The following is a 45,611-nucleotide window of genomic DNA, read 5'->3' as shown; positions in this document are numbered from 1 at the left end:
AACGCGTTCGCCATCACGTTCGCCGGACGATTCGAAAGAACCACCAACTAATGAAAACCGCCGGAACCCACACACCGTTTATCGGACAGACCCTGGTTGGCCCCTGACGTACGACGTCGGCACCAGACCTGGGTGCCGGCGTCGAGTGTTCTTCGTGCCGGCGAGAGAGCGTTTGGCGGGCGGGGGTGTTCGGTGAGAGAGCGTTTGGCTATGTGGGCGGTTAGGTGAGAGAGCGTTCGGCGGGCGGGGGTGTTCGGTGAGAGAGCGTTCGGGTATGTGGGCGGTTAGGTGAGAGAGCGTTCGGGTATGTGGGCGGTTAGGTGAGAGAGCGTTCGGGTATATGGGCGGTTAGGTGAGAGAGCGTCTGTTTTGCAACTGAGTTGGGTTCAGTGAAATAAATTCCGTTTGGATGCACTGACAGCGCTGCTCCCAACCTGCGCGCTTGGAAGCGTTCGCTCTCAAATAAGATACCGAGAAATAGCCCCTTGACCGTGGCGCCGCTCACACATAATCTGGTGCAACAGCGTTGCGTTGGATGCAACCCAAATGATTTTGGTGGACACATGAGCAATGAATCCTCTGTGGCAGCCGGGCAAACGACCGCTCCCGGCTCCGAGACCACAACCAACCACACGGTCAGCAAAGACACTCGACGACGAGTGGTCACTGCGAGCTTCATCGGCAACTTCGTCGAATGGTTCGACTACGCCGTCTACGGCTACCTCGCCGGCATCATCTCCACGGTCTTCTTCCCGGAATCCGACCGTCAGACCGCACTGCTGGCCACGTTTGGCGTTTTCGCCATCTCCTTCTTCGTGCGGCCCCTCGGCGGATTCATCTGGGGCCATATCGGAGACAGGCTTGGCCGCAAGCAGGCATTGAGCCTCTCAATCCTGCTGATGTCCGTGGCTACTTTCTGCATCGCCTTGATCCCCGGCTACGCCACCATCGGCGTGATGGCCCCCATCCTGCTCCTGCTGGTAAGGGTGGTCCAAGGCTTCTCCGCAGCGGGCGAGTATGCCGGGGCATCCGCCTTCCTGGTGGAGTACGCGCCGGCACATCGGCGCGGACTGTATGCCGCCGTCGTGCCTGCCAGTACCGCAGCGGGACTGCTGCTGGGTTCCTTGCTGGCCGCCCTGCTGAGTTCAGCCATGACGCCGGAGCAGCTCAATGAGTGGGGCTGGCGCTTGCCGTTCCTGCTTGCGGCTCCGATGGGCCTGATTGGCAGGTACATCCGGACCAAGCTTGAGGACACTCCGGCATTCCGCGAGCTCGCCGAGCAGGACCACGCCGTGAAGGCGCCCGCGTTCGCAATGTTCCGGCTCTACAAGAGGCAACTGATCATCGCCACAGGCGCCGTGCTGCTGAACGCCGTGGGTTTCTACGTGATCCTCAGCTACATGCCCACGTACCTGTCAGAGGAGCTGGGCTTCGGCGCTACGGAGTCCTTCCTGGCCACGACCATCGCGCTGGCAAGCTACATCGGGTTCATCTTCCTGACGGGGATCGCGTCGGACAAGTTCGGCCGGAAGCGGATGCTCCTCACGGCGTCCATACTCTTCGTGGTGCTGACCGTGCCGGCATTCATGCTGCTGGATACCCGGAACTTCCTGGTGATCGTGCTGGTGCAGATCCTGTTGGGCGGCATGCTGACCCTCAACGACGGCACCCTGCCCAGCTTCCTCGCCGAACTGTTCCCCACGAAAGTCCGTTACACCGGCTTCGCGGTCAGCTTCAACCTTTCGAATGCCCTGTTCGGCGGCACCGCCCCGTTCATGGCGACCCTCCTGATCGGCATGACCCACAACCAGTTGGCTCCCGGCTGGTACCTCGTAGCCGCCTCCATTGTTTCCCTGATCGCAGTCCTCTTTGCCGCGGAAACTTCCAAGAAGCCCCTGCAGCAGGACTGAACCAACACCACCCATTGAAAGGAACACCCATGACCATCACCCAAGACCAGGCTGTCAACGACGTCGCCAAACTGGAGCGCCTCAAGGTCCTCAACAACGGCGACAAGGTTTCGCTGACGTTCTCCGACTCCGAGTTCGAGCGTCGCCTCGCCGGCCTCCGCAACATCATGGCGGAAAAGGACCTCGACGCCGTGGTCCTCACCAGCTACCACTCCATCAAGTACTACTCCGACTTCCTCTTCACCTATTTCGGCCGTTCCTACGGCATGGTGGTCACCAAGGATGACACGGTCACCATCACAGCAAATATCGACGCCGGGATGCCTTGGCGCCGCAGCTACGGCGAGAACCTGGTGTACACGGACTGGCGTCGGGACAACTACATCCACGCCATCCAGGAAGTCCTTCGCACCCGCGGCATCAAGCCGCGACGCATCGGCGTCGAAGATGACTCGCTGCCGCTCGACAACCGCAACAAGATCCAGGCTGCCTTCGCCGACGCCGCGCTGGTTGATGTGGCCCAGGCGGCAATGCGCCAGCGCATGATCAAGTCGGCCGAGGAAATCGCCGTTATCAAGCACGGCGCCCGCATCGGCGACCTCGGCGGCGAGGCCATCCGAAACGCGATCACGGCCGGAATCACCGAGTACGAGGTTGCGCTGATCGGTACCGAAGCCATGGTCCACGAGATTGCGCGGACCTTCCCGGACTCCGAAATCCGGGACACATGGGTGTGGTTCCAGTCCGGCATCAACACCGACGGCGCACACAACTGGGCCACCACCCGGAAGATCCAGGAGCACGACATCCTGTCCCTGAACTGCTTCCCCATGACCAGCGGCTACTACACTGCCCTCGAGCGCACCCTGTTCTACGGCGAACCCGATGCCCGATCGCTGGAACTGTGGAACATCAACGTGGAGGTCCACAAGCGCGGCCTGGAACTCATCAAGCCCGGAGCTGCCTGCAAGGATATCGCCGCCGAGCTGAACGAAATCTACGTCAGCCACGGCCTCCTCGCGAACCGGACCTTCGGCTACGGCCACTCGTTCGGCGTGCTCAGCCACTACTACGGCCGGGAAGCCGGGCTGGAGTTGCGGGAGGACATCGATACCGTGCTGGAACCGGGCATGGTGGTGTCCATGGAGCCAATGATCACGGTACTGGACGGGCAGCCGGGTGCCGGTGGCTACCGCGAGCACGACATCCTGGTTGTGGGCGAAGACGGCGCGGAGAACATCACCAAGTTCCCGTTCGGCCCCGAGTACAACATCGTCGGAGCCTAGCGTGACGGGTCGGCGGACACGGTGCACAGTGTCCGCCGACCCACGCCGCGACCGGCGGACCATCGGCAGCGAAATATAGTGAATCCATGACTCCCACGGAATCCAGCGCGACTCCTGACAGCAGCAACAACAACGGCGAAGGCAAAGGTGCCTCGGTCATCGTGAACGCCGTAGCGGTGCTGAAGAGCTTCAGTGCCGACGAACCATTGCTGGGCGTCACCGAAATCGCAGGCCGGATTGGCCTTCACAAGAGCACCGTTTCGCGGATGCTGGCCACTTTGGAGCAAGAAGGTTTGGTGGAGCGCGACGTCGATTCGCGCCGGTTCCGCTTGGGGCTGGGGATGATCGCTATGGCGGGCCCGCTCCTGGCGGAACTCGAAGAGCGCCGCGTCGCGTACCCCGTTTTGCGCGAGCTGACCGAACGAACCGGTGAGACCAGCGCCCTCATGGTGTGGAACGGCGTCGAGTCCATGTGCGTGGAACAGATCCCCAGCCGCCACCAGGTCAAACACCTTGCGCCGCTGGGGGCCCGGTACAGCGAGGCACTGAGCTCGTCCGTCCAGGTTTTCCTTGCCGCGGAGGATGCGGAGCGGGTCCGTGGCCTGCTCCGCAGCGGATCGATCACGCTGCCGGGCATGGATGATGCTTCCATCGACGCCTACCTGCAGCGGCTCGGAGAAGCCGGCACGCGCGGTTGGGCCGTCAACTTCGGGGAGACCTCCATCGAGGAAGTCGGTGTTGCCTCTCCCGTCTACGACCATCGCGGCCACATTGTTGCGGCGGTGCTCATTCCGGCACCGAAATTCCGCGTTTCGCAGGACACCCTCAACAGCCTCGGCGAAGCATGCCTTGAAGCAGCCGCCAAGGTCACCACGCGCTTGGGTGGACGCCCGCAGGTCTGAATCGACGTGGAGCGACGCCGAGCACTGACATCCCAGAGCCGAAAGTGTCGCTATCAATTGCCACTTCGAGGCGCGTGTGCAGGCTTGACCTGACCCACCTTCCTTCCTAGGGTGTTGTGAGAAAACGTTTTCTTACCCTGTTTATCCATTGCCGGAGTGCCCGTGCGCTCCAGGACTGGGTCACATCGTTGTGCCCGGGAAGGATCATCCATGCAGACATTCCGTAAGAAGCAGCCCAAGCCCGGGCTGGCAGCGGCCGCCTTGGCTGCGGCGTTGGGGCTGGCGACTCTGGCGGCACCAGCCACAGCCTCGCCGGGGACCGCCGCGCTGGGTAGTAAGCCCGGCGCGGCTGACAGCCCAGCCTGCTCCAGCAGCAGCGTACAACTCACTCCGGGTGCAGGCACTTCCCCGCAGAATCTTTGTGTTCCGGCTCAGGCCACGGAGGAGGACAAGACCGTCCTCGTCTGGAACAAACCGGGCAGCTATGACGATGTGGTGGACTACCGCGTCTATATGAACGGGCAGCCCCTGGGGACAGCGGAGGAGAACGCCCGGAGCCATTCGCCTGCCCAGGAGTATGTCGATGCCTTCCGCGCCGCAGACAAGGATGGCTTCCATGTCCGCACGGTCGCCCACAACTTCACCGTGACGGGGCTGGCTCCAAAGACCTCCTACCAGTTCAGCGTCACGGCCATCAGGGCGGACGGAACGGAGTCCGCTGCGAGCGGCCCCATCACCGTGACAACCACCCCTGCTCGCCACAGGGTCACCATTACCCAGCCCGCGTACAAAGCGGTGGGTGATGGACAAACCTTGAATACCAAGCAGATCCAAAAGGCGATCGATACCTGCCGGACCCCCGGCTGCACGGTGGTTGTCCCTGCCGGCACGTTCAAGACCGGCGCCATCTTCCTGCACTCGGACATGACGCTGGAACTTGAAGAAGGTGCCCGACTGCTCGGCTCCGACGATCCCGCGGACTACCCGTTGGACAAGGGCTACTACCTCTACCCGGTTCCCGACCCGCTCCCAACCGAGGCCGAATACCGGAACTACCGGAGGCCGCCGTCGCTCATCAACGTGTTGCCGTGGGACAACGGCCGGTCAGCCGAAGGCCGTGAGCCGGGAAACGTTGCCAGGAACGTCCGCGTAACGGGTCAAGGCGTGGTGGACGGCAACGGGTGGAAGCGGACAACCGAAGGATCCATTACCGACGAGGCGGGCAACACCCTTCCGCAGTACGTGGCAAGTTCAGCCGGGAAGGTCCTGGACGACGGCGTGTTGGCGGCCGCGCAGTTCCGCAACGCCAAGGAACATCCCGAGTTCCTCACCGGCGCGATCAACCCGCCTGAATCGCCGGATGATTCGGTGTTCTATGGGCAGTACCGCTCAAGCCTGATGACCTTCATGGGCGTGGAAAATCTGTACCTCGAGGGCATCACCGCGGACAATCCGGCATTCCACGGCGTGATGATCCTGGACAGCCGTAACACCACCGTCAATGCCATGCGGCACACCACCTACAACACCAACAACGGCGACGGCCTGGAGTTCGGCGGCACCAGCAACGGCATGGTGCTGAACAATTTCTTCGACACCGGTGATGACCAAGTCAACTTTGCGGCGGGCCAGGGCAAGTACGGAGCCCAAGGACGGCCAAGCGAGGACGTCTGGATCTTCAACAACTACATGCGCATGGGCCACGGCGGCGTCGCGGTAGGTTCCAACACGGCGGCGTGGGTCCAACGGGTGCTCGCGGAAGACAACGTCATGTACAAAGTGGAAACCGGCGGCCTCCGCATGAAGAGCACCTCGGACATGGCAGGTGGCGGCAGGGACTTCCTCTTCCGGGACACGGCCATGGCCTGCATGGGCAGCAGTGCCTTCATCATGTCGCTCAGCTACAACCAATCGCCGTCCGGTTACGTTGCCGCTGACTCCGCCACGTTCAGGAACGTCACCATCAAGAATGTTTCTGTTGACGGAAACAACTCGCCCACGTGTGGAATGGCGGTTTCGGACAGCAAACCGGTGATCGATATCCAGGCCGGCCCGACCCTGGGGCAAGGCACGGCGACGCTGGGCGCGTTCACCTTCGAAGGCGTCGTTTTCCGGAACGTGAATCCCACCAACATCAAGGGCCTCACGGATTCCACCTTTGACGGCGTCTCCTTCCAGAGCGTCCGCAATGGTGCGAATCCTTGGCGGTTGGACGGCTACTCCACCGGCAACGTGTTCACGAACGTCACTCCCGCGCCTGCTGGGCGATAAGCACAGAAGCGGCGGCCGTCCCCGCAAGGGGAGCGGCCGCCGTCGTGGTTAATACCGAACGTGCGAAAGGCCTACATTGTGGCCTTCCGGGACGTGGTCTCATCCATTGCGTCCCTGCCCAGCCAAACACCCAGGCCAATCATGGCTACGCCAAGAATGAAGTGCAGCCAGTTGTCAGCGGTGTTGAACGGAACAAAGTTGGCGCCGGTTTCCTGATTGATGACCAGGCCGTAGATCCAAAGGACCAAGTAAACGGCACCGCCGCCCAAGAGGAACAGGCGGGCCATGCGGCCCGTCCTTGCCATGGCCAAGCCGGCCGCGCCAAACAGCAAATGGACAATGTTGTGGAGTATGGACACTTGGAAAACTCCAAGCAGCATGGCGCCGGAATCATGTCCTGCGAAGGTCATGGCGCCGTAATTGGTGGTGATACCCGGGATGAAGCCCAGGACGCCCACCAGCAGAAACACAATGCCAACGCCCATGGCTGTGTTGTGAAGCGTTAAACCCATCGCATGGTGGTGTGCTGGGTGCGAAGCGGTGGTCATAAGTCCTCCCTTTCACGCTGTTATCCGGCTCTTCTCATGGAGAACCGGCCCGCGGCAAGGGGTGTCGGAAAACCTTGCCGACGCCGCCATAATACTCCTGAAATGCCCCTGATAGCAGGGGATACGGCCAGTTCAGCGCCCGATAGCATGGGTTCATGACTCACGGTCCCAGCGGTGGATTCGCCTCGATCTTTCATGATTCCCGTGACCTGACCCCGTTCCGGGAGGGGCGGATCCGTACGCCGGTCAAAGGGCTCACGGACGGTTTGGGTGGTGCGGTTTCCGGCGTCCTGGGTGGTCGCGGTGCCGCGCGGCTTTCGGTTGCCGGCGATGTTCCGCGTTTGAAATTCCTCTCCAGCAGGCAGGCCAAAGTCCTGCATGATGCCGTCTTCACGTCCACGGAACCGGAGAGGCTCCTTGCCCTGGCCCGCGAGTTTCCTGGCTGGGCCGGGCTTTGCTACGTCATGGCGGGCTTGCTCGTGTACAAGCACGGCGGCCACCTGCGGGCCTCGGAATTGCTGCAGCGCGGCTTGGCGACAAGGATCGACGACGACGCCAGCCAGTTCTCGGCCCAGTACCTTGGGCAGGTGGTCACCCGGGTTGAAGTCGCCGAGCGCGTTGAGGTTCCAGTGCTGTTCAGCGAAGAATCCGTGTTCCTGGCGCTGTCCCACTCGCTGCGGGAAATGGGCATGATGGAGGCCGCCCTGGAAGCCGTGGTGGGTTTGCCGCCGTCGTTGCCTTCCGCGTTGGCGCGGTGCACAGCCGCGCTGGCCCTCGAACGGCACCGCGATGTGGTGGTTTGGACCAACGGCCTTCTCAATACGGACGATCTGTCCGCCGCGCTGCTGCTGATCCGGGCGCGGGCCCAGAGGGCACGCGGAGACTTCGATTCGGCGCAGGCGGCGTTGAAAGAGGTCCTGAGGCGGAAGAAGACCAGCCTTTCCCTGCGCCAGGATGCCCTGACGGACCGGGCGCTTCTGGCCCTGGACCAAGGGCGGATGTCCCTGACTCCGCGCTCGCGGCGTCCCGCACAGCCGGCGGAGTTGGAGACGCTTGAAGTGATCCGGAAGGACGCAGAGATGCGCCGTCTGTGGGAGAACGATTTCAGGCAGCTCGGCGGCGAATAGGCCCATTGTGGTTGGCGGGGACGAGGCGTAATCTTGTAATCAACCAAATGGTTGATAAAGCATTTGGTTGATTACGAAAGGCAGAACCACTCATGGATCAGGATGCTCTGGACAAAGCGTTCATGGCGCTGGCTGATCCCGTCCGAAGGGACATCGTCGCCCGGCTTTCCCGCGGCGATGCCACCGTCAACGAGCTGGCCGAGCCCTTCGAAATCAGCAAGCAGGCAGTTTCCAAACATATCCAGGTCCTGGAGCACGCCGGACTGGTGACGCGCTCCCGTGACGCCCAACGCAGGCCCGTCCATTTGGATGCAGAGGCCCTCGAGCGGCTGACGGCCTGGATTGACCGCTACAGGCTGATCGCTGAGCAACGCTTCCGGTTGCTCGACGAACTCCTGGCCGACCCCGCCAACAACACTGGCCCCGCAGGGGCCGCAGGTAATGGAAAGAAGAACTGACATGAGCAATCCAACAACCATCACCGCCGACGACGGCGTTCCGTTCGTTGACACCATTCGCGAGTTCGACGCCCCGCTCAGCGCCGTCTTCAAGGCTCACGTGGATCCGGACCTCCTGGCCAAATGGCTGGGCCCGCGCACTGCCAAGCTGAACGTCACCGAGTACAACGCCACAACGGGTGGAAGCTGGCACTACGAGAGCGGCGATGAGAACGCCATGTTCGGCTTCCGTGGCGTTTTCCACAAAGTGGACCCTGAAGCGCTGATCATCATGACCTTCGAGTTCGACGGCGCCCCGGACCAGGTGGGCATCAGCACCACCACCTTCGAGGAAACCGATGGCCGGACCAGGATTGTGGTCCACGAGGTCTACCCCTCGGTTGAAGCCCGGGACATGGCCCTCGCCACCGGCATGAATTACGGTGTGGTGGAAGGATACGAGCGCCTGGACGAGATGCTCGCTTCCTAGAGGTGCACCTGGCCCAGCAGCGGCAGGACCTGTTCCGACAGCAGCACGGCTCCCAGTCCCACCATGATGATGCCGCTGGTCAGCGTGACCACGCGCGCAGCACCAGGCCTGGATGCCAGCAGCCGCCGCGAGGCCAGGGCAACCACCGTGTACACCAGGCCTGCCAGGGCCACGAAGGTCAGGCCAAGCACGCCCGACTGTACGGGCACAGGCAGCGCCGCGTCCGGGCTGACGAATTGGGGAACCAGCGCTACGAAGAACAGGAGCCCTTTGGGGTTGATGCCGCTGGTGCCCATGCCCGTCAGGAAAGTGCGGAGTTGCGTCCGGGAAGGCACGACGCCGGCTTCCGCACTGAAGCTCGCACCTCGCCAGGAGCGGATGGTTCCGACGCCGAGCCACAGCAGGTAGGCGGCTCCGGCGATCGTGAGCCAGCCAAGAAGGCCTGGAATGCCGGCGAGGAGGGCAGCGAGGCCGGCAGCCATCAGCAGTGTATGGACCACGTAGCCGCTGCACAGTCCTGCCACCGCGGGAACGAAACTGCGCTGGCGGAGGCCGGCTGAAATCGAGTACGCCCAGTCGACCCCGGGGGTGCAGGCCAGACTGACCGATACCAGCAGGAAGGCGACGAAGAGCTGCGGATTCACTGGTTTTCCTTCCGGGGTGTGCGGGTAGGAAAACTCTAGGGAAAACGCGTCGATAAGTGTTCGCTAATTTCGCTTTCCAGCAGGGCTGGTCGGTAAGATTTTTGCGTGATTGACGGAATTGATAGAACTATTTTGCGGCACCTCAAAGAAGACGGCCGAATCACTGCCACGGCGCTGGCTTCCAAGGTGGGACTTACCGTCGCTCCGTGTCATCGTCGGCTCCGGGATCTCGAGCAGTCCGGGGTGATCCGTGGGTACCGCGCGGACATCGACCCGGCGGCCGTGGGGCTCGGTTTCGAAGCGATCGTGTTCGTGACCCTGCAGCGCGCGGACCGGGCAACCATGGCAGCCTTCGAGGCCAGGGTGACGGCCAGCAGCAACATCGTTGAGGCCCAACGCCTCTTCGGGTCGCCGGATTATCTGCTCAAAGTCATTGCGGCTGACCTGCCGGCGTATCAGCGCTTCTACGACGACGAACTCGCGGCGCTGCCGGCTGTGGAGCGGCTGACCTCCACGCTGGTGATGAAGAACCTGAAGACCAACATCGGCCCACCGGTCTAGGGTCTTGCTATTGAAGCGGGCATCAGGGGATCAGGTGCTGGGGCTCACGTGCACAATGATGACCTGGGTGTCCTTGGAGCCGTCGAACCGGATGTCGTAATTCACGCTGAGGCCAGTGCTGGTGCCGGAGGTCAGCGAGTAGTCACTTGTCCCGGCCGCGTCCTGGCCCGCGGAAGTGATCCAGCGTTCGGCGTCAGCGGAGTCGATGCCGTACTTTTCCACGCCCTCCCTGATCTGGACGAAGAGGTCCTCGGGGGAGTCGGCGGTGAGGAAGTATGTCACCTCACTGAAGTCCGGGCGGGCGTCAGTGGTCTTGAACCGGATCCGGTCCGTTTGGCCGGTGACTTCTCCGGTGGGTCCAACGATGCTGAGTTGGATCTTTCCGGAACCTTGGGTGTTGATCTCCGGGCCGTAGCTGGCGTCGTCCACCCTGACGGCAGACTTCTGAAGTGAGCCGCTGCTCATGTCCAGGCGCGCCCGGCCATCGGCTTTGATCTGTTCGACGCCTGATGCATCCAGCGTGGAGAATTCCGAGGTGATCACTGTGCTCCCTTGGGATGGTGTGGATGAAGACGAACTGGCCGCGGGGGTAGGCGTTATCCGGCATCCGCTCGCAGTAAGGGCGGCCAGGCCAATGGCGAGAACGGCGGTAACCCTCCGCCCCCACGCGCCTGCACTGCGTTGGGTACGGCTCATTGGTGCACCTCGGCGTCGAAGCCGTCGAGGAACCGGTTCATGATTCCGGGAATGTTGTTGGTGGGCCTGTATTGCTCAACGCGGTCATTGAAGTCGGAACCGATGATGTCTCTGGCACCCTGCGGATCGTTGGCCAGGAGATCCTGGTACGCGGGCAGGGTGTCCTGCTTGATGAGGGCCCAGCGCGAATCAGCATCGGCGATGTTCCCGTCCGGGAATCCTGTGGTGAAATCCGTCCGGAACTGCGTTGGGTTGTCCCAGTTAGTGAACGGGATGTTCTCCGGTCCGGGGCTCTCCACGCTGAACTTGTAAGGGAAGACCTCGGGGTAGCTCTTGGCGCCGGGAATGGAGGGTTCGCCAGCCAGGGTAACCATGTACGTGACGGCTTCGCCGCCGGGGCGGTTCTGCATATTGGTGTAATCGTCCGCGATGATTTCGTTTTGCTCGCGGTAGAGCAGTGCCGTGTTGCCTTCCTTGATCTGCGCAGGATCACCGGAATCGATCTGGGCCCAGGCTTCGGCGGTGCCGGGGTCGATGGCGCCGGAGTCCCGCAGCCTGTTGATCTCGTCGATCCCACCGTTCATGTAGGCCTGGTGCTGCCGTGCCTGGTCGAGGAAGATCTCCTTGTTCATGTCCAGCATGGAGGTCTCGTAGAACTTGATCTCGTCGTCGGTCATATTGGCCAGTTGTTCGATCTGGTCGAGCACAGGGATGGGAACGTCCGAGGCCGGATTGTCGGCGATCTGCCGCGCAATATCACGCAGCATGGCCATGTCGCGGAAGCCACCCGCGAAAGACGGCCCGATCATGTTGGCCATCCCGGCCCACTGCAGATCCGGGTTGGACAGGAAGGCCTGGCCATAGAATTCGTAGACCTTTTTGATGGTCTCCCAGTTGTACTCGGTGCCCTTGCTGGTATCCCACGTGGACGGATCAATGCCCATTTCCCGCATGGCCTGCTGGTTCCAGTAGTCGCTAAGGAATTGCGCGTACTCCGGGGACTTCTTTTCGATCAACCCGGAGTCGGCCGCTGCATCCATGGCAGCCTTGGCTTCCTCCGGGTGCTCAAGCGCCCATTGCTTGAATTCTTCACTGCGCAGGTAAGCCGCGCGTTCGTCTGGCGTCATGCCGTTCAGAAGGTCCGTGAGGTCCTGGGCCGTTCCGCCCGCGGGGGCACTCCCGCCGCCCGAACCGCCCGGTCCCGCGCCGGACGCGCCGCTCGCCGTCTCCTGTTCCTGGGCGTTCTTACGCAGGCTCTGGGACGCGGACTCGATTCCGGAAGCCGCGTGCTGCAAAGCCCTAAGATGCGAGCCGGTCCAGTCATGGCGGAACCTGTCGGCGTCGGCTCCACGCCAAGGACTGTTGGAGATGGAGCCGCTGAGCTGTTGGCCCAACTGCGTCAAGCGGTCCGCGCTGCGTGCAAGGTCCTGGGCCAGTTGCCGCAACTGAGCGACGTCCGCGCCGTAGAAATTGCCCGCCATGCTTCCCCCCAAATGATGTGGTCGAATGCAACCATCCTAGGTGTGCCCCGAGGGCCCGCCCATGGGGAGTCCTGCCCTATGTGCGTAATGGAAGGTGCCTAGTCCGCACTTTCCCTCAACAGCCCCGTGGTCCGGTAGGGGATGACCTCGCGGAGGAACATGCTGGTGGATGTCCTGACGATGCCCGGGCAGAGCCTGATCTCCTCGGAAACGCGGTAGAGGTCATCCGGGCTTTTCGCCACCACGCGAATGATGAGGTCCGTGTCGCCGGCGGGCGCATGGCACTCCAGGACTTCCGGGATTTCCCTGAGCGCGGCGATGGCCTCGTTGAGGTGGCTTTGGTCCAGTTCGGCACTGACGGCAGCAGCCACGCCGCGGCCAAGCGCCGTAGGCAGGACGCGGCTGCTGTTGGCCCGCAGGGCACCGGATGCGGCCATGCGTTCCAATCGGGACTGGACAGTTCCCCTCGCGAGGTGGAGCTTCTGCGCCAGGACCATGATGGGAACCCGCGGATCCTCGTCCAGTGCAGCGATGATTCGACGGTCGGTGGCGTCCAGTTCCTGCAATGTGACTACTTCCTGCCGGTGATTTGTTTCCAGACTGGTCAGATCGATCAATTGAGATCAAGTCTGTTGCACCAACTGTATGCCCGCTGCTGAAATAGTGGCAACGAAGCAGGGCAAGGCTACCGCCGGAACCTGCAGGCACCGGGCTCTTGGAACACCTCCCGAGCGTCCGCCACGACTTCCCGCAAGGAAGCAGCCGCTGATTGACTCTTGTTCACGCATTGTCATTCCGCACTCGCCCGCCCCGCGGGCAGCACAGTAAGAGCCCCTGAGCCACCGGATCGTTGCGGTAGCTGAGGGGCTCTTGTGTTCCCTCGTCACGTGGACGGCCGCATAGGCTTGGGCCATGACTTCCGCAGGACGCTTTGCCCCCAGCCCGTCGGGCGAACTCCACGTAGGCAACCTGCGGACAGCCATCCTCGCCTGGCTCTTCGCCAGGTCCACCGGGAGGAACTTCCTGCTTCGCGTCGAGGACCTGGACCGCGCACGGTCCGGCGCGGAGGCGGAGCAGCTCCGCGATCTGCACGCTGTGGGCGTGACGTGGGATGCCGCCGTCGTTCGCCAGACGGAGCGGACCCGGCTTTATGCGGCAGCGATCGATAGCCTCACCGCGGAAGGCCGCACCTACGAGTGTTTCTGTACGCGTCGCGAGATCCAGGAGGCGCCATCCGCTCCGCACGCACCGCAGGGCGCCTACCCAGGGACGTGCCGGCGTTTGTCCGAGGCGGAACGGGAGATCCGCAGGGCGTCCCGGCCGGCATCCATCCGGTTACGCGCCGACGTCAGTGAGTGGGCTGTGGAGGACCAGTTGCAGGGGAACTATACAGGCGTGGTGGACGACTTTGTGCTGCGCAGGAACGACGGCGTCACCGCGTACAACCTGGCAGCGGTGGTGGACGATGCCGCGCAGGGAATCGACCAGGTGGTGCGCGGCGACGACCTCCTGCCCTCCACTCCCCGGCAGGCGTACCTGGCGACGCTGTTGGGCTTGCCGGTCCCGGAATATGCGCACGTTCCCCTGGTGGTTAATCACGACGGCGCGCGGCTGGCAAAGCGCGACGGCGCCGTAACGCTGGGCGACCTTGCCGCCGTCGGAATTCCCGCCGCCACCGTGCGGGACATCATTCTCCAGTCGCTGGGATTGCCCGTTGGGAGCCTGGAAACCGCCTTGGCGGCGTTCCATCCGGCAGGGCTGCCGCGGGATCCCTGGGTGTGGATAACTCCCAAGGCGGGTACACCGTCCGGCTAGGCTGGCTTGATGCATTCATCGGTGATCGCCCCAGGTTTCGAATCCGTCGCAGCCCTCTTCGAGAGCTTCCTTGAACAAGGCCCTGGATACTCTGCGCAAGTGGCGGCCTACCATCGCGGCGTCAAGGTCCTGGACCTGAGCGGCGGTCCGCATATCCGCGCCGATTCGGTGACGGGCGTTTTCTCCTGCTCGAAGGGGATGGCCGGGCTGGTCATCGCCTTGCTGGTTCAAGACGGTGTCCTGGATCTCGACGCGGAGGTGGTCAAGTACTGGCCGGAGTTCGGGGTCGAAGGCAAAGCGTCCATTACCGTGGCGCAACTGCTGTCGCACCAAGCGGGACTGTTGGGCGTTGACGGTGGGCTGACCCTCGAGGAGGTCAATAACTCGGAGCTGGCCGCCGCCAAGCTCGCGAAGCTTCCCCCGCTCTGGAAGCCGGGGGCCGCTTTCGGCTACCACGCGCTGACCATTGGCATCTTCATGGAAGAGTTGTGCCGCCGCATCACGGGCTCGACGCTCCAGCAGGTGTTCGAACAACGCATCAGGTCCGTGGCCGGCGCACATTTCTACCTCGGTTTGCCCGCAGAGGAAGAGCCACGGTTTGCGCCGTTCCGGTGGGCTGTCGATCCCTCGTGGCCATGGGTTGACCCTGCCAGCCACTTTGGGCTGACAACGAACGCAACCGTGGGCGACATCCTTGACCTGCCCAATATTCCTGAAGTCCGGGCCGCGGGCTTGTGTTCGGCAGCGGGAGTTGCCAGTGCCGACGGGATGGCGCGGATCTACGCACTGGCCCTGACAGGGTTGGCCGACACTTCAACGAATGGCGGACAGGCCGCCGTCGGACCTTTGCTGACGGAAGAGACCATCCGTGTTGTCTCCGCCGAACGGTCTTTGGCATCGACCGGGTGTTCGGCGAAACCGGCTGCTTTGCCACGGCTTTCATGAAGTCGCACAGTCGGATGCCGTTTGGCAGCTACCGGGCCTTCGGACACGATGGCGCAAGTGCCTCCTTGGGCTACGCGGACCCGGCTTACGAGTTGGGCTTTGGTTACGTGCCGCAGCAAGCCGAACCCGGGGGAGTTGGCTGCCGGAACCTGCAGCTCAGTTCCGCGGTGCGCCAGGCCATCGCGGAGCTCTAGTTCCAGCAAAGGCGTTCGCTAGCTCTTGGCTGCTTCCTCAGCCTGGGCTGCGGGAACTCCGGCGGCCATGCCTGCCCAGAGCGTATCCGTCACGGCTTTGGCGATTGCCTCGGTGCTGGTGCCCTCCAGATGTTTGCCTGCTGCCAGCATCGCTGTGCCGTGGAGGCCGGAGAAGCAGACCATGGCGAGGGTTCCGGGGTCGCCCTGTGCCAGCGCTCCGGAATCCTGGCCTTCGCTGATGAGTGCGAGGGCCACCAGCATGCCCTGTTCGCCGATGCTGCGGAGTTCGTCCGTGGAGTCGGATTGGTGCTTGGTTGAGTACATGACGGACAACAGGGCGGGGCGGGTCAGCGCGAAATCGACGTAGGCTTTCGCGACGCCCACAAACCTTCCCTGAAGACTCTCCGGGGCTTGGGATGCGTCGCGGATGCGCTGGTTCATGATGCCGAAACCCGCCAAGGCCAGCGCGTCGATCAAAGCCTGCTTGTCCCGGAAGTGTTTGGCGGGGGCGGCATGGCTGACGTTTAGGTCACGGGCCAACTGCCGGAGCGAGAGACCCTCAACCCCAGAGGTCTCCAGCGTCTCCATGGCGCGTTCCAAGAGTGCTTCACGCAGTTTGCCGTGGTGGTAGGGCTGGTCCGTCATGTGACCAGTTTAGCCGGAAAGTAGTCATTGACAACAATGTAGGCACTGCCTACGATGTTGGCATTGACTACTTGGTCGCTCTAGCTCATAAGGATGGAATTGCCATGACCATGACGTACACCGGCACTACCGCACTGATCACCGGCGCAAGCTCTGGCCTTGGAGCCGAGTTTGCCTCCCGGTTCGCTGCCCGCGGCGCCAACCTGGTTCTCGTGGCCCGGCGGGCCGAACGTTTGGAAGAGCTGGCGCGGGACCTTCGCGCCAAGCACGGCGTGACCATCACGGTGCTTCCCATGGACCTGGGCCATGCCGGCGCGGGCCGCGCCTTGAAGGACGAACTTTCCGGCCGCGGGATCGCCGTGGACACGTTGGTCAACAACGCAGGCTTTGGAACGCGGGGGCCGTTCGTGGAAGAGGACGCTGACGTTGTCGCCTCGGAGATCGCCCTGAATGTGTCCGCCTTGGTGGACATCACGCGCGCCTTCCTCCCCGGACTGCTGGCGTCCGGCAGGGGAGCCTTGGTGAATGTTGCCAGCACGGCGGCTTTCCAGCCGATCCCGGGCATGGCCGTTTACGGCGCAACCAAGGCGTTCGTCCTGAGTTTCACGGAGGCCGTGGCCCACGAGACCAAGGACTCGGACCTCCGCGTCCTGGCTCTTTGCCCTGGAGCCACCCGTACGGAGTTCTTCGACGTCCTGGGCAGTGAATCCGCCGCTGTCGGCGTCATGCAGACGTCCGAACAAGTTGTCGAGACCGCGCTGAAGGCCCTTGGCGGCAAGGCGACTCCCGCCAGCGTGGTGTCCGGCTGGGCCAACCGTGTGGCCGCTGGATTCGCCCAGCGCTTGCCGCGCGCGCTCACGGTAGCTATCGCCGCTCGCGCCGTGCAGGACTAACAGCGTTGCGGGGCCCGCTCTACGCCCCAAGAGGGCCTTGAAGCACGCAAAGCGGGCCACACAGCACGAACCCATGCGACACACTTGAACGCATGGGGGACATGTACAGGGTATGAGCCACACTTCGAAGTCGCCGGACCATGAGAGCAGCTTTCGCCTGCTCTATGAGTCCCTGTACGAGGACCTGCACAAGTTTGTCCAGCGCAGGGCCCACCCGGATCATGCTGACGACGTTGTTGCCGAGACGTTCCTGGCAGTGTGGCGGAGGTTTCAGGACGTCCCCACTGGGCATGGTGACGCGAGGGCATGGATCTTTGGAGTGGCCCGGAACATCCTGCTCAATACGCTGCGCGGAGACCAACGCCGTCAAGCCCTTGGAGTCCGCCTGGCAGTAGCAGCTGCCGTGCAGTCTCCAAATGAAAGCATGGACGTCGTTTTGCACAGGGTTGACCTGAGCCGGGCGTGGAATTCGTTGTCAGCCGTGCACCAGGAAGCCCTGGGTCTTGCCGTCTTCGAAGGACTCAATGCAACACAGGCCGGGGTGGTTCTGGGTATTTCCCCCGTTGCCTTTCGCCTGAGGCTGGGCCGGGCACGCCGGGCACTTCGACTGTTGATGGAGCACTCGCCCGCGGTTGCCGCGGAATTTACTTCCGAGTTGATGAGGACAAAAACGCCATGAGCCCGCGCCAAGACACCGACACTCTGCTGCAATCCCTGGACCCCGCGAACGCAGGCCAAATCGATGCCCACCGATCCCGCTCGGATCTGGTGCGCATCCTTTCCACGGATCCTTTGGAAGCCCACGTCCAGTCCAGTCCAAAGAAACGGACCTATCGGCGCCTGGCCGTGCTGGGCGGAGCCGTGGCTGTGGTGACGGCCGGTCTGCTGGTACTTCCGGGTATGACGGGAGGGGACGAAGCTTTCGCGACCTGGACGGCCGTGCCCTCCGGCATGAGTGCCAAGGAACGTCATGACGTGGCCGAGCAGTGCAGGGCGTCCAACAAGGACGTGGGCGGAGGGATGTACAGGGATGACCTCGCGACCGCCAAGGTAGCCATTTCCGAACGCCGAGGAGCCTGGACAACCGTTGTTCTTGCCGGTCAGGGCGGATTCTCCGCCCTGTGCATCACCGACGATTCCTTCCACCTCTTTGGCAAGTCACGGATGGGCTCAATTGGCGGTCCGGCCAATGCCGCTCCCCTCGGGCCGCGGGACCTGCGCTCCATGGCATTGGGCACGGGAACCATGGGCGCGGGAGACATTTCCCTGGCGGCAGGCGAGGCGGGTTCCGCCGTCGTCGGAATGACCTACCAGAGCAAAACCCAGGGTGACGTCGCTGCCACCGTGTCCCTGGGGCGTTTCGCGTTGTGGTTGCCCGGGGAGGAACTGCGGAACGCCTCGTCCGAGGGCATGGACGTCCTGGTGACGTACGACGACGGTACGACCGGGGTGCGGACGCTTTCCTTTGAGGAATGAAGGGTCAGCCCGCTGCCGCCTCCAGGCGTCGGAGCGCTGCTGCTCGGCCCTTGTGGCCCAAGCGTTCGTCGAGGGTGATGGAGATCCCCAGGGCGGCGACCATCACCAGCATGCACACCGGTACGGAGGCTGAGGCTGCGGCCAGTGCGATGCTTCCGGCAAGGACGGCTACCACCATGGCGGTGCTCCACAGCACGTGCTTGTCCACGCCCAGCATGGCGGTATAGAGAGTGGTCAGCGAGACCTTGAAGATTGCCACGGGAACGGCGATCCAGGCCACGGCCACCGCCGCGCTGATGTGGGCCTCGTGGTCGATGAAGTAGGCCGCGACGTGGAGCCCTGCGCCGGTGGCGGCAATGGATGCGAAGACGATCATGTGGCCGTAGCCGAAGAGGAACGAGCGGTGGCGCTGGAGATGGAGTGACTTGCCGGAAGGAAGGATGAAGTAGATCCACCACATCCCGAAGGCCAAGCCCGTTCCACCGATCCCCACCACTGCTGCTTCCAGGGACCAGCCGTGCAAGGCAACGATCGCGCGGAGGGTTTCAATGGCACCAATCAGGCACTCGCCCAGGGCAATGATCGCCAACAAGCCGTAGCGCTCGGCAATGTGGTGGGCGTGCCAAGGGGTACGCATCTTCCGCTCTGCAAGCCCGGGGACGGACATTTCCAGGATGAACAGCGGTGCGGCAAGAAGGAACGTGGTGAGGACGTCCGTCTCGATGACCAGCGCTGCCACCCAGCCAAGCTGCACCAAGGCCAGGTACTTCGCGTAGCGGAGGCACGTCTCGCGGCGTTCCGGGTCCTGTTTGGCTGCCCGCAACCACTGGAACACCAGGGCCAGGCGCATCACGATGTAGCCGATGAGGATGGCCACGTTGTTCACGTGGTCGCCCTCGAGCAGCGAATGGAACATCGGCTCAATGCCCATCGCCAGGATCAGCACGCCGATCATCTGGACCATGGTGACTACGCGGAACACCCAGTCGTCGGTGTCATAGGCGCTGGCGAACCAGGTGAAGTTCACCCATGCCCAGATCACGGCGAACATGGCGTAGCAGAAACCCAGCAGGCCGGCACCGAAGTGGGCGTCGGCCACGTTGTGCGCCAGCTGGCCCGCAGCCACGCTGAAGGCGATGACGAAGGTCAGGTCGAAGAACAGTTCCAGAGGCGTGGCGGTGCGGTGCTTTTCATGCGGATCGCGTCCGCCCATGCGCGCCAAGGCATGGCGAAGGGGATTCGTGGACATAGCTCAAAGGTTACCGCCGGAGAACTGGCGTGCGCCGGGGTCGCGGAAATGCGTCGAGATCCCCCGGAAACTTCCGGACGAACAAGCAGGCTTCCCGCGAACCCGCCGGAGCTCCTGCCTACACCCGGCCCAGGACGTCGATGTCTTCGAGGAACTCTTGGTAGACCTCGTCGCTGACGGTGGTGCGGGTGTCCGCGATCGCGTCGAGGTAGTCCTGCGTGACGGGTCCCTTTCGGCCGTTGGTGGCGGCAGCACCGTCGTCGTACACCGCTTTTTCCAGGGCACGCTGTGAGGCGCTGCGGGCGGCGAACTCGATGTCCGCGGGGGAGAAGCCGTCTGTCCGTGAAACCAGCAAGGAGATGTCCACGTCGTCCACCACCGTTGCCGGGATGAAGCGCTGCCACATGGCTTCGCGGGCGTGGACGTCCGGCAGGCCGATGGGGATGACATAATCGAACCGGCCGTGGCGCAGGAATGCGGTGTCCAGGGCGCGGATGAAGTTGGTGGCACAGACCAGCAAGCGTCCGGGCTGCTCACGGAAGGCCGGGATGATTTTCAGCAGCTCGTTGGTGACGCCTTGAAGCGGTGAAGGCGGGTCGCCGGCGCGCTGGGAGGCGATTTCCTCCACCTCGTCGATGAACACAACCGCGTGCTCCAGCTCGGCGATCTCCAGGAACGTCTCACGCAAGGCACCGGCAAGGCCCTTCGGATCGGACGCCAGGCGGGAGGGGAAGACTTCCACGAACGGCCACTCCAACCGGGACGCGATGGCCTTGGCAAACGTCGTTTTGCCGGTGCCGGGAGGGCCGAACAGCACCACGGCCCGCGGCGGCACCACGCCGTATTCGTCGGCGAGGTCGGCCTCGGCCAGCGGAAGAACCAGGCGGCGTTCCAGGAGTTCCTTCTCCCGCTTCATGCCGGCCACGTTCTCCCAGAGGTCGCGGGCCAGGATGCGTCCGCCGAGCAGGCTGAGCGGTTCCAGTTCCTGCCGCTGGACGGGGATGGTCCGTTCGAAGTAGCGCAGGTTCTTCTTCACCACGAAGCCGCGGCCAAGGAACGCCTCCACCCGGGTTTCGGTTTCGGGCATGAGCGCGGAGAGCTTGTTCAGGCCGTGCGGGGCCATGCGGTTTTCGACGGCGGACAGCAACGAGGTGCCGATGCCGCGACCCCGGAACTCGGTGAGGGTCGCCAGGAAAACCACCCAGCCTTGGTCGTGCGCGGCCCGTCCGACGGCGGCACCCACCACCTGGTCGCCCTGCACCGCCACCACCGCGTGGTCTTTCTCGCACGACGCCAGGACCTCGGACAACGCGTACACGGGCTCCACGCCATCGGCCTTGAGTGACTCCCACAGATGCAGGATCCCGTCCAGATCGGATGAGTGGAAGTCCCTGATACGCCAGTTGGTCATGGCCATGTCTCCTGAATGGTCAAAATGGATCGCCGTTGATGCCTTGGAGTTGAGCATAGGCGAACCGCACGCACAGGAGGTTGCGGGACCGTTGCGTTACGCGGGCTACTGAACCGGACGCAGCCGCAAACCCTGCATGCCGCCGTCGACCGCCAGCGAGGTTCCCGACGTCGAACCGGACAGCGGACTCGCGAGGTACGCCACGGCACCGGCCACCTCGTGCGGATCCACCATCCGACCGTGAGGTTGGCGCGCGTTCAGCGCTGCACGTTCGGCAGCAGGATCCGCAGCGGCATCCAGCAGCCGTCCAACCCACGGCGTGTCTACCGTGCCCGGATTTACGCAGTTGACGCGGATTCCTTCGCGCACGTGGTCGGCCGCCATGGCGAGCGTGAGGGACAGGACCGCACCCTTCGACGCCGAGTACAGCGCACGCTGCGGGAGCCCCGCCGTCGCGGCGATCGAGCAGGTGTTGACGATCGTGGCGGACGGCGACTCGCGCAGGTACGGCAGGGCGGCCCGGCTGACACGCGCGATTCCGACGACGTTGATGTTGAGCACGCGCAGCCACTCGTCGTCGTCGTTCGCGGCGATGTCGCCTTGGGCGCCGATCCCGGCGTTGTTGATCACGATGTCCAGCCGACCGAACCGTTGGGCTACACGTTCGACGGCGGCACGCACCGAGGCGTCGTCGGCCACGTTGCATTCCACGCCGAAGTGCGGGCTGGCTTCCGGGTTCAGGTCCAGGACGGCGACCTGGGCGCCCCCGGCGGCGAGGCGGTCCGCGATGGCCGCCCCGATGCCCGAAGCGCCTCCGGTCACGAGTGCTGCGAGGCCTTCAAAGTCGTTGCCCACCGTGGTTGCCACGGCTCAGGCGTCGGTGCTCGCGAAGGCCACCGGCTGCGCCGCACCTGCCACGGCGCGGTAGTACTCCTGCCGCTGGCGTCCCAAGCCATCGATTTCCAGCTCGATCACGTCGCCGGGCTGGATGAACGGGAACCGTCCGGACAATGCGACGCCTTCGGGGGTTCCCGTGATGATCACATCGCCCGGTTCCAGGACCATGTACTGGCTGAGGTGATGGACGATCGTGGCGGGATCGAAGATCATGTCCGAGGTGTTGGAGTCCTGGCGGGGTTCACCGTTGACCAGGGTCTGCAGGCGCAAGTTGCCAGGCTCGATGTCCGTGGCCGGCACCAGCCAGGGACCCAGGGGAGTGGAGCCAGGCAGGCTCTTGCCCTTGGTCCATTGCCCGGCCGCACCCGGAATCTGGTAGTCGCGTTCGGAAAGATCGTTGGCCACGGCGTAGCCGGCAATGTGGTTCGCGGCCTCGGAAACTGAGGAAAGGTAGGACGCTTCCTTGCCGATCACGATTGCCAGTTCCACTTCCCAGTCGTACTTTTCCGACGACGGCGGGATGGGAGCGGCGTCGAAAGGGCCACTGATGGTGTTGCTCGGCTTGAGGAAGACCACGGGAACCTCGGGCGGGGTGGCGCCTGATTCTGCAGCGTGGGCGGTGTAGTTGAGGCCGATGGCGATGACGGATCCGGGCCGCGATACCGGCGCTCCGATGCGCAGTCCTTCGGCGGAGATTTCTTCCAGTTCCCCGGATTCCAGGGCTTTGCGGGCCCGTTCAATGCCATCGGCGTCGAGGAAGCCGCCGTCGATGTCCTTGGTCAGTGACAAGAGGCTGAAGTACTTCTCCGTGCCGCTGGCGTCCTGGGCGATGACGGCCGGTTGTTCGTTTCCGGCCGTACCCAGCCTGGCGAATTTCAAGGTCATGGCTTCCTCCGTGCGTTCGGGACTAACATCCGAGCTCTAGTGTGGTGTTTTCCTCCATAATACGGAAATGTGACCCGTTGACAACTGAGACATCGGATGTTTAGGCTCGTGGCACTTCCCCTAACGCGCAGCCAGGAGCCGCATGAGCCTCGTCACCGCACTGGATACTTTCGATATCCGCTTCCCCACCTCCCTGGAACTGGATGGCTCAGACGCCATGAACCCGGATCCCGACTACTCTGCCGCCTACCTGATCATCCGGACTGATGCCGCCGACGGGTACGAGGGCCACGGTTTCGTGTTCACGATCGGTCGCGGTAATGAGGTTGAAACGGCGGCCATTGAAGCCTTGAGAGGCCATATCCTGGGCCGCAACGTCGAGGAACTCCTTGCTGACATGGGCGCCACCTGGAAACTCTTGGCCCACGATTCCCAGCTCCGCTGGCTGGGTCCGGAGAAGGGCGTCATGCACATGGCGATCGGGGCCGTGGTCAATGCCCTGTGGGACCTGAAGGCCAAGAGGGCGGGTATGCCGCTGTGGGAGCTGCTTTCGAGGATGAGCCCCGAAGAGCTCGTGAACCTGGTGGACTTCCGGTACCTGACGGACGCACTGACCCCGGCTGAGGCCCTTAGGATACTCCGCGCCGAAGAGCCGGGACGGGCTGCGCGCCGCTCGCGACTGCTCGCTGAGGGTTACCCCGCGTACACCACGACGCCGGGCTGGCTGGGTTACAGCGACGAGAAGCTTTCGCGTTTGGCCAAGGAAGCCGTGGCTGACGGGTTCACCCAGATCAAGCTGAAGGTGGGAGCGTCACTGGAGGATGACATCCGGCGCGTCCGAGCTGCCCGTGCGGCTGTTGGCCCGGAGATCAGGATTGCGGTCGACGCCAACCAGCGCTGGGATGTCCAGGATGCCATCGACTGGATGGCGCACCTGGCGCCGTACCACATCGCGTGGATCGAGGAACCCACCAGCCCGGACGACATCCTGGGCCACGCGGCCATTGCGCGTGCGGTGGCTCCAATCCCCGTAGCAACCGGAGAGCACGTCCAGAACCGGGTGGTGTTCAAGCAGTTGCTACAGGCCCGGGCCCTGGAGGTGTTGCAGATTGACGCCGCCCGCGTGGCCGGAGTCAACGAGAACGTTGCCATCCTGCTGCTCGCGGCCAAGTTCGGCGTGCGGGTGTGCCCACATGCTGGCGGAGTGGGCTTGTGCGAAGCCGTGCAGCACCTGTCCATGTTCGACTACGTAGCGGTTTCCGGGACCAAGGAGGACCGGATGATTGAGTTCGTGGACCACCTGCACGAGCACTTCGTGGACCCCGTTGACGTCCACGCCGGAGCCTACTGGCCGCCCGCCAAGCCCGGCGCCGGGAATGAGATGCTCCGTGAAACACTGGCCCAATACAGCTTCCCCGACGGCCCGGTTTGGAAGGACAAGCATTGATCAAGCACGCACCCTGGTTCGAAGAAGCCCGGTTTGGCATGTTCGTGCACTGGGGGCTGTACGCGCTCCCGGCCCGGCACGAGTGGGTAATGAACCGGGAAGAGCTCAGCGTCGAGGCCTACGAACAGTACTTCCGGCGCTTTGATCCGGACCTCTACGATCCCCGCGATTGGGCCCGTGCCGCCCGCAACGCCGGGATGAAGTACGTTGTCCTGACCACCAAGCACCACGACGGCTTCTGCCTCTGGGACTCCGCGCTGACGGACTACAAAGCCACGAACACACCCGCAGGCAGGGACCTCATCCAACCTTACGTCGAGGCGCTCCGGGCCGAGGGGCTCAAAGTGGGCTTCTATCATTCGCTCATCGATTGGCACCATCCGGATTTCACCATCGACGGCGTGCACCCCCAACGCAACGCTGCCGACGTCGAACATCTCAACAGCGGACGCGACATGGCCCGCTACCGCGAGTACCTCCACGGCCAGGTGCGCGAGCTCCTCAGCAACTACGGCACCATCGACTACCTGTTCTTCGACTTCTCCTACGCCGGTCACCCTGACTTTTGGGACGGCAAAGGCAGCAAGGACTGGGACTCCGAAGCCCTGCTCGCCATGGTCCGGGAACTGCAGCCCGGGATCATCGTCAACGACCGGCTGGACATCCCGGGAGACTTCGTCACGCCCGAGCAGTACCAGCCGGCCGCTCCCATGATGCTCGACGGCGTCCCGGTCACCTGGGAGGCCTGCCAGACGTTGAACGGCAGCTGGGGCTACGACAGGGACAATCTGGACTACAAGTCTGTTGACCTGCTGGTCCGCATGCTCGTGGACGGGGTTTCCAAGGGCGGCAACCTCCTGCTGAACGTCGGACCCACAGGGAGGGGCAACCTCGATCCGCGCGCACTGACTTCTTTGGAAGGGATCGGCGCGTGGATGAAGCTTCATTCCCGGTCGATCTACGGTGCAGGGCCTTCATCTTGGACCGCGCCGCCGGATACCCGCTACACCCAGCGCGGGGACAGGCTCTACGTTCACCTCTTCGCGTGGCCCTTCGAGTACGTCCACCTTCCGGGGTTGGCCGGAAAGGTGGAGTACGCCCAACTCCTCAACGACGCCTCCGAGGTCTTCCTTCGCGAGGTGGATCCTGAACAGCAGGCCATGAACATGACGCCCGGTGGCCAGCCCGCTGGGACCCTGACCATCAAGCTCCCCGTGCAACGTCCCGATGTGGCAGTGCCCGTGCTGGAGCTTTACCTGAAGCCGGAGGCGGAACATGACTGAGTCGATCGCGCTCCACACGCGCGTGAAGCCCGGAGCAGAGGCGGCCTATGCGGAGGCGCATGGAAACATTCCGGCTGAGCTGGTCGAGGCCTTGAAGGAAGCCGGCGTCCGCAATTGGCGGATCTGGCGCAGCGGGCAGGACCTCTTTCACGTGGTGGACGTGGACGACTACCAGGCCATGCGCCGTGCGCTCGCGGACCACCCGGCCAACGTTCCCTGGCAGGCGCGCATGGCCGAACTTCTTGAGGTCCAGGACGATTACTCCGGTGACGATTCGGGTATCCAGAAGGTATGGCAACTGCCATGAACACTCACTCCGCTGAAATCCCGAAGCTCGGGAAACTCGGCTTTGGTGGAGCCGGGATCGGGAACCTCTACCGGGCCATCCCGGACGGCGAGGCGCTCGCCACCGTGTTGGCGGCCTGGGATGCCGGTATCCGGTACTTCGACACCGCCCCGCACTACGGTCTGGGCCTGTCCGAACAGCGACTCGGCGCAGTCCTTCGGGACAAGCCGCGGAACGAGTTCGTCATCTCCACAAAGGTTGGACGCGTACTGGAACCCTCCCCGGACGGTGGCCTGGACCCCGAAGGCTTCGACGTCCCCGCAGACAAGAAGCGCGTGTGGGACTTCTCCGAGGCCGGTATCCGCCGCAGCCTGGAAGACTCCCTGGAACGCCTCGGCCTGGACCACGTGGACATTGCCTACCTTCACGACGCGGACGTCCATGACCTGCAGGCCGGAATCGCCCAAGGACTCCCCGCCCTGGAAAAACTGCGTTCCGAGGGGGTGGTCAAAGCGATCGGCGTGGGCCTCAACTCCGCCGAAGCCGCCCTCGAATGCGTCGAAGCCGCAGACCTCGACCTTGTGATGCTCGCCGGACGTTACACGCTGCTGGAGCAGCCCAGCGTCCCGCTGCTTGACCGCTGTGTGGAGCGCCGCACCGGCGTCGTGAACGTTGGCGTCTTCAACTCTGGACTATTGGCCCGTCCCGAAGTCCCCGACGACGCACACTACAACTACGATCGAGCGCCGAGGGCCGTGGTGGAGCGGGCGCGGGCGCTCGCCGACGTCTGCCGCGGGTTTGGCGTGGAGCTTCCGACGGCGGCACTCCAGTTTCCGTTGCGGCATCCCGCCGTGGTGAACGTGACCGTCGGGGCCAGTGCTCCGGAGCAGGTTTCCGCCAACGCCGCCCGGATGGAAGAGCCGGTGCCGGAGGAACTGTGGGCCGCGTTGGAGGCCGCGCCGCGTGATTGATGCGCATCTGCACTTGTGGAGCCTGGACACTTTCGTGACCGGAGGTGTCCGGCCCTACTCGTGGCTTGGCCCGCAGCACGGCGCATTGTTCCGGAGCTTTGGAGAGGACGAGGCCAGCGAGGTTCTTGCCGCTGCAGGTGTGCGGGCCGCCGTGTTGGTCCAGGCCGATGACACCTTGGCTGACACGGAGAGCATGTTGGCCGTCGCAGGGCGGCAGCCGTGGGTTTTGGGCGTGGTGGGCTGGATCCGCCTGGATTCACCCGGCGAGGCCGCTGGCCAGCTGGACAGGTTCGCGGCCAATCCTGTGTTCCGGGGCGTGCGGCACCTGGTTCACGATGACCCCCGCGACGATTTCCTGGACCTGCCATCCGTCCGGGAATCCCTTGGTTTGGTGGCGGGGCGAGGGCTTGCCTTTGACGTTCCCAATGCGTTCCCCCGTCATCTCGGAGCAACCGTCAGGCTGGCGCAGGAGTTGCCCGGGCTGACTGTGGTCCTGGATCACTTGGGAAAGCCGCCCCTCGGTGACCCTGATGCCATGGAGCTGTGGCGGACGGAGTTCAGTGCCCTGGGAAGCACGGGAAATGCCGTGGCCAAGCTGTCAGGGTTGCACTTGCCCGGTGTTGAGTATTCGGCGGATTCGTTGCGGTCCTTGTTCGGGTTCGCGCTGGATTCCTTTGGTCCCGACCGGCTCATGCTCGGCAGCGACTGGCCAGTGAGCACGCTCGGGGCACCGTATGGCCGGACGCTCGATGTGCTCCTGGAACTCGTCTCAACGCTGTCGCTGCATGAGCAGGCTGCCATTCTCGAGAAGACGGCGATCCGCGCGTACGGGCTGTAACCCCTAGAGCGCCTGCCGCAGCCAGTTCTCCACGCCGCTGATGTGTACCGTCATCAGCGCCTTGACCAGTTCGGCATCCCCGCGCTCCAAGGCATCGGTGATGGCGCGGTGCTCGGCCAAGGTATGCGCCACGGCCTTCTCCTGTGTGAGGCCGCGCCAGATCCGGGCCCGGACCGTGCTGCTGGATAGCGCTTCCAGGAGGCTGCCCAGGTAGTCGTTTCCGGCCGCTTCGGTGATGATGCTGTGGAATTCGAGGTCGTGGGTCACGAGTTCTTCCACGGCGGTATCCTCGTTGATTCCGTCCATGGTTCCGCGCAGCTTCTCGATGCCCTCGGGGGTGATCTTGCCCGCCGCCAGGTGAGCGGTGGCAGGTTCCAGGATTCGTCGGACCTCAAAGAGTTCGAGGATGGAGCGGTCCTGGTGCAGGTCCACCACGAAGGCCACGGCCTCGTTGAGCAGTTTCGCATCCAGGCTGGTCACGTAGGTTCCATCGCCGCGCCGCACGTCCAGCACACGGATCAACTCCAGCGCTTTGACGGCCTCCCGCAGCGAACTTCGCGACAAGCCCAGCCGTTCGCTCAGTTCCTTTTCCGGCGGAAGACGGTCGCCGGCCTTGAGTTCCCCGCGGATCAGCATGTCCTTGATCTTGCCGATCGCCTCATCTGTGACAGCCATGGACCAATAGTAGACGCGAATGATCGGATGTCTCGGTTCGCCGCGTTCTCACCCAACTGGGGGACAGCACACGTTCCACTGAGCGCTCACTGCAGCATGTGCTGTCCCCTACTTGGGCGTTAACCAACGACGGCGGCACCCGGGTTCCGCTGGTACGGAACCCGGGTGCCGCCGTCGGGCACTTCTTGCTACTTATCGCCGCCAGGAAGCGGGCGGTTGGCGACGACGGGGGCGCTGCCCGTGTAGCCGTCCCGCGTGGCTGCAAGCTCGTGGATCTGCTTGCGGCACAGGAACCAGCCCCAAACCATGAGTCCGCAAGCCACCGCGGTGACAAGCATGGTGAGCGGCGATTCGATGAAGACCATCACCAGGACGCCCGCCAGGAAGATCAACGACAGCCAGCCCGTGTAGGGTGCGCCGAACAGCCGGAACGACGGGCGTTTGACCCAGCCCTTGTCCGCCCAGCGCTTCAACTGCATCTGGCACAGGACGATCGTGGCCCAGGTGACGATGATACCCACGGAAGCGACGTTCAGCACGATCTCGAAGGCATCGGCCGGGACCAGGTAGTTCAGCGGGACACCGAGCAGGGAGACGCCGGCCGTGATCGCGATGCCACCGTAAGGCACACCGGCCTTGTTCATCCGCTGGGCAAACTTGGGAGCCGAACCGTTGACGGACATCGAGCGCAGGATACGGCCCGTGGAGTACAGGCCTGCATTCAGCGAGGACAGCGCTGCGGTGAGGACCACAAGGTTCATGATGACGTCAACGCCCTGCACACCAATGGAACCGAAGAACGTCACGAACGGGCTGACACCCTTCTCGTACGAAGTGTAGGGCAGGAGGAGTGCCAGCAGGATGACGGAGCCGACGTAGAAGACTGCGATACGGAAGACCACGGAGTTGATGGCCTTGGGCATGATCTTTTCCGGGTTCGCGGTCTCGCCGGCGGCGGTGCCGACGAGTTCGATCGAGGCGTAGGCGAACAGCACACCCTGCATCAGGATGATCATGGGAAGGATGCCGTTGGGGAAGATTCCGCCGTTGTCCGAGATGAGGCTGAAGCCCACCGTCTGGCCATCAACGGGCGTGCCGAAAATGACGAAGTAGGTGCCAACCAGGAGGAAGGCCACCAGCGCGGCCACCTTGATCAACGCGAACCAGAACTCCATCTCGCCGAAGACCTTCACCGAAACGAGGTTCAGGCTAAGCACAACCACCAGGGCGATAAGGGCCCACGCCCACTGCGGAACGGCACCCATCCAGGGGACATACTTGCCGAAGAAGTTCATGTAGAGCGCGGCTGCCGTGATGTCCACGATGGTGGTGGTGGCCCAGTTGATCCAGTAGAACCAGCCCGAAACGAACGCCGCCTTTTCGCCGAAGAACTCACGGGCGTAGGAGACGAACGAACCCGACGACGGGCGGTGAAGTACCAATTCGCCGAGGGCTCGGAGAATCAGGAAAGCGAAGAAACCGCAGACTGCATAGGCGATGACCAGCGAAGGGCCGGCCGCGTTGAGCCGGCCGCCCGCGCCAAGGAACAGGCCGGTACCGATGGCACCGCCGATCGCGATCATCTGGATCTGCCGGGGCTTCAAGTCCTTGTGGTAGCCCGTGTCCTCCTTGTGGAGGGCTTTCTCGCTGGCATGCGCTTGGGCCGGGACCGTGTGGTCCGTGATGGGGTTGGTCATGGGAATCCTTACGGGTGTCCTGTTGGGGGTCTCATGGGCGCGCACGTCTGGGGGTTTCGGGCGCGACTCAGAGCCTCTTGTGGGTGCCTCATCGGGCGGGACGGCTTTCAAAGCCGCTGGGCTGACTGGCCGGATTGGCCTACTTGCTCAGGTTTGCCAGACGTTCGGGGCTGAGCAGTTCTTCAAGTTGGGCTGCGGTCAAGAGACCGTGTTCCAAGACGAGTTCTGCTACACCCTTGCCGGTGGCCAACGCCTCCTGGGCGATGGCTGTGGCGGAGGCATAACCGATGTGCGGGTTCAATGCCGTGACGAGACCGATCGACTGCTCCACGGTAAGCCGTAGCCGCTCGGTGTTTGCTGTGATGCCCCGGACGCAGCGTGCCGTGAGGGTGCGGCAGGCTGCTTCCAGGTGGGAAATGCTCTTGTGCAGGCTGTGCACAATGATCGGTTCGAAAGCATTCAGCTGGAGCTGCCCTGCTTCCGCGGCCATGGTGACTGTCACATCGTTGCCGATGACTTCGTAGGCCACCTGGCTGACCACTTCCGGGATCACCGGGTTGATCTTTCCGGGCATGATCGACGAGCCGGACTGTACTGCCGGCAGGTTGATCTCGCCCAGTCCCGCACGCGGTCCGGAGGACAGCAGGCGGAGGTCGTTGCAAATCTTGGAAAGCTTCACGGCCACGCGCTTGAGGACGCCGGACAGGTGGACGAACGCGCCCACGTCCTGGGTGGCTTCAATGAGGTCGGCCGCCGTGAGGAGGGGCAGGCCCGTGACTTCGGCGAGGTGCCTGCATGCGGCCTCGGCGTACCCTGCCGGGGCGTTCAGGCCGGTGCCGATGGCCGTTGCGCCGAGGTTGATCTCGTGGATCAACATGTGCGACTCGTCCAAGCGGGCCCGGTCTTCGCCGATGGTCACGGCGTAGCCGCCAAATTCCTGGCCGAGCGTCATGGGCACTGCATCCTGGAGCTGCGTCCGACCCATCTTCACCACCGTCCGGAACTCTCGTCCCTTTTCCGCGAAGGCAACTTCCAGCTCCTCCAGAGCTTCCAGGAGTTCCTTCACGGAGAAGATCGTGGCGAGGTTTACAGCCGTCGGGTAGACGTCGTTGGTGGACTGGCTGAGGTTGACGTGATCGTTCGGGTGCAGCTTGGCGTAGTCACCCTTTGGGTGGCCAAGGATTTCCAAAGCACGGTTGGCGATGACCTCGTTGGCGTTCATGTTGGAGCTGGTGCCAGCGCCGCCTTGGATCACGTCCACCATGAACTGGTCGTGGAGCTTGCCGTCCAGGATGTCCTGGCAGGCTTGCTCAATGGCATTGGCCCGTTCCTTATCCAGCAAACCAAGCTCGTGGTTTGTGCGTGCGGCCGCCTGCTTGACCGCTGCCAGCCCCCGCACCAGATGCTTGTTGGTGGAAAGGGGCTGCCCCGTGATGGGGAAGTTCTCGATGGCCCTTAGCGTGTGGACGCCCCAATAAGCATCTGCGGGGACATTGCGGTCGCCCAAGAGGTCGTGTTCGGAACGGAGAGGGATCGCCTGATCGACGGTGGTCATAGCTGTCCTTTAGTTAGTGCTGAAAATCAGTGCTGCGCGGAGTTCGCCGACCGGTAGGCCGCCACCCAACACGGGTGGGCTCTGCAGCGAGTCCAGGCTGCCGCCGTCGAGCCCCAACTCCTTCAAAGCCGCGACCGTAACCGGCATGCGCGCCCGGTCTCCGCCGTCTGAAATCTTTACGGCCAAGCCGCGGCCGTCCGCGAGGCCAACCAGCTGAAGGCCTTCGAAGCCGTCTTTGGCGAGCAGGCCCGGAACAGCCCGCATGAGGGCAGTGACGTCGCGGCCCTCGCCAGCGACCATCTCCGGGAAGCGGCGCATGGCGTGGGCGACTTTGCCTTCGTTGGTGTCTTCCTCTGCTGAGGCTAGGCGACCGTAGGCGCGGGCCATGCCGTGGAGCGAGTGGGCGAAGAGCGGCGTGCCGCATCCGTCCGTGCTCACAGCGGCGGCTTCCTCGCCGGTCAGTTCGGTGATGGTGTCGCGGACCAGGACCTGCAGCGGGTGCTCCGGGTGCAAGTACCCCTCCACAGGCCAATCATTGATGACGCAGACGGCTGTCATGGAAGCGTGCTTGCCGGAGCAGTTTTGCGCCAACTGGGTGGGGCCGTTGCCTTCCCGCAGCCATTCGTTGCGCTCCTCGACACCGTAGGGAAGGTCGGTGCTGTTGCCCAACGCTGCCTCGGTCAGTCCGTGAAGCTTCAGGATTTCCGCGGCGCCGTCCCGGTGCATCTTGCTGCCCGAGTGGCTCGCAGCCGTCAAAGCGAGGAGGTCTTCCGGGATGTCCAGGCCGGCCCTGAGGAGGGCTACTGCCTGGAGCGGTTTCAAGCTCGACCGGGGATACATCGGGGCGTCCGGCTGGCCGGCTTCCAACGCGGTGCTTCCGTCCTTGTTCAAGGCGATCAACGAGCCGTAGTGGACGCTTTCCACCAGTCCGTCACGGGTCTGCTCGACGAGGGGGACGTGGTTGGGTGCTGCTTGCTGGGCCGCTTTGGGGCTGGGCATGGTGTCCTTTAGGTGGTTCATTTGCTGAGGATCGTGTCCAGGGCCACGCTGACGGCCTGCAGGTGCTCCGCCATGGCCTTGCTTGCCGCCTGGGAATCGCCCGATTCGATGGCGTTGAGGATGGCGACGTGTTCTTCGTCGGAGCGGTGCTGGCGGTCCGCCACGAGGTTGAGGGTTTCGGACTGGTGCGCCAGGGCGTCGCGGATGTCCTGGACGACGCTTGCGAAGACGCGGTTTCCGCTGGCGCGTGCGACGGCGGAGTGGAAGCTCGCGTCCAGGCTCACCCAGGCCTCGGGATCGTTTTCGTTGAGCATCTCCTGGACGATGTCCTTGAGGTGTTCGAGTTCTTCGTCTGTGCGCCGTTCGGCAGCGAGGCCTGCCGCGGGAATCTCGATGTGAGGCCTTGCTTCGTTAAGATCGCGCGCACTGTACTGGCCCAAGGTAAGGTCGTTTGCGACCTTGTTGGCCACAATGAACGTTCCCTTGCCGGTTTTGGTGACTGTCAGGCCCAGGGTGTTGCAGGACCGCAGGGCTTCCCTGATCACGGAGCGGCTCACGCCATACTGCGCTGCAAGGGTCGCTTCGGAGCTCAGCTTCGTCCCGATATCGAATTGCCCGCCTTCGATGGCCCTACGGAGTGCGGCGAAGACCGCCTCAGCCGCGGAGATGCGGGAGATCGGGGTGGGCGTGGCTCGGCTCTGTTCGGGGCCTTGCTGTCCGGCTGTCCGGCTGTCTGACAGGTTCACGTTATCGAATATGGCACGGGTCACAAGGGGCTGTCAACGCTGAAAGAACCGCTTCACGGTTTGGGTCTTCTGGGTGGCTTACGACGGCGGGTGGTTGGCTTTCGTGATGCCCTGCCATGGTGCCTTGATAGAGCGGATAATGGCTGGCATGAGAGCCGGAAGTGCGACTCAGTTGCCCCGCATCACAGTGGAGGTGCCGGTACTTGACGTCGGGGCGCCGTTGGAGTCGCTCGGACGATACGTCGACTCTGTGCGAAAACCGGAGGGCCTTCACATGACGCTGCTGCACGTGGGCATCCTGGATCGGCTGGCCGCAGATGTTGTTGCCTGGACAGGTGGTGTTGCCAGCGCAGACACCGTGATTCGGGAGGTCGCCAGTTGGCTCCGGGGACTGCCCGTATTGGACGGGTTCCTTGGCAAGTCCGCGAAGCTGATCACTCTCGGTGGCGGCCGCGTCAGCAGCTTGGAAGTCTCTGTGCCGCAAGCCGTTCACGATTATCAGACCTTGCTCGTCCAAGGACTTCACGTGCTCCTGGATGACCTCGGAGTAGATAACATCGACGACTTCATTCTGAGTTCGCCGGCACTCGGGTACCGATCCCCGCGCTGGATACCGCACGTCGCCGTCGGCCGGGCACGTTCCAAGCATGAGGCACCCTTGGAACTTGAGACTGTGGCCTTGGAATTCGGTTCTTCGCGCATCAGGAACGAGGCATCGCTTCCGTCCGTTGTTTAGGGCGACCCCTGTTTCCAACCCGAGGTTTTCCATGTCACCCCGCACCCTGTTCCGAACCGTTGCCTTCGCCGAAGCCGTGACCTGGACGCTCTTGTTAATTGGGCTCTTCCTGAAATACGTCACGCGCACTACGGATGTTGGAGTCAGCGTCGCGGGTGGGATCCACGGGTTCGTGTTCCTCTGCTACGCCTTTACGGCCGCGTTCACTTGGATCAACCAAAAGTGGTCTGCTGGTACCGGCTTGTTGGCCATCGTGTCGGCAGTGATTCCGTACGCCACGATTCCTGTGGAGAGATCACTCGATCGTCGCGGCCTGCTGGCTGGTGGCTGGAGGCTTGCAGTTGGAGGAGAAGAGCCTGTTGGGGCGTTGGAGAAGCTCCAGGCCTGGATCTTGGCCAAGCCGTTTCTGGCCGTGGGTGTAGTCCTTGTTGGCGTGGCGGCCGTGTTCAGTTTCCTGCTGTACATGGGCCCGCCGGATACGTGGTTCTCGTAGGGGCTGCTTCTTCCGCTGTGACAAGCGAAGGCGGGGAGAACCTTTAGTAATCGCCCGCCAATCTCTCGGCGGCAAGTTGGAGGATCCACTCTGGGGTCTGTTTGCCCAGCCCCCGGTCTGTGATGATGCGGACCCGGGCAGCGGCAATTTGAACACCACGGTCGTATGAGGATGCCAGATGTTTGATGGGATACGTGGATTCTTGTTCCGCGGCTCCCTCGGCATGCATTCCTTGAGGCTCCATTCTTTGCACTCCTCGTTAGTCGGGTCGTCTTCCCGTTTCGCAACGGTCCTGCCCTGAATCGGCCGATGGAACTTCGGGGCGGGGATTTGTCTCCATATTGCTTGTGTCGACAACCGCGTCATCGTGACGGCTGAACGGCCTAAGGGCTGGCACCTCGGCAACCCCCAGCGAATCGTCAGTTGCGCCTTCGATGATCCTTAGTTCCTCCGCGCCCGGAGGGCCTGAGCGAGAACGGCCATGATCCGGAGGCCTGTCTGTGCCCGTCTCGGTTCGTCCGAGAGGATGCGGCCCTTCGGGTGTCTCTGTCTGTCATTAGGCCAGGTGGAGGTCCCGCACTGGTGTTCCTTCGCGACCGACTTTGGGCCCGGTTGGTGGGCCTTTCCCGCGTTTTGGGCGCTGTTTGGGGGTCAATGTTGTTGGTGGCGGTACGGGGTGATTGTGCGTGGTGCCTGTGAGTGGGCGCTTCTTCAGTTGTGCTGCCTCCTTCAGCGGTGCGGGCTTCCAGTGGTGCCGGCTTTGTTAGTGCCTGGGTGGGGTGTTTGTGCCGGGGCAGCCCCAGGAGTGGGGGTTTTGTTCGCAGGTGTCGGCGACAAGGGCTGTTTCGGTTTTGAAGACGTGGATGGTTTTGGGTGTGGTGGTGAGGGTAAGGGTTCCGTTGATGGGCAGGGGTGGGCCGTTGTTGACGGAGTAGGTTCCGGTGTAGGTGGTGGTGACTGTGGCGGGGTAGTTGCCGGTGGTGGTGTAGGTGTGGCTGGTGCGGGTTTCTGTGGTGAGCCAGGTGTTGGCGGGGGTGGGGTAGCCGGTGGCTGGGGTGGGTCCGAGGGTTTGGCCGTCGCCGTAGGTGTAGGTGTGGGTGGTGGGGGTGGCGGTGAGGTGGACGTGTTGGCCGAGGATGGTGGTGTCGAAGTGTTGTTCGGTGGTGGTGGTGTAGAAGTTGGTGGGTCCGCCGGTGAGGGTGTTGGGGAAGGGCTGGGCTTCGAGGGTTCCGGGGTTGATGGGTAGTTGTTGGAAGTCGGTGAGGATTCGGGCTGCGATATCGGCGAGGACGTTTTGGGGTTCAGAACCGTAGAGACACGTTGGTTTCCCGGAAACAGGTTGCCAGTCTGTGTAGGTCGGGTTGGTGATTCCCTTGGGTGCTTTCATCCATATGACCGGCGAACCCTTTTCGCTGCCGGGCGTGATGGCAGGGCATTCGAGTGTGAGGCAGCCCATTTCCTTAGCGCCGGGACCACCAAGCTGACAGCGGTGGTCTGCCTTGTATTGATAGGGATCATCGGCGGCGTCGGCGGCCCCGGTTCGGCGAGCTGACTTTCCGGTCAACGGATCGCACTCCCAGGTAGACCCGACGTCAATAGTTCCGGCCGCTTTATTTGCCGTGGCCCACTCGCTCGATGCGTCGGCTATCGCGCCCGGCGCTGACATCGTGATCAAGAAACCACACAAAATCACGGCCTTAACGATTTCATGTGCCCATCTAGCGAATGACACCTGTATCAACAACCTTCCATCCCGACTGGAACGTCGCGACGATCACGAACGCGTCATTGCTGGGAGGGTCCGATAGTCGACCGGGTGAGCCATCGGCGTTGTAATAGGAAACTGCTTCCTGAACTACTTGCACCGTCGCCTGGTGCTCGTCTTCTTCGACATTCCAAATAACGTTGACGGTTGGTAGGTGAACGCGTCCACCAACCAACCAGCGACCATTCGTGTAGCCGTCGGACGATGCCTTTTGGTAGTACGCGCAGGGGTCACACTCAGGTGTGCTGAGCGAGTGGAGCTCCGAAATGTCGCCTGTTTCGTTCGCGTAATTGCCGACTGCGTACCAATACCGGATGAACGCCTCCAGCCCCTCCTTCGTGTTTTCCTTCGCCAAGGCAGGCATCACAGGCACGGGCACATTCTGGGCCCTCCCCGTCGCATCCGCTGGCTTGTACACGCCGGTGGGGACAGGTACAGGGGATCCCGGCGCCGGTTTGCTTGAGGCGGGCGCTGCCGTCGAGCCGGTGCCGGAAGGCGGTCCACTCGGTATCACTTCGCCTTGACAGCCCGACAGCAGCAGCATCACTAGGATGATCCCTGGCGCAAGCGAAGAGAGGCGGCGGGAGGGCCTGGTGCCACGATGTCCGTTCATGGGCGTTCACCATTGTTCCTGGCCGAAACGTCCGCAGGCCGCTCTTCGGCGTCACCGTACAAGCACGTTGGGCCGCTGATGATGATCCAGTCGCTCCAATCAGGGTTCTGGATGGACTTGACGGCCTTCTTCCAAATTACTGGTGTCCCTTGCCCGCCCGTGGCAGTCTGTGGCGCACATTCCAACGTCAGGCAACGACTGTCGGCAGTGTCGGGGCCGCCGAGTCGACAATGGACATCGGCCAGGTACCGGTAGAGGTCGTCTTCGTCGAGGAAGGGCGGCTCGGCTGGTGTACTTTTGCTGGGTGTGGCTTCCTGGGGTCCGGACTCCGCGTTGGTGTTGTCTGAGGCGTATTGACAGCTGCAAAGTAGCAATGTTGCTGCAATGCTTGCGGTCAAAATACCGACCAGCACGGATTTCTGACGCGTGCTCCCTGCCGCCTTCACGAGGGCTCTCCCCAGGCGAACGCCGAGGCAGCCAAAGTCGGAAGCCCGTCGTCATCCTCGTAGAAGCACATTGGGCCACTGACGGGAACCCAGTCCTGCCACCCAGGTTCTTTGATTCCGGCAGAAGTTCGCTTCCAAACCACAGGCCTGCCTTCTTGTCCCTCCGCTACCAGCGGCGGACACTTCAGTGCCAGGCAGCCTGGATCTTCGGAGTCAGGACCGTCCGCGCGGCAATGGTAGTCCGGTATGTACTTATACGTGTTCCCATCTGATCTCGCCGGAGCAGGCGTTGAAATCGCGGATCTTTGATCGTTGACTGCAGCATCCTGGCAACCGCTGAGCAGTACAAGAGCCACGAATCCGAGGGCAACGGGCCGGAAATGGGCATGCGGAATTAGGGCAAATGAACGGCGGAACATCAGACTCCCCAGTGACTGTTTTGGCGTAGTGCCCGTCAGTCTAGGCAGAAGGGAACACAGGAATCACCCAACAATGAAGGCCCTGTGGATAACTACCCCCGCAGCTTCTCCATGTCGCGGCGGTCCTTCTTGGTGGGACGGCCGGCGCCGCGGTCGCGCTGGGGGAGGCCCAACGCCGGAAGAACCGGCCGGGCAGGCGTGTGGTCGGTGAAACAGTGTGACGCAGCCTCGGCGCCGACGCGCTTCGCGATCAGCCGCCGCACTTCGAAGATCCGCTCCCACCCGGATTCGCGGACGCGGATGGTGTCGCCAACAATCACGGTCTGCGATGCCTTCACCGGATTGCCATTGAGTCGGACGTGTCCAGCTCGGCAAGCAGCGGTCGCAGCGGAGCGGGTCTTGTAGGCGCGGATGGCCCACAGCCAGGCGTCGACGCGGACGGTCGCGGGGGAGGACGGCAGGTTGTTCATGGTTCAGTCGAGTCTAGCGAAGGGCACGGGAGCCAGCCAGAAGGCCACGAAACCGCGGGAAACCACTCGAAAAAGCCGGAACGCTCCAGCGAACAAGCATGCTTCCCGCGAACGCGGCGGCACGGCACCGCGAACGCGGCGGCCAGGTCCCGCGAAGGCGGCGGCAAAGCAAAACGCTACCGAACCGTCACCTCAACCCGCTGCGCCATGTTGTTCCCTATGCCCTGGTAATTCCACACCTGCTCACGGGGCTGCAGCGCGCCGGAGGAGTCCATCGCCCGGCATCGCAGCACGTGCTCACCCGGCCGTGCCACCCACACCATGGACCAGGATCGCCAGGCAAAGTCGCCCAGCGGATCATCAAGGTGGGCAGGCATCCACTCTCCGTCGATCCCCACCTCAACCCGTTCAATGTCACCGTGTCCGGACCACGCCTTGCCGCGAAGCAGCACGGGCCCGGCGTCCACCACCCGGCGTCGGGTGAAGAAATCGGGGATACCGGGAGGAACCATGAGGGACTTCACCCTGATGTGCGAAACGGGCAGGCCGGGACCGTCTGGACCCTGCAGATAGTGGTACGCGACGGCTTGCTGGTATCCCATGAATCGGGACGTCACAGCTTCGATCGACGTCAACCACTTCACGCTCGCCATGCCATACCAGCCCGGCACCAACAGCCGCACGGGAAAACCGTGCTGGGGCGGCAACGGCTGCCCGTTCATCGCATAGACCAGCATGACTTCCGGGTGCTTGGCCTCCGCAACGGTAAGGCTCCGCGCGTACTGCTCTTCGGCGCCGCCTTGGATACCGCGGTCCGCACCGGTAAAGACGAGTTCGACGGCGTCACTCGCCAACCCTGCCTCCTCCAACAGGGGTGCCAAGGGAGTCCCGGTCCATTCGGCGGTGCCCACGGCGCCGAGCGTCCATGGCTGGCTGAGGGGCCGGGGTTGCAGGAGCGCCCGCCCGTTTCCTGCGCACTCCAACGTCACGGGCATGGTCACGGCGGGGCGGGCCTTGAGGTCTTCAAGGCTCAGTTCAAAGGAGTTGGAGACCGCGCCGCCAAGCCGTAACCGCCAGGATTCCGCGGAAAGGAACGGTACGTCGAAGTGGATCAACAGGTAGTGCAGGCCTGCCGGGGTGATGTCCTCCTGCAACGCTTCGAGTGGCATGGAGTGGTTGCGCCCTGCGAGCTGGAGTTCTTCGTGGGTCAGGGCCTCTTGCGTCGGCTGGCCTGGAGTGGCTGCGACGCCACGTTCAATATGGGGTGTGGACATGGGCGGCGGCGTTCTACTGGTACCTGACGCTGCGGGCGTGACGCCTCGGCGGGACCAGCAGCACTTAGGTCAAGGATCACGCCGCGCCCGAATGCCGTCAATAGCCCGTTGCGAGGCCCGCTGAACGTTTCAAACAAGCGGGCAAGCACGCAGGGCGGGCCGCACAACGGCAGGAGGCTACCGGCGTCGGAGTTCCGGATACTCCAGATGAGGCGCCACGGTGCCGGCGTCGCGCTCCAGGAAGTTGACTGCGGGAGCAACGATGTCGTCGATTTCGTCCAGGATGGCCTCACTCAGCACCACGTCGGCGGCCTTCAGATAGTCCGTCAGGTGCTCCTCCGTGCGTGGCCCAATGATCACACTGGTCACCGCGGGGTGGTTCAAGGCGAAAGCAACGGCGAGCTGGATCAGCGTCAGCCCGTGCCGGGCGGCAAGCTGTCCCAGGGCGTCGGCTGCGTGGAGCTTGCCTTGGTTGAAGGGTTGGGTGACGTCGAAACGGCCCGGCAGTGCGGAATAACGCGAACTCTCCGGCTGACCTGCGCCCACCCGGTAGCCTCCGGCGAGCCAGCCGCCGTCGAGCGGTCCGTAACTCAAAACCCCGACGCCGTACTGCTGGGTGATGGGGAAAACGTCGCGTTCATTGGCACGGACCAGGAGCGAATACGGGACCTGGTCCACCACGGGCGGGGTGAGGTGGTTGGTGTTGGCGATCCACTGCGCCTCCACCAGCTGGGCGGGGCTGAACACGGACGTTCCGTAGTAGAGGATCTTGCCTTGGCGGATGAGGTCGTTGAGGGCCGTGATGGTTTCCAGCAGGTCCGTGTTGTAGTCCGGCCGGTGCGCTTGGTAGAGGTCGATCCGGTCCGTGTTCAACCGGCGCAGGCTGTCCTCGACGGCCCGGACAATCCAGCGGCGCGAGTTGCCGGCGTGTGCCGGGTTGGAGCCCATCTGGCCGTGGAACTTGGTGGCAAGGAAGACGTCGTCCCGTCGGCTGTGAATGGCCTGTCCCACCACGGTTTCGGCCTCGCCCTGCGAGTAGATGTCGGCAGTGTCGATGCTCGTGATGCCGGCATCGAGTGCGGCCTTGATGATGCGGATGCTGTCCGCGGGGCCGGTGGGTGCGGTTCCGGTGCCGAAGTTCAGGGTGCCCAGGGTCAGTGGGCTGATCAGGGCGCCAGTGCGTCCAAGCGTCCGTAGCTCATTGAGGCTCATGTTGGCTTCCTGTGGTGGGTCTGGATGTCCCATCGAGGCTACACAGCGGTGCGGTGGGCAGAAACGCAAGCGGTAGAACTTCTTCGTTTTTCGTCTTGGGGAGTAATGGAACGAGCCTTACTTCGCGATATTTCTTGACATTCGGCAATACAAATGACGCGGGAATCAACAAATATGGAGCTTCTGTGGATCGCGTGAATTATGGGAAATGAGTTCAAACGACGCACGAAGGGGACAGCGAAATGACGCAGACAACAGTGGAAGAAACCGCCGCCATCAAGGCTGCCTTTGCGCAGTTCCCGTCCGGCGTGGCTGCGTTCAGTGCGATGGTGGACTTCACACCTGAAGCGTTGGTGGCGTCGTCCTTCACTGTGGGAGTGTCCCTGGAGCCGCCGCTGGTGATGTTCGCCGTGCAGAACTCCTCCACGACTTGGCCCAAGCTGCGGCAGGCGAGCAGGCTTGGGGTCTCGGTTTTGGCGGAGGGGCAGGAAACCGCGGCACTCCAGTTGGCCTCAAAAACCCGTGATCGCTTTGAAGGATTGTCCACCAGCGTCGCCGACTCGGGCGCGGTGCTGTTCGACGGCGCTGTCCTCGGGTTCGAGTGCGAAGTTGTTTCGGAGACGCCGGCAGGGGATCACGCGATTGTGGTGCTGGAGGTCAAATCGACCACGGTCAACCACGAATCCAAGCCGCTCATCTACCACGGCGCCGCTTTCAACAGGCTGGCCGCCTAGCAATCAGGAGTTGCGGCTCGCGCCGCTCAACGAACCTTTACGAATGGGGCTCGGAGACTTTCCGTTCTTGGAAGTCTTCGGGCCCGATCCAGTGGCGCCGGTTGCCTTTCCGGCAGGCTGGGCTGTCTTGGCGGCTTCTGGGTTTTTTGCGCCATTGCCCCCGGACGAATCCTCTGCGGGCTTGGCTGCCGAAGCCGCGCTGGAGTCGGGAGACGAACCGTTCCCCGTGGATGGCTTGGCGGGAGAGCCGGACTCATCGATGTCCCGGACCGTCACCTTGATGGCCGGCGGCTGATCGGCCTTGGCCCGGGCCGCCGCCCGCTCGTCGGCTTCAGCCACGGCGTCTGCCCAGTCCTTGGCCAGGACCGGCGGCTCCTTGGCCGCGGCAATGAGCAAGGGATGGTGGGAGGTCTGGTTTTCCACCGCATCCTTGACCTGCTCAGGCTTCGGCAGCTTTCTCGGATCCATCGCTGACTTCCACGCGCCGTCCTTGACGGCCGCGGACGCCTCGGCGATCCGGCGTCGGGCATCTCCCAGGAGGTCGCGTTTCGGCGCGACGGGAGCAGGGGGTGTTTCCACCACCAGCGCCGGTGCCGGCGGCGTCGAAGGCTCCGCCACGGCGGCAGCCGCAACGGCCTCCACTTGGGCGGTGTCCGGATGGGGGCTTGCTGCCAGTTGGTCCAGCGGGGACGCGGCTGCCTCTGCGGGAATCACGACGCCGGGACTCACCTCCACTGGTCCACGCGCCGGACGGCGGGGCAAGCGGACGATCGGAGTGGTGTCCTTCTTGGGGAAGATCCCAACCATGGCAAGCAGGACAATCGACAACAGGCGCCCCACTCCAGCCACAACCAGAGTGATGATGATGACCAACCCGAGTCCCAGGAACATGAGGACAGCCATCCCCAAAGTACCCAGATACGTCAGGTTGATGGCGAGTGTTGTCGGATCCTCCACTTAGCCTCCCCTGGCCGTCGTTTTGTGATGCGCGCGGTGCCCACCCAGCTTGCTCCATCCAGCCTACGGTTCAGCACTGACGGAATCACGCGCGGCTCAGGGGTCTGGCGCGGTTGTTTCGAAGCTGTTATATGGCGTGGGAAAATATGTTGCGCAGCTCTCATTTACAGCCTCGGGAAGGGGCATTTTGACGCCTGATACCAGTCGCCTCCGCAACGGCGCTTGCCCCTGCCTGTCGGGCGAGCAGTACTCCGATTGCTGTGGCCGTTTCCACCGCGGCGACGCCGACGCACCAACAGCAGAGCAGCTCATGCGCTCCCGGTACTCGGCGTTCGTTGTCTTGGATTCCGGGTACCTGCTCCGCACCTGGCACGCCTCCACGCGCCCGGGATCCCTGGAGCTGGATCCGGACATGCAGTGGCGTCGCCTGGACATCCTGGCCACCACAGCCGGAGGTCCGTTGGACACGCACGGCACGGTTGAGTTTGCTGCCCACTACAGGCAGGACGGCGAACGCGGCGTCCAGCGCGAGCACAGCCGTTTTGTCAGGGAAGACAAGCGTTGGTACTACGTGGACGGCGACGTGCTTTAGCCTTAGGGCCCCGCTACAGCCTTAGGGCCCGGTTACCGATACTTCCTGTGCAGGTTCTCCTTGGCGGACTCATGCGGCGACGCGTCCGCGATCCACGGCCCTGTTCCCTCGGACTGGTCCAGCACGCCGGCCTCGAGCCAGGCGTAGTCGCCGGCGAGGACTTTGCGCGAGAGCCCGTGATCGGCGTCGTCCGTGTTGCGCCAAAGCTGGTCGAAGTATTCGTCCACCCGCACCCTGGCCTGCTCGCAGTAGGCCTCGGCCAACTCAAAGGCGGCCGCGCCTTGTTCCGGGTGCGTCCGCAGCATGTTCTCGGCCCGCGAGCAGCACGCGGCCATGGCAAAGAGTTCGGCCCCGATGTCAACAATCCTGCCAAGGAACGCTTGCTTGTGCTCCAGTTTCGCCTGCCAGCGTCCCATGCCGTAGAACGTTTGCCGGGCCAAGCGACGCGAGGACCTTTCCACGAACCGGAGCTGCTTGGCGAGCCTGCCGAATTCGGCGTAGGACCGCGGATCCATCCCGGCGCCTGCCACGAGCTTGGGGAGCCAGCGCGCGTAGAAACCTGAAGCCCCGACGGCGGCCCTCGCCTTGTCCTGCAGGCTCGCGTCCGCTGAGGCGAGATCGCCGGCGGCGGAAAGGTGCGCGTCAACGGCTTCGCGGGCGATCAGGAGCTTCATGATCTCGCTGGATCCCTCGAAGATCCGGTTGATGCGGAGGTCGCGCAGGAGTTGTTCCGCCCCGACTGCCCGCTCACCGCGCGCCTCGAGGGAGTCCGCTGTTTCGAATCCCCGGCCACCGCGGATCTGGACCAGTTCGTCGGCGATCCTGCAGCTCAACTCCGTGGACCAGAGCTTGGCCAAGGCTGCCTCGATGCGGATGTCCCGCGCACCGGCGTCGGCCATCTCCGCAGACAACTCGAAGACGGCCTCCAAAGCAAACGTGGTGGCCGCGATGAAGGCGATCTTCTTGCCCACGGCCTCGTGCTGGCCAACGGGGCGGCCCCATTGCGTGCGGGCGTTGGACCATTCGCGGGCGATCTTGAGGCTCCACTTGCCGGCGGCAACGCACAGCCCCGGAATGGAGAGGCGTCCCGTATTCAGCGTGGTGAGGGCAATCTTCAGGCCTTGGCCTTCGCGGCCCAGGCGGTTTGCCGCCGGCACCCGTACCTGGTGGAAGCGGGTCACGCCGTTCTCGATTCCACGCAGGCCCATGAACGTATTCCGGTTCTCAACCGTGATGCCGGGAGAGTCCATCTCCACGATGAAAGCGGAGATTCCTCCCTTGTGCGTGGTGCCGTTCGCGTCGGTGTGGGCCGGGACCCGTGCCATGACCACCACGAGTTCGGCGATCACGCCGTTGGTGGTCCAAAGTTTCACGCCGTCCAAAACGTAAGAACCGCCGTCGTCCGCCAGTACGGCAGTGGCGCCCATCCGCGCGGGGTCGCTGCCGACGTCGGGCTCTGTCAGGAGGAACGCTGTGATGGCGCCGGCGGCGCAACGCGGCAAGTACTCCTGTTTCTGTTCCGGAGTGCCGAAAACCTTCACGGGCTCGGGGACGCCGATGGATTGATGGGCCGAGATCAGGGCGCCGAGGCTCGGGTGCACTGAGCCGACCAGGGCCAGGGCGCGGCCGTAGTACACCAAGGACAAGCCGAGGCCGCCGTATTCGCGGGGAATCTTCATGCCGAAGACGCCCAGCTCGGCGAGTCCTGCCAGATAGTCGTCGGGGATCTTGGCGTCACGTTCGATCACGCGCCCGGACATGGTCCTGCAGAACGCCTCAAGCTTGGCCATGAACTCCTCGCCGCGCTCAACATCCTCCGCTTTGGCTTGTGGCCAGGGGTGGATCAGGTCCAGGTCGAAGCTGCCCAAATAGAGGCCCTTGGCGAAGCTGGGGCGGTTCCATTCGGTTTCCCGCGCGGCTTCGGCGACGGCGCGGGCTTCTTCAGCGGTGGCGTTGACGCTTGCTGCGGAGAGACTGTTGTCAGTGGCGGACGTCATGGGATAACTCCTCTAGCCGGTTGTGCCGGATGGAGCCAGGGTCCGCCTCGGGTGGGAACCCTTCAGCTGTCCCTCAATGCTACCCGCGGGTAGCTTCCCGTACCAGTGGAGACCTGCGGCTGGAACTCCACCGGAATCTCCACCTGCCCGGCGTGGTGGACCAAGCTGTCCCAGGCGAAGTTGATGCCGTGGACCAGACCTCCGAGCACGCTCTTGACCACGTACCAAGCGAAGCTCAGGATGCCGATGAAAACGATCGCGGCCATGGCTGCTGCCGCGATGAACGCGACCAGGAGTGCAGCGAAGCCAAGCGTTCCGATAAAGACGTAGGTTCCGGTTTCAAGCGCAGTAAAGTCGAAGTTCATAGTGCCCCCCTATGCGACAGTGCGTGGGTAGACGCGGCGTTGCCGGCGTCGATGATCTGACCTTAGGGCTGGCGGCGGTTTGCAGCCAGTATGGAAACGCTGTTGATACGGGATCGAAACCATACCCTGCGGTAGGTCACGGAAAGGGCACGACGGCGGCGCTCGCCTGCGTGGGCGGTGCATCCAACTAATACGAAAGTATTGGTGGGTTAGGCTGCGGTGACCGGGGTGATGGTGACGTTGTAGCCGAGGTTGTTGAGTTGTTTGATGGCGCGGTT

At 63.5% G+C, this 45,611-nt stretch carries 44 protein-coding genes and 1 pseudogene; 22 read left to right on the top strand and 23 right to left on the bottom strand.

All coding sequences use genetic code 11. The features are described from left to right. Positions 1 to 563: 563 nt before the first annotated feature. From ACH488_RS20105 to ACH488_RS20090, 4 genes are all read left to right on the top strand, one after another. Complete coding sequence (locus ACH488_RS20105; protein WP_397326333.1) at positions 564 to 1,910, top strand: MFS transporter; 1,347 nt, start codon at positions 564 to 566, stop codon at positions 1,908 to 1,910. A 29-nt stretch (positions 1,911 to 1,939) separates the two neighbouring features. Next, entirely contained in the window at positions 1,940 to 3,196 is a 1,257-nt protein-coding gene (locus ACH488_RS20100) for an aminopeptidase P family protein (RefSeq protein WP_397326332.1), read from the top strand. Between the two features lie 86 nt (positions 3,197 to 3,282). After that, positions 3,283 to 4,098, top strand: a complete 816-nt coding sequence (locus ACH488_RS20095; protein ID WP_397326331.1) for an IclR family transcriptional regulator — start codon at positions 3,283 to 3,285, stop codon at positions 4,096 to 4,098. 210 nt (positions 4,099 to 4,308) lie between these two features. Next, positions 4,309 to 6,369 (top strand): glycosyl hydrolase family 28 protein, encoded by a 2,061-nt coding sequence (locus ACH488_RS20090; RefSeq protein WP_397326330.1) that lies wholly within the window; start codon positions 4,309 to 4,311, stop codon positions 6,367 to 6,369. 71 nt (positions 6,370 to 6,440) lie between these two features. On the opposite strand, the gene ACH488_RS20085 is transcribed toward ACH488_RS20090, so the two are convergent. Then, positions 6,441 to 6,917: a DUF4383 domain-containing protein gene (locus ACH488_RS20085; RefSeq protein ID WP_397326329.1), complete on the bottom strand. Its 477-nt coding sequence runs from the start codon at positions 6,915 to 6,917 to the stop codon at positions 6,441 to 6,443. A 155-nt stretch (positions 6,918 to 7,072) separates the two neighbouring features. Between ACH488_RS20085 and ACH488_RS20080 the strand changes: the two genes are divergently transcribed. From ACH488_RS20080 to ACH488_RS20070, 3 genes are all read left to right on the top strand, one after another. Then, positions 7,073 to 8,044, top strand: coding sequence for a hypothetical protein (locus ACH488_RS20080; protein ID WP_397326328.1), 972 nt, complete (start codon positions 7,073 to 7,075; stop codon positions 8,042 to 8,044). A gap of 92 nt (positions 8,045 to 8,136) precedes the next feature. Further along, positions 8,137 to 8,502 carry an ArsR/SmtB family transcription factor gene (locus ACH488_RS20075; protein ID WP_397326327.1) on the top strand — a complete coding sequence of 122 codons (366 nt, stop codon included), beginning with the start codon at positions 8,137 to 8,139 and terminating at the stop codon, positions 8,500 to 8,502. Position 8,503: 1 nt separating this feature from the next. Beyond that, a complete protein-coding gene (locus tag ACH488_RS20070; RefSeq protein ID WP_397326325.1) occupies positions 8,504 to 8,971 on the top strand; it encodes an SRPBCC family protein in 468 nt (155 codons plus the stop codon). On the opposite strand, the gene ACH488_RS20065 is transcribed toward ACH488_RS20070, so the two are convergent. Beyond that, the gene (locus tag ACH488_RS20065) at positions 8,968 to 9,615 is read right to left on the bottom strand and encodes a LysE family translocator (protein WP_397326324.1); all 648 of its coding nucleotides are present in this window, start codon (positions 9,613 to 9,615) and stop codon (positions 8,968 to 8,970) included. The genes ACH488_RS20070 and ACH488_RS20065 overlap by 4 nt on opposite strands. Before the next feature lie 105 nt (positions 9,616 to 9,720). Between ACH488_RS20065 and ACH488_RS20060 the strand changes: the two genes are divergently transcribed. After that, positions 9,721 to 10,176, top strand: a complete 456-nt coding sequence (locus ACH488_RS20060) for an Lrp/AsnC family transcriptional regulator (protein WP_397326323.1) — start codon at positions 9,721 to 9,723, stop codon at positions 10,174 to 10,176. Positions 10,177 to 10,206: 30 nt separating this feature from the next. Here the strand turns inward: ACH488_RS20060 and ACH488_RS20055 are convergent, their stop codons facing one another. The 3 genes from ACH488_RS20055 to ACH488_RS20045 form a co-directional block, all read right to left on the bottom strand. Beyond that, entirely contained in the window at positions 10,207 to 10,719 is a 513-nt protein-coding gene (locus ACH488_RS20055; RefSeq protein ID WP_397326322.1) for a hypothetical protein, read from the bottom strand. A 149-nt stretch (positions 10,720 to 10,868) separates the two neighbouring features. Beyond that, complete coding sequence (locus ACH488_RS20050; RefSeq protein ID WP_397326321.1) at positions 10,869 to 12,353, bottom strand: WXG100 family type VII secretion target; 1,485 nt, start codon at positions 12,351 to 12,353, stop codon at positions 10,869 to 10,871. A 98-nt stretch (positions 12,354 to 12,451) separates the two neighbouring features. Beyond that, the gene (locus ACH488_RS20045; protein WP_397326320.1) at positions 12,452 to 12,919 is read right to left on the bottom strand and encodes an Lrp/AsnC family transcriptional regulator; all 468 of its coding nucleotides are present in this window, start codon (positions 12,917 to 12,919) and stop codon (positions 12,452 to 12,454) included. Positions 12,920 to 13,265: 346 nt separating this feature from the next. Here ACH488_RS20045 and gluQRS point away from each other — a divergent pair, with 346 nt between their 5' ends. Beyond that, on the top strand, positions 13,266 to 14,168 hold the full coding sequence (gene gluQRS / locus ACH488_RS20040) for a tRNA glutamyl-Q(34) synthetase GluQRS (protein ID WP_397326319.1): 903 nt from the start codon (positions 13,266 to 13,268) through the stop codon (positions 14,166 to 14,168). A gap of 9 nt (positions 14,169 to 14,177) precedes the next feature. Then, positions 14,178 to 15,307, top strand: a pseudogene (locus tag ACH488_RS20035) (serine hydrolase domain-containing protein). An 18-nt stretch (positions 15,308 to 15,325) separates the two neighbouring features. On the opposite strand, the gene ACH488_RS20030 reads toward ACH488_RS20035, so the two are convergent. Continuing rightward, positions 15,326 to 15,952: a TetR/AcrR family transcriptional regulator gene (locus tag ACH488_RS20030; protein ID WP_397326318.1), complete on the bottom strand. Its 627-nt coding sequence runs from the start codon at positions 15,950 to 15,952 to the stop codon at positions 15,326 to 15,328. Positions 15,953 to 16,056: 104 nt separating this feature from the next. Here ACH488_RS20030 and ACH488_RS20025 point away from each other — a divergent pair, with 104 nt between their 5' ends. From ACH488_RS20025 to ACH488_RS20015, 3 genes are all read left to right on the top strand, one after another. Next, on the top strand, positions 16,057 to 16,845 hold the full coding sequence (locus ACH488_RS20025; RefSeq protein ID WP_397326317.1) for an SDR family NAD(P)-dependent oxidoreductase: 789 nt from the start codon (positions 16,057 to 16,059) through the stop codon (positions 16,843 to 16,845). Between the two features lie 112 nt (positions 16,846 to 16,957). After that, complete coding sequence (locus ACH488_RS20020) at positions 16,958 to 17,524, top strand: RNA polymerase sigma factor (protein WP_397326316.1); 567 nt, start codon at positions 16,958 to 16,960, stop codon at positions 17,522 to 17,524. Continuing rightward, a complete protein-coding gene (locus tag ACH488_RS20015; RefSeq protein ID WP_397326315.1) occupies positions 17,521 to 18,321 on the top strand; it encodes a hypothetical protein in 801 nt (266 codons plus the stop codon). The genes ACH488_RS20020 and ACH488_RS20015 overlap by 4 nt, the downstream gene beginning before the upstream one ends. 4 nt (positions 18,322 to 18,325) lie before the next feature. On the opposite strand, the gene ACH488_RS20010 is transcribed toward ACH488_RS20015, so the two are convergent. From ACH488_RS20010 to ACH488_RS19995, 4 genes are all read right to left on the bottom strand, one after another. Next, on the bottom strand, positions 18,326 to 19,570 hold the full coding sequence (locus ACH488_RS20010; RefSeq protein WP_397326314.1) for a low temperature requirement protein A: 1,245 nt from the start codon (positions 19,568 to 19,570) through the stop codon (positions 18,326 to 18,328). A 118-nt stretch (positions 19,571 to 19,688) separates the two neighbouring features. Further along, complete coding sequence (locus ACH488_RS20005) at positions 19,689 to 20,981, bottom strand: ATP-binding protein (RefSeq protein WP_397326313.1); 1,293 nt, start codon at positions 20,979 to 20,981, stop codon at positions 19,689 to 19,691. Between the two features lie 105 nt (positions 20,982 to 21,086). Continuing rightward, on the bottom strand, positions 21,087 to 21,848 hold the full coding sequence (locus ACH488_RS20000) for an SDR family NAD(P)-dependent oxidoreductase (RefSeq protein ID WP_397326311.1): 762 nt from the start codon (positions 21,846 to 21,848) through the stop codon (positions 21,087 to 21,089). A 3-nt stretch (positions 21,849 to 21,851) separates the two neighbouring features. Then, complete coding sequence (locus tag ACH488_RS19995) at positions 21,852 to 22,763, bottom strand: fumarylacetoacetate hydrolase family protein (protein ID WP_397326310.1); 912 nt, start codon at positions 22,761 to 22,763, stop codon at positions 21,852 to 21,854. Positions 22,764 to 22,905: 142 nt separating this feature from the next. On the opposite strand from ACH488_RS19995, the gene ACH488_RS19990 reads away from it, so the two are divergent. From ACH488_RS19990 to ACH488_RS19970, 5 genes are read left to right on the top strand one after another with little or no spacing between them, the layout of a single operon-like run. Continuing rightward, positions 22,906 to 24,210: an L-fuconate dehydratase gene (locus ACH488_RS19990; RefSeq protein WP_397326309.1), complete on the top strand. Its 1,305-nt coding sequence runs from the start codon at positions 22,906 to 22,908 to the stop codon at positions 24,208 to 24,210. Then, positions 24,207 to 25,493, top strand: coding sequence for an alpha-L-fucosidase (locus ACH488_RS19985; RefSeq protein ID WP_397326308.1), 1,287 nt, complete (start codon positions 24,207 to 24,209; stop codon positions 25,491 to 25,493). The genes ACH488_RS19990 and ACH488_RS19985 overlap by 4 nt, the downstream gene beginning before the upstream one ends. Then, the gene (locus ACH488_RS19980; protein WP_397326307.1) at positions 25,486 to 25,800 is read left to right on the top strand and encodes an L-rhamnose mutarotase; all 315 of its coding nucleotides are present in this window, start codon (positions 25,486 to 25,488) and stop codon (positions 25,798 to 25,800) included. The genes ACH488_RS19985 and ACH488_RS19980 overlap by 8 nt, the downstream gene beginning before the upstream one ends. After that, entirely contained in the window at positions 25,797 to 26,750 is a 954-nt protein-coding gene (locus ACH488_RS19975; RefSeq protein WP_397326306.1) for an aldo/keto reductase, read from the top strand. Before ACH488_RS19980 ends, ACH488_RS19975 begins: the two co-directional genes overlap by 4 nt. Beyond that, positions 26,743 to 27,588, top strand: coding sequence for an amidohydrolase family protein (locus ACH488_RS19970; RefSeq protein ID WP_397326305.1), 846 nt, complete (start codon positions 26,743 to 26,745; stop codon positions 27,586 to 27,588). The genes ACH488_RS19975 and ACH488_RS19970 overlap by 8 nt, the downstream gene beginning before the upstream one ends. 3 nt (positions 27,589 to 27,591) lie before the next feature. Here the strand turns inward: ACH488_RS19970 and ACH488_RS19965 are convergent, their stop codons facing one another. From ACH488_RS19965 to ACH488_RS19945, 5 genes are all read right to left on the bottom strand, one after another. Continuing rightward, entirely contained in the window at positions 27,592 to 28,263 is a 672-nt protein-coding gene (locus ACH488_RS19965) for a FadR/GntR family transcriptional regulator (RefSeq protein WP_397326304.1), read from the bottom strand. Positions 28,264 to 28,451: 188 nt separating this feature from the next. Beyond that, positions 28,452 to 29,960: an amino acid permease gene (locus tag ACH488_RS19960; protein WP_397326303.1), complete on the bottom strand. Its 1,509-nt coding sequence runs from the start codon at positions 29,958 to 29,960 to the stop codon at positions 28,452 to 28,454. Positions 29,961 to 30,099: 139 nt separating this feature from the next. Continuing rightward, complete coding sequence (aspA, locus tag ACH488_RS19955; RefSeq protein WP_397326302.1) at positions 30,100 to 31,515, bottom strand: aspartate ammonia-lyase; 1,416 nt, start codon at positions 31,513 to 31,515, stop codon at positions 30,100 to 30,102. A gap of 9 nt (positions 31,516 to 31,524) precedes the next feature. Continuing rightward, positions 31,525 to 32,535 (bottom strand): asparaginase, encoded by a 1,011-nt coding sequence (locus tag ACH488_RS19950; protein ID WP_397326301.1) that lies wholly within the window; start codon positions 32,533 to 32,535, stop codon positions 31,525 to 31,527. Beyond that, positions 32,532 to 33,260, bottom strand: a complete 729-nt coding sequence (locus ACH488_RS19945; RefSeq protein ID WP_397326300.1) for a FadR/GntR family transcriptional regulator — start codon at positions 33,258 to 33,260, stop codon at positions 32,532 to 32,534. Before ACH488_RS19945 ends, ACH488_RS19950 begins: the two co-directional genes overlap by 4 nt. 148 nt (positions 33,261 to 33,408) lie before the next feature. Here ACH488_RS19945 and ACH488_RS19940 point away from each other — a divergent pair, with 148 nt between their 5' ends. After that, entirely contained in the window at positions 33,409 to 33,996 is a 588-nt protein-coding gene (locus tag ACH488_RS19940) for a hypothetical protein (RefSeq protein WP_397326299.1), read from the top strand. A 31-nt stretch (positions 33,997 to 34,027) separates the two neighbouring features. After that, positions 34,028 to 34,489, top strand: a complete 462-nt coding sequence (locus tag ACH488_RS19935) for a DUF3817 domain-containing protein (RefSeq protein WP_397326298.1) — start codon at positions 34,028 to 34,030, stop codon at positions 34,487 to 34,489. Between the two features lie 763 nt (positions 34,490 to 35,252). Here the strand turns inward: ACH488_RS19935 and ACH488_RS19930 are convergent. From ACH488_RS19930 to ACH488_RS19910, 5 genes are all read right to left on the bottom strand, one after another. After that, complete coding sequence (locus ACH488_RS19930) at positions 35,253 to 36,053, bottom strand: hypothetical protein (RefSeq protein ID WP_397326297.1); 801 nt, start codon at positions 36,051 to 36,053, stop codon at positions 35,253 to 35,255. Positions 36,054 to 36,207: 154 nt separating this feature from the next. After that, a complete protein-coding gene (locus ACH488_RS19925) occupies positions 36,208 to 36,798 on the bottom strand; it encodes a DUF6318 family protein (RefSeq protein WP_397326334.1) in 591 nt (196 codons plus the stop codon). A gap of 1,026 nt (positions 36,799 to 37,824) precedes the next feature. Further along, positions 37,825 to 38,202 carry an RNA-binding S4 domain-containing protein gene (locus tag ACH488_RS19920; RefSeq protein WP_397326296.1) on the bottom strand — a complete coding sequence of 126 codons (378 nt, stop codon included), beginning with the start codon at positions 38,200 to 38,202 and terminating at the stop codon, positions 37,825 to 37,827. A gap of 176 nt (positions 38,203 to 38,378) precedes the next feature. Further along, positions 38,379 to 39,476 (bottom strand): sulfite oxidase, encoded by a 1,098-nt coding sequence (locus tag ACH488_RS19915; protein ID WP_397326295.1) that lies wholly within the window; start codon positions 39,474 to 39,476, stop codon positions 38,379 to 38,381. Positions 39,477 to 39,653: 177 nt separating this feature from the next. After that, a complete protein-coding gene (locus ACH488_RS19910; protein ID WP_397326294.1) occupies positions 39,654 to 40,688 on the bottom strand; it encodes an aldo/keto reductase in 1,035 nt (344 codons plus the stop codon). A 242-nt stretch (positions 40,689 to 40,930) separates the two neighbouring features. Here ACH488_RS19910 and ACH488_RS19905 point away from each other — a divergent pair, with 242 nt between their 5' ends. After that, complete coding sequence (locus tag ACH488_RS19905) at positions 40,931 to 41,422, top strand: flavin reductase family protein (protein ID WP_397326293.1); 492 nt, start codon at positions 40,931 to 40,933, stop codon at positions 41,420 to 41,422. A gap of 3 nt (positions 41,423 to 41,425) precedes the next feature. Here the strand turns inward: ACH488_RS19905 and ACH488_RS19900 are convergent, their stop codons facing one another. Continuing rightward, positions 41,426 to 42,379 (bottom strand): hypothetical protein, encoded by a 954-nt coding sequence (locus ACH488_RS19900; protein ID WP_397326292.1) that lies wholly within the window; start codon positions 42,377 to 42,379, stop codon positions 41,426 to 41,428. 187 nt (positions 42,380 to 42,566) lie between these two features. On the opposite strand from ACH488_RS19900, the gene ACH488_RS19895 reads away from it, so the two are divergent. Beyond that, positions 42,567 to 42,971, top strand: coding sequence for a YchJ family protein (locus ACH488_RS19895; RefSeq protein WP_397326291.1), 405 nt, complete (start codon positions 42,567 to 42,569; stop codon positions 42,969 to 42,971). A 32-nt stretch (positions 42,972 to 43,003) separates the two neighbouring features. Here the strand turns inward: ACH488_RS19895 and ACH488_RS19890 are convergent, their stop codons facing one another. Together ACH488_RS19890 and ACH488_RS19885 are read right to left on the bottom strand one after the other, a co-directional pair. Continuing rightward, positions 43,004 to 44,968, bottom strand: a complete 1,965-nt coding sequence (locus ACH488_RS19890; RefSeq protein ID WP_397326290.1) for an acyl-CoA dehydrogenase family protein — start codon at positions 44,966 to 44,968, stop codon at positions 43,004 to 43,006. Positions 44,969 to 45,030: 62 nt separating this feature from the next. After that, entirely contained in the window at positions 45,031 to 45,333 is a 303-nt protein-coding gene (locus tag ACH488_RS19885) for a hypothetical protein (RefSeq protein ID WP_397326289.1), read from the bottom strand. Positions 45,334 to 45,611 lie beyond the last annotated feature (278 nt).

This window comes from Paenarthrobacter sp. NPDC018779 (genome assembly GCF_044391085.1).
Lineage (GTDB): Bacteria > Actinomycetota > Actinomycetes > Actinomycetales > Micrococcaceae > Arthrobacter.
The sequence above is the reverse complement of the archived record's forward strand: the minus strand, read 5'-3'. Positions and strand labels throughout refer to the sequence as shown.

Coding starts and splice junctions, on each gene's coding strand:
- ACH488_RS20105 (WP_397326333.1), top strand. CDS start 564: ATGAGCAATGAATCCTCTGTGGCAGCCGGGCAAACGACCGCTCCCGGC.
- ACH488_RS20100 (WP_397326332.1), top strand. CDS start 1,940: ATGACCATCACCCAAGACCAGGCTGTCAACGACGTCGCCAAACTGGAG.
- ACH488_RS20095 (WP_397326331.1), top strand. CDS start 3,283: ATGACTCCCACGGAATCCAGCGCGACTCCTGACAGCAGCAACAACAAC.
- ACH488_RS20090 (WP_397326330.1), top strand. CDS start 4,309: ATGCAGACATTCCGTAAGAAGCAGCCCAAGCCCGGGCTGGCAGCGGCC.
- ACH488_RS20085 (WP_397326329.1), bottom strand. CDS start 6,917: ATGACCACCGCTTCGCACCCAGCACACCACCATGCGATGGGTTTAACG.
- ACH488_RS20080 (WP_397326328.1), top strand. CDS start 7,073: ATGACTCACGGTCCCAGCGGTGGATTCGCCTCGATCTTTCATGATTCC.
- ACH488_RS20075 (WP_397326327.1), top strand. CDS start 8,137: ATGGATCAGGATGCTCTGGACAAAGCGTTCATGGCGCTGGCTGATCCC.
- ACH488_RS20070 (WP_397326325.1), top strand. CDS start 8,504: ATGAGCAATCCAACAACCATCACCGCCGACGACGGCGTTCCGTTCGTT.
- ACH488_RS20050 (WP_397326321.1), bottom strand. CDS start 12,353: ATGGCGGGCAATTTCTACGGCGCGGACGTCGCTCAGTTGCGGCAACTG.
- gluQRS (WP_397326319.1), top strand. CDS start 13,266: ATGACTTCCGCAGGACGCTTTGCCCCCAGCCCGTCGGGCGAACTCCAC.
- ACH488_RS20030 (WP_397326318.1), bottom strand. CDS start 15,952: ATGACGGACCAGCCCTACCACCACGGCAAACTGCGTGAAGCACTCTTG.
- ACH488_RS20025 (WP_397326317.1), top strand. CDS start 16,057: ATGACCATGACGTACACCGGCACTACCGCACTGATCACCGGCGCAAGC.
- ACH488_RS20020 (WP_397326316.1), top strand. CDS start 16,958: ATGAGCCACACTTCGAAGTCGCCGGACCATGAGAGCAGCTTTCGCCTG.
- ACH488_RS20015 (WP_397326315.1), top strand. CDS start 17,521: ATGAGCCCGCGCCAAGACACCGACACTCTGCTGCAATCCCTGGACCCC.
- ACH488_RS20010 (WP_397326314.1), bottom strand. CDS start 19,570: ATGTCCACGAATCCCCTTCGCCATGCCTTGGCGCGCATGGGCGGACGC.
- ACH488_RS20005 (WP_397326313.1), bottom strand. CDS start 20,981: ATGACCAACTGGCGTATCAGGGACTTCCACTCATCCGATCTGGACGGG.
- ACH488_RS19995 (WP_397326310.1), bottom strand. CDS start 22,763: ATGACCTTGAAATTCGCCAGGCTGGGTACGGCCGGAAACGAACAACCG.
- ACH488_RS19990 (WP_397326309.1), top strand. CDS start 22,906: ATGAGCCTCGTCACCGCACTGGATACTTTCGATATCCGCTTCCCCACC.
- ACH488_RS19980 (WP_397326307.1), top strand. CDS start 25,486: ATGACTGAGTCGATCGCGCTCCACACGCGCGTGAAGCCCGGAGCAGAG.
- ACH488_RS19975 (WP_397326306.1), top strand. CDS start 25,797: ATGAACACTCACTCCGCTGAAATCCCGAAGCTCGGGAAACTCGGCTTT.
- ACH488_RS19965 (WP_397326304.1), bottom strand. CDS start 28,263: ATGGCTGTCACAGATGAGGCGATCGGCAAGATCAAGGACATGCTGATC.
- ACH488_RS19960 (WP_397326303.1), bottom strand. CDS start 29,960: ATGACCAACCCCATCACGGACCACACGGTCCCGGCCCAAGCGCATGCC.
- aspA (WP_397326302.1), bottom strand. CDS start 31,515: ATGACCACCGTCGATCAGGCGATCCCTCTCCGTTCCGAACACGACCTC.
- ACH488_RS19950 (WP_397326301.1), bottom strand. CDS start 32,535: ATGAACCACCTAAAGGACACCATGCCCAGCCCCAAAGCGGCCCAGCAA.
- ACH488_RS19940 (WP_397326299.1), top strand. CDS start 33,409: ATGAGAGCCGGAAGTGCGACTCAGTTGCCCCGCATCACAGTGGAGGTG.
- ACH488_RS19935 (WP_397326298.1), top strand. CDS start 34,028: ATGTCACCCCGCACCCTGTTCCGAACCGTTGCCTTCGCCGAAGCCGTG.
- ACH488_RS19925 (WP_397326334.1), bottom strand. CDS start 36,798: ATGCTGCTGCTGTCGGGCTGTCAAGGCGAAGTGATACCGAGTGGACCG.
- ACH488_RS19920 (WP_397326296.1), bottom strand. CDS start 38,202: ATGAACAACCTGCCGTCCTCCCCCGCGACCGTCCGCGTCGACGCCTGG.
- ACH488_RS19915 (WP_397326295.1), bottom strand. CDS start 39,476: ATGTCCACACCCCATATTGAACGTGGCGTCGCAGCCACTCCAGGCCAG.
- ACH488_RS19910 (WP_397326294.1), bottom strand. CDS start 40,688: ATGAGCCTCAATGAGCTACGGACGCTTGGACGCACTGGCGCCCTGATC.
- ACH488_RS19905 (WP_397326293.1), top strand. CDS start 40,931: ATGACGCAGACAACAGTGGAAGAAACCGCCGCCATCAAGGCTGCCTTT.
- ACH488_RS19890 (WP_397326290.1), bottom strand. CDS start 44,968: ATGACGTCCGCCACTGACAACAGTCTCTCCGCAGCAAGCGTCAACGCC.
- ACH488_RS19885 (WP_397326289.1), bottom strand. CDS start 45,333: ATGAACTTCGACTTTACTGCGCTTGAAACCGGAACCTACGTCTTTATC.